General features: G+C 62.9%; 49 protein-coding genes (1 of these 49 running past the window's edge). 19 read left to right on the top strand and 30 right to left on the bottom strand.

The window, feature by feature from the left end:
- From H6X51_RS15825 to H6X51_RS15775, 11 genes are all read right to left on the bottom strand, one after another.
- A protein-coding gene (locus H6X51_RS15825) for an acetyl-CoA C-acetyltransferase (RefSeq protein WP_185268441.1) crosses the window boundary here: on the bottom strand, positions 1-368 show its beginning. It extends 784 nt beyond the left edge of the window; the window shows 368 of its 1152 coding nt (coding positions 1-368); its start codon is at positions 366-368; its stop codon lies beyond the left edge, outside the window.
- Between the two features lie 3 nt (positions 369-371).
- Positions 372-1430: an acyl-CoA dehydrogenase family protein gene (locus H6X51_RS15820; protein ID WP_185268440.1), complete on the bottom strand. Its 1059-nt coding sequence runs from the start codon at positions 1428-1430 to the stop codon at positions 372-374.
- Positions 1431-1440: 10 nt separating this feature from the next.
- On the bottom strand, positions 1441-2607 hold the full coding sequence (locus H6X51_RS15815) for an acyl-CoA dehydrogenase family protein (protein WP_185268439.1): 1167 nt from the start codon (positions 2605-2607) through the stop codon (positions 1441-1443).
- Between the two features lie 22 nt (positions 2608-2629).
- A complete protein-coding gene (locus tag H6X51_RS15810) occupies positions 2630-3382 on the bottom strand; it encodes an enoyl-CoA hydratase family protein (RefSeq protein WP_185268438.1) in 753 nt (250 codons plus the stop codon).
- A complete protein-coding gene (locus H6X51_RS15805) occupies positions 3379-4494 on the bottom strand; it encodes an NAD(P)H-dependent flavin oxidoreductase (protein WP_185268437.1) in 1116 nt (371 codons plus the stop codon). The genes H6X51_RS15810 and H6X51_RS15805 overlap by 4 nt, the downstream gene beginning before the upstream one ends.
- The gene (locus H6X51_RS15800; protein WP_185268436.1) at positions 4494-5393 is read right to left on the bottom strand and encodes an enoyl-CoA hydratase; all 900 of its coding nucleotides are present in this window, start codon (positions 5391-5393) and stop codon (positions 4494-4496) included. The genes H6X51_RS15805 and H6X51_RS15800 overlap by 1 nt, the downstream gene beginning before the upstream one ends.
- A complete protein-coding gene (locus tag H6X51_RS15795; protein WP_185268435.1) occupies positions 5390-6199 on the bottom strand; it encodes a CoA-transferase subunit beta in 810 nt (269 codons plus the stop codon). Before H6X51_RS15795 ends, H6X51_RS15800 begins: the two co-directional genes overlap by 4 nt.
- Before the next feature lie 11 nt (positions 6200-6210).
- Positions 6211-7086 (bottom strand): CoA transferase subunit A, encoded by an 876-nt coding sequence (locus H6X51_RS15790; protein ID WP_185268434.1) that lies wholly within the window; start codon positions 7084-7086, stop codon positions 6211-6213.
- Positions 7086-7985: a VOC family protein gene (locus tag H6X51_RS15785; RefSeq protein WP_185268433.1), complete on the bottom strand. Its 900-nt coding sequence runs from the start codon at positions 7983-7985 to the stop codon at positions 7086-7088. The genes H6X51_RS15790 and H6X51_RS15785 overlap by 1 nt, the downstream gene beginning before the upstream one ends.
- A gap of 208 nt (positions 7986-8193) precedes the next feature.
- Positions 8194-9132, bottom strand: coding sequence for a bifunctional OB-fold nucleic acid binding domain-containing protein/MaoC family dehydratase (locus tag H6X51_RS15780; RefSeq protein ID WP_185268432.1), 939 nt, complete (start codon positions 9130-9132; stop codon positions 8194-8196).
- A gap of 2 nt (positions 9133-9134) precedes the next feature.
- Positions 9135-10346 carry a thiolase family protein gene (locus tag H6X51_RS15775; protein ID WP_185268431.1) on the bottom strand — a complete coding sequence of 404 codons (1212 nt, stop codon included), beginning with the start codon at positions 10344-10346 and terminating at the stop codon, positions 9135-9137.
- Between the two features lie 270 nt (positions 10347-10616).
- Between H6X51_RS15775 and H6X51_RS15770 the strand changes: the two genes are divergently transcribed.
- Entirely contained in the window at positions 10617-11324 is a 708-nt protein-coding gene (locus H6X51_RS15770) for a hypothetical protein (protein ID WP_185268430.1), read from the top strand.
- Positions 11325-11399: 75 nt separating this feature from the next.
- Here the strand turns inward: H6X51_RS15770 and H6X51_RS15765 are convergent, their stop codons facing one another.
- The 8 genes from H6X51_RS15765 to H6X51_RS15730 all read right to left on the bottom strand — a co-directional run bounded on the left by H6X51_RS15765 (position 11400) and on the right by H6X51_RS15730 (position 20771).
- On the bottom strand, positions 11400-12782 hold the full coding sequence (locus H6X51_RS15765; RefSeq protein ID WP_185268429.1) for a DUF1329 domain-containing protein: 1383 nt from the start codon (positions 12780-12782) through the stop codon (positions 11400-11402).
- A gap of 119 nt (positions 12783-12901) precedes the next feature.
- Positions 12902-14482 (bottom strand): DUF1302 domain-containing protein, encoded by a 1581-nt coding sequence (locus H6X51_RS15760; RefSeq protein ID WP_185268428.1) that lies wholly within the window; start codon positions 14480-14482, stop codon positions 12902-12904.
- A 43-nt stretch (positions 14483-14525) separates the two neighbouring features.
- On the bottom strand, positions 14526-15620 hold the full coding sequence (locus tag H6X51_RS15755) for an MBL fold metallo-hydrolase (protein ID WP_185268427.1): 1095 nt from the start codon (positions 15618-15620) through the stop codon (positions 14526-14528).
- Positions 15620-17476: a long-chain-acyl-CoA synthetase gene (locus H6X51_RS15750; protein WP_185268426.1), complete on the bottom strand. Its 1857-nt coding sequence runs from the start codon at positions 17474-17476 to the stop codon at positions 15620-15622. The genes H6X51_RS15755 and H6X51_RS15750 overlap by 1 nt, the downstream gene beginning before the upstream one ends.
- Positions 17473-18558 carry an alkene reductase gene (locus H6X51_RS15745; protein ID WP_185268425.1) on the bottom strand — a complete coding sequence of 362 codons (1086 nt, stop codon included), beginning with the start codon at positions 18556-18558 and terminating at the stop codon, positions 17473-17475. The genes H6X51_RS15750 and H6X51_RS15745 overlap by 4 nt, the downstream gene beginning before the upstream one ends.
- Before the next feature lie 12 nt (positions 18559-18570).
- Positions 18571-19200: a nuclear transport factor 2 family protein gene (locus H6X51_RS15740; protein ID WP_185268424.1), complete on the bottom strand. Its 630-nt coding sequence runs from the start codon at positions 19198-19200 to the stop codon at positions 18571-18573.
- 50 nt (positions 19201-19250) lie between these two features.
- On the bottom strand, positions 19251-20024 hold the full coding sequence (locus tag H6X51_RS15735) for an SDR family NAD(P)-dependent oxidoreductase (RefSeq protein WP_185268423.1): 774 nt from the start codon (positions 20022-20024) through the stop codon (positions 19251-19253).
- Positions 20025-20036: 12 nt separating this feature from the next.
- Positions 20037-20771: an SDR family NAD(P)-dependent oxidoreductase gene (locus tag H6X51_RS15730; RefSeq protein WP_185268422.1), complete on the bottom strand. Its 735-nt coding sequence runs from the start codon at positions 20769-20771 to the stop codon at positions 20037-20039.
- 271 nt (positions 20772-21042) lie between these two features.
- Here H6X51_RS15730 and H6X51_RS15725 point away from each other — a divergent pair, with 271 nt between their 5' ends.
- The 3 genes from H6X51_RS15725 to H6X51_RS15715 are packed head-to-tail and all read left to right on the top strand — an operon-like array spanning position 21043 to position 25331.
- On the top strand, positions 21043-22317 hold the full coding sequence (locus H6X51_RS15725; RefSeq protein WP_185268450.1) for a spinster family MFS transporter: 1275 nt from the start codon (positions 21043-21045) through the stop codon (positions 22315-22317).
- Between the two features lie 2 nt (positions 22318-22319).
- Positions 22320-23159, top strand: a complete 840-nt coding sequence (locus H6X51_RS15720) for an alpha/beta fold hydrolase (protein WP_185268421.1) — start codon at positions 22320-22322, stop codon at positions 23157-23159.
- Between the two features lie 48 nt (positions 23160-23207).
- Positions 23208-25331 (top strand): oxidoreductase, encoded by a 2124-nt coding sequence (locus H6X51_RS15715; RefSeq protein WP_185268420.1) that lies wholly within the window; start codon positions 23208-23210, stop codon positions 25329-25331.
- A 129-nt stretch (positions 25332-25460) separates the two neighbouring features.
- Here the strand turns inward: H6X51_RS15715 and cysQ are convergent, their stop codons facing one another.
- Entirely contained in the window at positions 25461-26225 is a 765-nt protein-coding gene (gene cysQ / locus H6X51_RS15710; protein ID WP_185268419.1) for a 3'(2'),5'-bisphosphate nucleotidase CysQ, read from the bottom strand.
- Between cysQ and cysD the strand changes: the two genes are divergently transcribed.
- The 8 genes from cysD to H6X51_RS15670 all read left to right on the top strand — a co-directional run bounded on the left by cysD (position 26212) and on the right by H6X51_RS15670 (position 34832).
- Positions 26212-28254, top strand: coding sequence for a sulfate adenylyltransferase subunit CysD (cysD, locus tag H6X51_RS20365; protein ID WP_328795698.1), 2043 nt, complete (start codon positions 26212-26214; stop codon positions 28252-28254). The genes cysQ and cysD overlap by 14 nt on opposite strands.
- Positions 28254-30158 (top strand): sulfate adenylyltransferase subunit CysN, encoded by a 1905-nt coding sequence (gene cysN, locus H6X51_RS15700; RefSeq protein WP_185268417.1) that lies wholly within the window; start codon positions 28254-28256, stop codon positions 30156-30158. The genes cysD and cysN overlap by 1 nt, the downstream gene beginning before the upstream one ends.
- Positions 30159-30231: 73 nt before the next feature.
- Complete coding sequence (locus H6X51_RS15695) at positions 30232-31341, top strand: DUF1214 domain-containing protein (protein ID WP_185268416.1); 1110 nt, start codon at positions 30232-30234, stop codon at positions 31339-31341.
- Complete coding sequence (locus H6X51_RS15690; RefSeq protein ID WP_235991371.1) at positions 31338-32534, top strand: sulfotransferase family protein; 1197 nt, start codon at positions 31338-31340, stop codon at positions 32532-32534. The genes H6X51_RS15695 and H6X51_RS15690 overlap by 4 nt, the downstream gene beginning before the upstream one ends.
- A gap of 41 nt (positions 32535-32575) precedes the next feature.
- The gene (locus H6X51_RS15685; RefSeq protein ID WP_185268415.1) at positions 32576-33031 is read left to right on the top strand and encodes a nuclear transport factor 2 family protein; all 456 of its coding nucleotides are present in this window, start codon (positions 32576-32578) and stop codon (positions 33029-33031) included.
- 22 nt (positions 33032-33053) lie between these two features.
- Positions 33054-33521 (top strand): SRPBCC domain-containing protein, encoded by a 468-nt coding sequence (locus H6X51_RS15680; RefSeq protein ID WP_185268414.1) that lies wholly within the window; start codon positions 33054-33056, stop codon positions 33519-33521.
- 29 nt (positions 33522-33550) lie between these two features.
- Positions 33551-34342, top strand: coding sequence for an SDR family oxidoreductase (locus H6X51_RS15675; protein ID WP_185268413.1), 792 nt, complete (start codon positions 33551-33553; stop codon positions 34340-34342).
- 34 nt (positions 34343-34376) lie between these two features.
- Entirely contained in the window at positions 34377-34832 is a 456-nt protein-coding gene (locus H6X51_RS15670; protein ID WP_185268412.1) for a nuclear transport factor 2 family protein, read from the top strand.
- Between the two features lie 60 nt (positions 34833-34892).
- On the opposite strand, the gene H6X51_RS15665 is transcribed toward H6X51_RS15670, so the two are convergent.
- From H6X51_RS15665 to H6X51_RS15635, 7 genes are all read right to left on the bottom strand, one after another.
- The gene (locus tag H6X51_RS15665; protein ID WP_185268411.1) at positions 34893-36470 is read right to left on the bottom strand and encodes an MFS transporter; all 1578 of its coding nucleotides are present in this window, start codon (positions 36468-36470) and stop codon (positions 34893-34895) included.
- A gap of 49 nt (positions 36471-36519) precedes the next feature.
- Entirely contained in the window at positions 36520-37311 is a 792-nt protein-coding gene (locus H6X51_RS15660; RefSeq protein WP_185268410.1) for an SDR family NAD(P)-dependent oxidoreductase, read from the bottom strand.
- A 22-nt stretch (positions 37312-37333) separates the two neighbouring features.
- A complete protein-coding gene (locus H6X51_RS15655) occupies positions 37334-39004 on the bottom strand; it encodes a class I adenylate-forming enzyme family protein (RefSeq protein ID WP_185268409.1) in 1671 nt (556 codons plus the stop codon).
- Between the two features lie 41 nt (positions 39005-39045).
- Positions 39046-40176 (bottom strand): acyl-CoA dehydrogenase family protein, encoded by a 1131-nt coding sequence (locus H6X51_RS15650; RefSeq protein WP_185268408.1) that lies wholly within the window; start codon positions 40174-40176, stop codon positions 39046-39048.
- A gap of 10 nt (positions 40177-40186) precedes the next feature.
- Entirely contained in the window at positions 40187-41377 is a 1191-nt protein-coding gene (locus H6X51_RS15645) for an acyl-CoA dehydrogenase family protein (RefSeq protein ID WP_185268407.1), read from the bottom strand.
- 118 nt (positions 41378-41495) lie between these two features.
- A complete protein-coding gene (locus H6X51_RS15640) occupies positions 41496-42974 on the bottom strand; it encodes an FAD-dependent oxidoreductase (RefSeq protein WP_185268406.1) in 1479 nt (492 codons plus the stop codon).
- Positions 42975-43010: 36 nt separating this feature from the next.
- Positions 43011-44246, bottom strand: coding sequence for an NADH:flavin oxidoreductase (locus H6X51_RS15635; RefSeq protein ID WP_185268405.1), 1236 nt, complete (start codon positions 44244-44246; stop codon positions 43011-43013).
- 663 nt (positions 44247-44909) lie between these two features.
- On the opposite strand from H6X51_RS15635, the gene H6X51_RS15630 reads away from it, so the two are divergent.
- Genes H6X51_RS15630 through actP form a run of 3 tightly spaced genes read left to right on the top strand, consistent with a single transcriptional unit; the run spans position 44910 to position 47243 of the window.
- Positions 44910-45218: a DUF485 domain-containing protein gene (locus H6X51_RS15630; protein WP_185268404.1), complete on the top strand. Its 309-nt coding sequence runs from the start codon at positions 44910-44912 to the stop codon at positions 45216-45218.
- Positions 45219-45276: 58 nt separating this feature from the next.
- The gene (locus tag H6X51_RS15625) at positions 45277-45585 is read left to right on the top strand and encodes a DUF485 domain-containing protein (RefSeq protein ID WP_185268403.1); all 309 of its coding nucleotides are present in this window, start codon (positions 45277-45279) and stop codon (positions 45583-45585) included.
- Positions 45582-47243 (top strand): cation/acetate symporter ActP, encoded by a 1662-nt coding sequence (gene actP, locus H6X51_RS15620; RefSeq protein WP_185268402.1) that lies wholly within the window; start codon positions 45582-45584, stop codon positions 47241-47243. The genes H6X51_RS15625 and actP overlap by 4 nt, the downstream gene beginning before the upstream one ends.
- 233 nt (positions 47244-47476) lie before the next feature.
- On the opposite strand, the gene epmA is transcribed toward actP, so the two are convergent.
- Positions 47477-48436: an elongation factor P--(R)-beta-lysine ligase gene (epmA, locus tag H6X51_RS15615; RefSeq protein ID WP_185268401.1), complete on the bottom strand. Its 960-nt coding sequence runs from the start codon at positions 48434-48436 to the stop codon at positions 47477-47479.
- Positions 48437-48644: 208 nt separating this feature from the next.
- Entirely contained in the window at positions 48645-49211 is a 567-nt protein-coding gene (gene efp, locus H6X51_RS15610) for an elongation factor P (protein ID WP_105643653.1), read from the bottom strand.
- A gap of 120 nt (positions 49212-49331) precedes the next feature.
- On the opposite strand from efp, the gene epmB reads away from it, so the two are divergent.
- From epmB to H6X51_RS15595, 3 genes are all read left to right on the top strand, one after another.
- Entirely contained in the window at positions 49332-50372 is a 1041-nt protein-coding gene (gene epmB / locus H6X51_RS15605) for an EF-P beta-lysylation protein EpmB (protein ID WP_185268400.1), read from the top strand.
- Between the two features lie 119 nt (positions 50373-50491).
- Positions 50492-52273 (top strand): molecular chaperone, encoded by a 1782-nt coding sequence (locus tag H6X51_RS15600; RefSeq protein ID WP_185268399.1) that lies wholly within the window; start codon positions 50492-50494, stop codon positions 52271-52273.
- Positions 52274-52327: 54 nt separating this feature from the next.
- On the top strand, positions 52328-54394 hold the full coding sequence (locus H6X51_RS15595) for an EAL domain-containing response regulator (RefSeq protein ID WP_185268398.1): 2067 nt from the start codon (positions 52328-52330) through the stop codon (positions 54392-54394).
- Between the two features lie 262 nt (positions 54395-54656).
- Here H6X51_RS15595 and serB read toward each other — a convergent pair whose 3' ends face one another.
- On the bottom strand, positions 54657-55868 hold the full coding sequence (gene serB / locus H6X51_RS15590) for a phosphoserine phosphatase SerB (protein ID WP_185268397.1): 1212 nt from the start codon (positions 55866-55868) through the stop codon (positions 54657-54659).
- 162 nt (positions 55869-56030) lie between these two features.
- Here serB and H6X51_RS15585 point away from each other — a divergent pair, with 162 nt between their 5' ends.
- The gene (locus H6X51_RS15585) at positions 56031-57578 is read left to right on the top strand and encodes a hypothetical protein (RefSeq protein WP_185268396.1); all 1548 of its coding nucleotides are present in this window, start codon (positions 56031-56033) and stop codon (positions 57576-57578) included.
- The last annotated feature ends 93 nt before the right edge of the window (positions 57579-57671 follow it).

Raw genomic sequence — 57671 nt, 5'->3', positions numbered from 1 at the left:
GGGATCTGCGTCATGGTCTGCACACCGCCGACGGCGACCACATCCTGGGTACCGCTCATTACCGCCTGGGCGGCGAAGTGCAGCGCCTGCTGCGAGGAACCGCACTGACGGTCGACCGTGGTGCCGGGCACAGTCAGCGGCAGGCCGGCGGCCAGCCAGCTGGTGCGGGCGATATCACCGGCCTGCGAGCCGATGGTATCGACGCAGCCGAAGATCACGTCATCGTAGTCATCGGCAGGGATGCCGTTGCGCTCGACCAGCGCCTTGAGTACCGCGGCACCCAGGTCGATGGCGTGGACGCTGGCCAGACTGCCCTTGCGCCGCCCGGTGGGGCTGCGCAGGGCATCAACAATATAGGCTTGGGCCATGATTCACTCCGCGAAGGTGTATTGCGGGCCGATGGCGGCATCGGGCGCGAGGATGGCGTTGGCCACCCGGGATTTGTGGAAGGCGCGGTCACCCCAGGAGGAGTCCAGCGCCCAGGCGCGCTTCATGAACATCTGCAGGTCGACTTCCCAGGTGTAGCCCATGGCGCCATGCACCTGGATACCATGCCGGCCGGCCAGCCAGGCGGCTTCGCAGCAGGCCAGCTTGGCATGGGATACATGCAGGTCGGCACCGGCTTCGCCGTGCGCCAGGGCATGGGCGGCACGGTACAGCACCGGCCTGGCGAACTCGATCTTGCCGGCGACGTCGGCCAGGTGGTGCTTGACCGCCTGGAAGCTGCCGATTGGCTTGCCGAACTGCTTGCGCTGCACCGCATAGTCCACCGACAGGTCGAGCATGCGCTGGGCCAGGCCCAGGCTCTGCCCAGCTACCGCCAGCGCGCCACGATTCAGGGTCTGGGCCCAGACCGCGCGGCCCTGCCCGGCATCCAGCACCAGGCTGTCGGCGCTGGGCGTGAAACTGACCCGGCTCAGGCGCCGCGAGCTGTCGATGCTCGGGTTGCGTTCAAAGCCGATGGCGTCGCGGCGCAGACCATGCACCTCGCCCTCATGCTCCAGCAGGACCACATCGGCCAGGTGCACGTCGGCGATCAGCGGATTGACGCTGTGACCAACGGCGATGCGCACATTGCCCTCGGCGATGCGGCTGAGCATTTCATCACGGCGCGGCGTGCCCTCGGGCAGTGCGCTGAGCAGGCCGGTGGCGACGTAGGCGGTATCGGCCAGCGAGTCGGCGATGGCGTAGTAGCCCAACTCCTGGGTCAGCAATGACCAGGCGATATCGTCCATGCCCAGCCCGCCCTGGGCTTCGGGCACCGACAGCGCGGTCAGCCCCTGCTCGGCCATCTTGCCGCGCAGCTCCGGGGAACGACCATCGTCGGTGTCCCAGATCTCGCGCAGCATCTCCGGCGGCGCTTCGGTCATCAGAAAGCGACTGATCGCTTCGCGGAAGGCCAATTGGTCTTCGGTAAAGGTAAAGTCCATGTTGGCGTCCTCAGGCTTTCGGCAGGCCGAGCATGCGCTCGGCAATGATGTTGCGCTGGATTTCGTTGGTGCCGGCATAGATCGGCCCGGCCTGGGCGAACAGGAAGCCCTCCAGCCAGTTACCCTGCTCGACCGCTTCCGGCGCCTGGCCGGTCAGCTCGCCGAAGGGGCCGAGGATGCGCATGGCGGTCTCGTGCATCTTCAGGTCCAGTTCCGACCAGATGATCTTGTTGATGCTGGCCTCGGCACCGATCTTCGCGCCTTTCTCGACCAGGCCGACGGTGTGGTAGGCAGCCTGGGCGTAGGCTTCGGCGCCCATCCAGCTTTCTATCACCGCATCGCGCACACCCGGGTCACGCTCGGCGACCTGCGGGTTGGCCTTGTACAGTTCCACCAGCCGCCGGGCGGTCTGCTGGAAACGCGCCGGCGAGCGCAGCAGCAGGCCACGCTCGAAGCCGGCGGTGGCCATCGCCACGTGCCAGCCCTGGCCTTCGGCGCCAAGCAGGTTGCCGGCCGGTACGCGCACGTCGTCGAAGAACACTTCGGCGAAGGCGTCCTTGCCGTTCAGCGCCTTGATCGGGCGGATGGTTACGCCGGGGCTGTCCAGCGGCACCAGCAGGTAACTCAGGCCGTGGTGGCGGCTGCTCTGCGGGTCGGTGCGGAACAGGCCGAAGATCCAGTCGGCGAAGATCGCCCGGGTCGACCAGGTCTTCTGGCCGTTGATGACGAACTCGTCACCGTCGCGCAACGCCTTGCTGCGGATCGCTGCCATGTCCGAACCGGCATTGGGCTCGGACCAGCCCTGCGCCCACATGTCCTCGCTGGAGGCGATGCGCGGCAGGAAGTGGCGCTTCTGCTCCTCGGTGCCGAACTCCATCAGGGTCGGGCCAAGCAGCAGTTGACCGTTCTGGTTGACCCGCATCGGCGCACCGGCGGCGTAGTATTCCTCCTCGAAGATCAGCCATTCGATCAGGTCGCAGCCGCGACCACCCAGGTGCTCTGGCCACATGACCATGGACAGCCGGCTTGCGTACAGCTTGCCCTCCCAGGCGCGATGCTCCTCGAAGCCCTCGCGGGTGTCATAGCTGGCCAGCGGCTTGCTCGGCACATTGGCCTTGAGCCAGGCGCGCACTTCGGCGCGGAAGGCTTGTTGTTTGGCGGTATAGGTCAGTTGCATGGTGGCACTCTCAAGGTCTTGCTCAGAAGCTGGCGTCGCGCTTTTCAACGAAGGCGCGGCGGGTCTCGGCCGAATCCGGCATGGTGTAGGCCTCCAGGGTGAAGCCCTGCTCCCAGCGGTATTTGTCTTCCAGGTTGCCGTCTTCGATACCGTTGAGGGCTTCCTTGGCGATACGGATCATCGCCGGGCTCTTAGCGGCGATCTTCGCCGCGATCTCCCGGGCCGTGGCGGCCAGCTCGTTGCGCTCGACCAGCCGTTCGATGAAGCCGTACTGCATGGCGTCCGGGGCAGTCACCGCCTCGCCGGTGAAGTACATGTAGCGCACCTTCTGCACCGGGAACAGGCGCTGCAAGTGGGCACCACCGCCCATGGCGCCACGATCGACCTCGGGCACGGCGAAGGTGGCGCAGCGCGAGGCCACCAGGATGTCCGCGGCGCCGGCCATGCCGATGCCGCCGCCGAGCACGAAGCCGTGCACGGCGACGATCACCGGTACCGCGCAGCGATGGATCGCCTTGAAGGTCGCGTAGTTGCCGGCATTGACCCTGACGATGCGTTCGGGGTGCGCATCCAGCTCCTTGATATCGACGCCGGCACAGAAGCCGCGCCCTTCCGAGCGCAGGATCAGCACCCGCACCTCGGGGTCGGCGCCCAGCGCATCGATCTGCGCCGCCAGTGCCAGCCATTCATTGCTGTCCAGGGCATTGACCGGCGGCTTGTCGATCACCAGCTCGGCAATACCCTGATTGATTTCCACGGAAAATGCGGCGTTCATACCTGGGCTCTCTCGTGTTGGCCGGCGGCTTGCTCCGCCGGGGATGGATGCATGCGTTGGTACAGGCGCTGCAGGCAGGCCTCGGCCTCCTCGGCAATCTCGCCGATGATCTGCTCGCAGCTCTGCAACTGGTCGATGGCCGCCGCCACCTGGCCACTGGGCAGGATGCCTTCGTCGGGGAAGCCCTCGACCATGGAGCGTTGCAGCAGCACCGGTTGGTTGGCCGCCATGATGACCTGGGACATGGCACCCGGGTCATCCTTGATGGCCTTGAAGAAGGTGCTGATCATGTGCCCGGTGCTCATGCCGGTCTGCGCCTTCCATTTGCGCGCACTGCGCAGCGCGATCCACAGCCGGCCCATGGGCCCGGCCGCTTCCAGTTTGTTGATGAAGGGGTTTTCCACCATGCGATGGCGCATGCCATCCACTGCCAGGGTGACCCGGATCTGCTGGGTATCCCTGGTTGCCAGATAGCGTTGCAGGGTAGCCTTGGGCGTCGGCGAGTCGCTGCTCATCATGAACCGGGTGCCCATGGCGATGCCCTCGGCACCGGCGGCCAGCGCCGAGGCCAGCCCACGTCCGGTGGAGAAACCGCCGGCGGCGATCACCGGCACGTCCACCGCGGCCAGCACCTGCGGCAACAGGATGCTGCTCGGCACGCCACCGGTATGACCACCGCCTTCACCGCCCTGGATGGTGATCATGTCCGCGCCCAGTTCCACCGCCTTGAGCGCATGCTTGAGCGCACCCACGGTGGGGATGCAGAGTACGCCGGCAGCCTTGAAGCGGGCGATGGTCTGTTGGTCCGGACCACGACCATAGCTCACCGCACGCAGACGATACTGGATCGCCAGATCGACGCACTGGGCGGCATTTTCCTGGAACATATGGAAGTTCAGGCCGAAGTTGCTGCCACCGGTGGCGGCGATCACCTTCTGGATCTCACCTTCCAGCTGATCCGCTGCAATGGTCGCCCCAGCCAGGAAACCGAAGCCACCAGCACGGGTGGTGGCGATCACCAGGTTGGCATCGGACACCCAGCCCATCGCCGTCTGCACGATGGGATAGCGACAACCCAGCGCTTCGGTCAGGCGCGTTTGCAGAGCACTCATCAGCCGCGCTCCCGCTCGGCCTGGGCCTTATTCGCCGCAGCCATGGCCTTGCCGTCGAAACCGCCGAGCTTGTCACCGGATACCTGCTCGTTGTGCACATGGGCAAAATGGTGCCAGGCGAATACCGCTTCCATGCCGGTGCGCTTGCCCTGCAGATCCTCGATATGGTTGACTGCCTGCTTGGTCAGCGCCAGGCCCATGCGCGGCTGCTTGGCGATGCGCTGGGCGATGTCCATGGTCGCGCTTTGCAGCTCGTCCCTGGGCACCACCCGGTTGACCATGCCCAGCTCGTAGGCACGGGCCGCCGGCATGCGGTCGCCGAGCATGAGGAATTCCTTGGCGATACGCGGGTGCATCTCGAAGGCGTGGGCGAAATACTCCACACCGGGAATGCCCATGCGTACCACCGGGTCCTGGAAGAACGCGTCGTCACTGGCGACGATCAGATCGCAGACCCAGGCCAGCATCAGGCCACCGGCGATGCAACCGCCCTGCACCATGGCGATGGTCGGCTTGGGCATCTCGCGCCAGCGCCGGCACATGTTCAGGTACACCTCCTGCTCGCGCACATAGAGGAACTCGCCACCCGGCTTGTTGGTGTGATCCCACCACAGGTGCTTGTGCTCGAAGGACCTGGTCACATCCCGTCCCGGGGTACCGATATCGTGCCCGGCAGAAAAATGCTTGCCGGTGGAACACAGCACGATGACCTTGACCTCATCATCATTGATCGCGCGGCGGAAGCAGTCGTCCAGCGCGTAGGTCATCTGCGAGTTCTGTACGTTGTTGTACTGCGGGCGGCTCATGGTGACGATCGCCACGCCCTGCTCTACCCGGTAGGACACCGGTGTGTCGGTCTCGTAGACCGCCGTGTCCTCGCGCTGAACGAATTCACTCATCCCCGCACCTCCTCTGCAGTACGGATACCCACCGGGTTGCCCTTGAGCTGGCGGGCACGCAGGTTGTGCGGGTCCATGCGCTGGATGATGGCCAGTTGCTCGGCAGTGGGTGCTGCGGTGACACCCATGTTATCGGCCTTGAGCAGCGGGAAGCCGGTGCGCTCCTGCACCAGTTCGAAATCCACCCCGGGGTGCAGCGACAGCACCCGCGCAGCATTGTCCGGCCCGTTGAAATCCATCACGCACAGGTCGGTGATCACCAGGCCGATGCTCATCAGGTCACGGCGCATACCCGGCGCCCAGCGCTCGGGGTTGAAGCCGACACCCGACACCATATCCACCTCGCCGGATACGAAGGCGCGGGTGGTGTGATTGGGCATGAAGAAGGAATTCCGGTGGTTGATGCTGTTGCCCGGTAAACCGCGCACGCCCAGCATAGCGACCTTGGGTTTGGCATAGTCACCCACCACCGACAGGTTGCTCTGTGCCCAGCGGTCGACCTGGGTCGGTCCGACCATGGCGTGACGGCGGCCATGCCAGACTGCATCGAACACCCGCTCAAAAGGCAGGAAGCCGGAATACTTCGGTACGTAATCGCCGCGCGGGCCGACCGGGATCGGCTCTTCCACGATCAGCGTTTCACTGTCGGTCATCAGCAGTTCGGGCGAATGCGTGAGCTTGGCCAGACTGGCTCCCAGGCGCGGAATGATACCCAGCCCCGAAGCCAGTACCTCACCGTTGCCACGCCAGGCTTCGGACGCCGCGACGATCATCAGTTCAGCCAGGCTGAAATTAACGCTACTCATCGTCTCACTCCTCAGAAAATGGGCATCGGCAGGCTGCTGACACGCTCGGCACCGCCGTTGCGCTCCAGGTACTCGGCCTGACTGCAATTGACATACTTGTCCACATACTGCTGCCAGCCGTCGTCGGCGTTGGCACTGTCGCTGTAGCCTTTCAGGTGTTCCATGTCCCAACCGTAGGCCGGGCTGCAGGCGGTGGGGTGGGCACCCAGCGGCGCCTCGATCAAGCCGGTGACCATGGAACGCTCGAAGGTCGACAGGCGGGCAGTGGCGGCATCCAGCTCGAAACGCTCTTCCACCACCTCGGCCGACACGAAGCACTGTTTGGCGGCACGGGCAAAGTGATGATCAAAATACGGATCGCTGCCGGTGATCAGGGTGTTGCCCAGCTTATCGGCACGGTTGACGTGAACGAAGGCCACATCCAGCTCCAGCGCCGGCATCGCCAGCAGCACTTCGCCATCGGCATAGGGCGAGCTGATCGTCTTCAGTTCAGGGTTGTGGGTCAGCACGTCAGTGGCCAGACCGGCACGGGCCGGCAGGAACGGCAGGCGCATGGCAGCAGCCTTGAGGCCCCACTGGAACAGCCCCTCGTCCAGCTCCATCACATCCAGCGTGCCGGCCTGCCGCGCCTTGCGGAAATACGGCTCCAGAGGAATCGCGTCCATGGTGGCAAAGCCGAAGATCAGCTTCCTCACCTTGCCGGCGGCACACAGCATGCCGACTTCCGGACCGCCGTAGGCGACCACGGTCAGGTCCTTCACATTGCTGCGCAGGATCTCGCGCACGATCGCCATCGGCTTGCGCCGCGGGCCCCAGCCACCGAAACCTATGGTCATGCCGTCACGCAGTTGGCCTACGGCATCGGCAGCGGTCATCAATTTGTTCATTACTGCTCCTCCTGCTGGCCGGCGCCGAAGTCATGACCCCAGATGCTGACCTTGGTGAATTCAAAGGCGGTGTGCTGATCCCAGTCCACCTGCAATCCGCCCCAGCCGTACTCCAGGTCGAAACCGGAGGGCGTCTTCATATAGAAAGAGGTCATCTTGTCGTTGAGGTGCTGACCCAGGGTCGCCGACAGCGGCACCTGATGGGCGATGCGCCGGTCATGCGCACGACCGACCTCGGTCATGGAATCCACCTCGACCATCACATGCACGCACTTGCTCGGTACGTCGTACTCGGCAATCGCCAGGCTGTGATGCCGGGCATTGCCGCAGTGCAGGAAGTGGATACGGGTGGCCGGCGCGTCCGGCACCGGACGGAAGTTGAAGATGTCGGAAATCTCGAAGCCCAGCACATCGCGGTAGAAAGCTGCGCACTCATCGAAGTTGGGCGTCGGCAGCACGGTGTGGCCCAGCCCCATGTCACCGGTCAGGAAGCGCGGCACACCCTGGGGCGAGACGAAGGGTTCACAGTCGGACAGGTAGCCCCAGGTCAGTTCGTGCCGGTTGCCTGCTGGATCCTGCAGCAGCGCGGCCTCGTTGACCCCGCGCTGGGCGCAGAAAGCGGCATCGGCCAGGCTGTACTCGACGCCCTGGGCGTCCAGCTTGCGCAGCATGGCGTCAAAGGCATTCTTGCCGGCCAGTTCCCAGCCGGAGGCCAGATAGCGATCCTCCGCCCCCTCGACCACCAGCATGCGGAAGGGCCGGTCGTCCATCTTGATATACAGCGCACCATCGGAGGTGCGGCTGGTCATCATGCCCAGCACGTTCTCGGCGTAATGCTGCCACTTCTGCACATCATCAATCTGCGCTACAAAATAGCTCAATGCGCGAATCTCACTCATGCCGCAACTCCTCATTCAGGGCCTGAAAGCATGAATGGATTGTTGCGCGCCGGGCATGGCGCATTCATCGTCCATTGAGACTAACGAAAAAGCCGGCCGTCACCGGTCGGACGGGTGACTGCGGGTAAAAAAAATCGCCCATGGAAGAACCCATGGACGATTGAAAACCGACCCTTGGGCGGGCCGGACAGCACAACAACAGCTCACATCACATATACAGAATCACCAGGTCATTGATCACCGCCGGACGCTCCTGGCCAACGACATGGATATTGCATTCCAGTACCATCTGCGTGCCCCGCGGCAACACTTCCACCGACTTGACCCGGGTCCGGGAGTGCAGCAGCGAACCGGCCGGCACCGGGCTGGGGAAGCGCAGCCGTTCGGAACCGTAGTTGACCATATTGGTGAAACCGGTGACCTCGAAGCTCAACGGTACCTGCATGCGCGACATCAGCACCTGCACCAGCGCGCCATGGGCGATGGTGCCGCCGAAGGGGCTTTCCTTGCGGGCCCGCTCCGGGTCGGTATGGATCCAGTAATCGTCGCCGGATAGCGCAGCGAACTGGTCGATCAGTTCCTGATCCACCAGGATCTGGCTGCTCCAGTCGCTGAACTCGCCGGTGACCAGCGCCTTCAGCGCCTCGATATCCTTGACGTCAATCTGCTGGCGAGCCGGGCCGGCATCGGCGCTCGGTGCCTCCGGGGCCCTGACCACTTCATCGCGTTCATCCAGAGGCACGTCCACACCGGTATAGCGCAGCAGTATCGCACCCTCGGCATTCACCGTGGCGCGCACCGGCTTGACCGGCATGCCGACCTCGATCCGCTCGGGCTCCAGCCCGACCAGGGTGGTATTCATGCGCACCCCTTCGTCCAGCTCCACCACCGCCAGAATCTGCGGCTCGGCACCGGCAAACTCGGGCAGCGTCGGCACCCGCGCCACCGTATAGGTGTACAACTTGCCCGCACCGGTGACCTGTTTCCAGCTCAGGTCATGCGACAGGCAACTATTGCAATGCCGACGCGGGTAGAAAATCCAGTGCTGGCAGGCGTTGCACTGCTGCAACATGATCCTGCCGTCCTTCAAGCCATCCCAGAAGGGTGCGGAAATCGCCGTCGGCAGCGGCATAGGTTTGTTGCTCATGCTCAAGCCCCCTGAAGAATCAATGCGCCCTGCTCGCTCATGACACCGCCGGTGCCGGAAACGAACACCTGGTCACAGACCTTGAGCTGGCGGTCACCGGCCTTGCCGGCCACCTGCTGATAGGCCTCGACCACCTGGGAGAAACCACCGGCCGAGCCGGCCTGGCCGAAACTCAGCTGCCCACCGTGGGTGTTCATCGGGAAGTTGCCCTTGTAGGTCAGGTCATTGTCGAGAATGAAGCGCATGCCCTCGCCCTTGGCGCAGAACCCGGCGTCCTCCAGGCTGAGCAGCACGGTGATGGTGTAGCAGTCGTAGATCTGCGCGGCGTGCATGTCGGCAGGCTTCAGCCCGGCCATGGCGAAGGCGCTGCGCGCCGCCGGCCCGACCGGGGTTTCGGTCATGTCCGGCGAATAGCTCGGCGACTTGTAGCCCAGCCGCTCGCCGAAACCGGTGATGTAGGCCGGCCGGCCCTTGCTGCGCATGGCCAGTTCCTTGGAGGCGACGATCACCGCAGCCCCGCCGGCCACCGGCATGACGATCTCGAGGATGTGCAACGGATCGGCAACCATCTTGCTGCCCAGCACATCCTCGATGCTCAGCTCCTGGCCACGGAAGATGGCATCCGGATGAGCCTGGGCATTGAACCGCTGGTCCACCGCGATCTTCGCCATCGCGCGCTGGTCATAGCCGTACTGCGCCGCGTAGCGCTGGGCGATCATCGCGTAGCCGGTATTCTGCCCCATATGGCCATAGGGCAGGTCGAACTCGGCCTCCGGCGCGCCGTACTGGGTACTGTGGCCACCGAAGCGCATGGCCCGGGCCATGGCCGATGGATCATCATCGGGACCGAAGGACGCCATGCGCTGCGGAATCACGCACAGCACCGCCTGGCAGATACCCAGCTCGATAGCGGCCGCCGCACGCCAGATCATGCCCACCGAGGTGGTACCACCAAGGTCGACCACTTCAGCGAAGTTCAATGCGATGCCCAGGTATTCCGCGGCCATCGCCGGCACGAAACTGGACGCTTCATGAAAATGCGGACCGTTGATGCACAGGCCATCGATATCCGAGGCCTGCAAGCCCGCATCGGCCAGCGCCTGGGCAGCCAGGTCGGCGACCTGCTCCAGGTGGAACATCTGTGGCGCCGTGGAATATTTTTCCGGCTTGTACTGCGCGGCGCCAACAATGGCGGCCGTCCCTTTCAAACCCATGATTTTCCCCTCATCGGCTGCGGGCGACCTGGAAAATGTCACCCTCTGTGCTCGATTGTCACGCCCTCCCAGGGAGCCTTTCATCGTCCGTTAAGCCTACATCGAGTATTTTTCCCTGCTCCGTGACGGCCGGCACAACCAGCTTGCCGACGACCTGCGCTAGTCCGAACCAACTAGGACAAGCCGACCATCTCGCCGCACTCTTGCCCAGGCGGCCAGCAGCCTGCACTGGCAACGGTCCGCTCTTCGGAAAACCACAAGGATGCCATCATGATAAGAAAAATAACCCGTTCCCTGACATTGGCTGGATGCCTGTTCGCACTGCCGGGCCAGGCGGCACTACCGGACAATGTAGTGTTGCAGCGCGAAGCCATGCGCGCGCTGACACTGACGCTGCAACTGCAAGGCGAAGGCATGTATTCCAGGCAACGCAAGGAGTTGCAAGGCAGCCTCGACCTGCTGCATATCCCTCCGGCCGGCAGTAGCGACCAGTCATTCGCCACCACCCGCTACACCGCAGCCATCACCCGTATCCTCGCCGGTCTTGAGGCCGGACAAGTACCCAGCAGCGAAGACATGGACCTGCTCTACAGCGAATTGATGAACATGATCGAGACGCTGCACCAACCGGATGCCGACACGCCCTGGCTCAGCGTGCTGATGACCGAATACCTGACCCTGCGCTACGCCTTCGCCAGCTACGTCGGTATTCCCTCAGCGGCCGAACCGGGCAGCCACTACTACCGCACCGATATCAGCGACCTGCTCCAACAACTGGACCGGCAACTCGCCACGCTGCTGCCACGCAGCCAGGACGCCAGCCTGGCCGCCCGCTGGAGCATGCTCCATCATGCGCTGTCGGATATCCGCGAAGGCTGGACCCGCACCCAGTCGGGCAATCCCTTCTCGCCCCTGGTAGTAACCCAGAATGCACGGGTCTTCAGCAATCAGCTGTCGGATCTGCTCGACGACAGGTAGTACCCGACAGTATCAACGGCAAAAGGCCGACCCCTTGCGGGATCGGCCTTTTTTCATTGCCGGGGAAGGATCCGATCAGCGACCCATGGCCCGCAGCCGGTCCGGAGTGAACTGGCTCGGGTCCATCTCGCCCTTGTTCAGGATTGCCGCCCGCTCACGCTCATTGGCCAGGGTGTAGCCGATATAGCCACCGCTGTTGAGGTCGTGGAAGAACGACGTACCCGCCTGCCAGGCGCTGGTATCCGGATGGTAGTAGTAGTTGATGATGGCATGTTTCCACAGGTCGCCACGGCTATCGTAGTTATCCGCCATCACCGCATGCCAGTTGTCCTCATCGATGAACAGGCGGCGCTTGCCATACAGATGGCGGCTGCCCGGCTTGACGTTGGCCTCGATCACCCACACCCGCCGCAGTTCATAGCGCAGGTACTCCGGGTTGGGATGATTGGCGGTCAACAGGTCCTTGTAGCTGACATCCTTGCCATGCACCTTGTAGGCGTTGGCCGGGATGATGACCTCCTGCTTGCCTACCAGCGTCCAGTCGTAGCGATCCGGCGCACCGTTGAACAGGCGGTCCTCATCGATGGTCATCAGACCGTTACTGCCACCCAGCGGCTGGTCGTAGCCATAGCCGGGAGCCAGGCGCACCCGGCGTGTCCCGGTGTTGTAGGACCATGCAGTACGCGCTGCGGTACGGTAGTTATAGGGCTCGTGGTTGAGCGAGGTGTTGCCCCGCTCACGCAGTGGCAGCAGAACCTCGGTGGTACAGTAGGCCGAAACGCCGTCATCGGTATGCGGACGCAGGTTCGGATCCGGATCCATGGGCGGAGCCAGGCAGCGACCATGGGAACGACCCCAGCCGATACTGCCACTGGCAGTTACCGAAGCGATATCGCGAATCTCGTCCTGGGTCCAGGCACGGAACGGCAGCTGATGGTTCCACAGCACTTCCATCGCGCTCTTGGGAATCGGGAAGGGTACATAGCCCAGCCCCGTGTAACCGAAGCCGTCATCCACCACCTCGGCATTCAGCGCGTTCCACTTGGCGCGTTCGCAGACCACCTCCGGGTAGGCGAACTCACGACGCCCCTCATACACGTTGATCTTGTAGGTATCGGGATAGCGCTTGAGCATCGCCTGCTGACCGTCGGTCAGCTTGTCGGCATGCTCGGCCATGTTGGCAGCGGTGATCACCAGGATCGGCTGGTCCGCGGCAAAGGGGTCGATCGGGTGCGCACCACTGTGCGGCGCGGCATCCCAGCCCGGAACCTTGCCCACGTACAACCCCTTGAACTCGGGGATGCTGCCATCGGCGTTACCTGCCCGCTCGGCGCCTACGCAGGTGAGGTCCTGGCCCAGTCGCTCGGCCTCTTCGGGGGAAACTGCGGCATTGGCCCAACCCGCGACAGTCATGCTGATGGCGGCGGCCAGGGAAACTACTACACCATGTTTGCTCATTATTCTTCTCCACAGGGTATACGCGACTTTCAATCCATTATTGCGTCGTCAGCTGCAGGCTCATCGTCTGATCAGACTAAAACGCTGACGGGCATCGAAAGTCGCTTGGCTATTCATTTTCAGAAGGAATACTTGGCCGAGAACGTCAGGTAGTCGCGGTCAGACAGCACGCGGTTGCGAGCCGGATCAGCCGAAGACAGATAGGCCGTGTAGGTGGTATTCAGCTCCAGGTTGCCCAGGTACTTGAAGGTCGCCCCCAGTGACATGCGCTTGTCACCCTGGCCCGCCGAAATGGTGCCCTTGAGCGGTGTGTTGCCCTCCACCACATGCGACCAGTTCACCGGCACGTTCAGGTCCCAGCCGGAGAAGATGCCGGGGTAGGACAACACCGCCTGCAGGGTATAGGCTGTGGCAGTCTTGGTCTGCCATCCGGTGGCGGTCTTGTAGGTGTAGTCATCGTTGTTGCCGATCTTGTCCACATCATCGGCACGCACATGTACCACTTCACCCATCACAGTGGTGGAACTGGCCCAGGGCATGTCGCCAAATGCGCGAATGAAGCTCAGCTGCATCTGCTGGCCGGAGCCGGTAGTGGTGCCAGCGTTGTTGGCCAGCATGACCGGGGCACCGGTGCGGTAGGACCATTCGCCACCCACCTGGGTATCACCCATGCTGGTGGAGAAGCTCATACCAGTGAGCTTGATATCCTCGAAATAATCGATCTCATAGCTCTGGAAGTCCGGTGCAATGGTCACCCCAGCCGGGTTGCGATCATGGTAACGCACATGGAAAAAGCCCAGCTCGGTGGACAGGGCCGGCCGGTACATGGCGCGGATCCCGTATTGTCCGCTATCACGCGGCTCGTTGGTGCCAGCATAGGCCGCATTGAAACCCGGCCCCAGAATCATGAACTCCCGCCCCGGCCCGGTCACATCCGAAGTCGACAGGAAGGAACCCACCGGATTCAGCTCGTTGCCCTTCCACTCGTACTGCACGTAGGCGGACAGGCCGAAGTCCGGGTTGACTTCCCAGCTGGCCGATACCTGGCCAACCGGCAACATGATGTCCTTGACCTCGATCCCCGGCTGGCCGGAGTTGACCACGTTGACCGGCCCCTGCACCCCGTTCACCCCGGGATAGAACAACCCCTCACCCCAGGCCACCATGTGCCGACCGGCCTTGAGACCCAGGCGCTGGCGGTTGGGCAGATCGAAATCACCGAATACATAGGCATCCAGGAAGCGGCTGCGGCCACCGGAGTATTTCTTCGCGTCGCTGGTGAAACGGTCGTGCTCGCCGTCCTTGTTGACCGTACCGGGCGAGTCGTTGTCGTTCTTGCTGTGATAGACGTCATCGTAGAAGGTACTGCCACGCAATACCGCACCCCAGTTGTCCTTGCGCAGGATCAACTCACCCAGGGCGGTAGCCCGGTGGGTAGTCAGAGAATGACGATCGAAGTTGCGGTTGCCATCATCACCGTTGGCCTGGCCATCCAGCAGCTTGGAGTCGGCATTCTTCATGCGAATACCGATGCCGTAGCTGGTGGTCACCGACCAGTCGAGGGTTGCTCCATTGTCGAAACGGAAGGTTTCGCCGGCCTGTACGTCATGGGAAGAGAATGCGGCGATGGCGATGGCCAGTGAGGCGACCGCAAACCCTGTCGAGCTCCGCTGCATGATCTTCTTGTTATTGTTTTTCATAACTACTCCTGGATTCAGGTGAAACAACTTGCCTGTTGTTTTGTTAAACATGTATGTCTTCAGCTGCTACAAACGTCCGCCCCCCACTGCTGGACAGACTGAAGCGCCAGGCTTCGCCATCCAGGGTGCGGGTCAGTACTCCCTCGTCCCTGAGGAAATTGATGTGGGCCAGGGTCTCGCCCATGGCCATCAACAAGTCGAAACTCCCGCGAATCCGCGGGAACAGAATCGGGCATAGCTCGGCAACGGTCTGGGCCCCACCTTCCAGCGCCGAGACCAGCGCCTCCAGATGGGCATCGTGGTGCTGCTGCAACTGCCCGATGCGGTGATGCAGGCCATGGAATGGCCGCTCATGGGCTGGTAATACCAGCACCCCGTCGGACAGGTTGCGAAAGCGCCGCAACGAGGCCAGCCAATCGCCCAGTGGATTGGCTTCCGGCTCGGTGACGGTGATGCAGACACTGGAGGTAATGCGCGGCAGGATCTGGTCACCGGCGATCAGCAACTGGTCATCTTCGCTGTACAGGCATACATGCTCGGGGGAGTGCCCCGAACCGATGACTACCCGCCAGCAGCGCTGGCCGATCCTCAGTCGGTCGTTCTCCCGCAACCGACGAAAACTGGTAGGCGCGTCGATGTCATAGGCCATCTGGCTGAGCATCGGGCGGAAGGCTTCCACCTGCTCCTGCTGCAGCCCGCAACGTTGGAAGAACTGGGAAAACGCCCAGTTCGGCTCATCGCCCTTGGGCAGAGCAACGAACAGCGCCTGGTATTCACCAAAGCTCATGTAGGCCGGACACTGGAAGCGATCCACCAGCCAACCGAGCAGGCCGCTGTGGTCGTAATGGCAATGGGTGACGATCACCGCCAGCACCGGCGCGCCGGCGAATACCTCGCCAAATACCCTTTCCCACACTTCACGGCTCTGTGGCGTGTTCAGGCCGGTGTCCACCACTACCCAGCCGTGCTCATGGCGCAGCAGGTAGAGGTTGATGTGATCCAGGCCGAATGGCAGCGGCATGCGCAGCCACAATACTCCCGGGGCCACTTCCAGCGTGTGGCCCGGTTGCGGTGGTTCGGCCCAGGGAAAGCTCAGGCTGTCCCTGACCTCGCGCTCGTGCAGGCCCAGGCCGCTCATCAGGCCTCTCCGGCGAATGCAGGCAGGCCAGCCCGGGCCAGCGCCTCGGCAGTGAACGGTACATAGCTGCCGGCCTGGTCGTCCTTGATGAACAGCGGATCGTCGAACAGCTCGGGGTTGTAGCCCTGGCGCTGCAGGTCGATCTTGCGCAGCTTGAAGGTGCTGGTCATATCCGCCATGGCCGATACCCGTACGAACACCGGCACGGCATAGTGCGGCAGGCGGTCCACGGCGAACTCGAAGAAGGCCCGTGGATCGAAGCTGCGGCCCGGCTGCATCAAGACCGCGGCCATGCCGGCACGGCCTTCATGCTGTGGCACCCGTACGCCATAGATGTTGATCAGTTCCAGGCCGGGGAAGTCGCCCAGGGCATCGGCGACTTCCAGGGTCGAGACGTTCTCGCTCTTCCAGCGGAAGGTGTCGCCGATCCGGTCGATGAAGTAGCAGTAGCCGTCCTCGTCGTAACGCAGCAGGTCACCGGAGGCCCACCAGGCATCACCGTCGCTGAACACGTTGCGCAGTATCTTGCTTTCGGTGGCCTCGGCCGAGGTATAGCCCTCGAAACGCCCGGCACCGATGTCCGGCAGGTTGATGATCATGCCCACCGCCTCACCGACTTCACCCGGCTGGCAGTGGATGTAGCGACCCTCGGCATCACGCAGGTGGGTCTGGGTGGCGGTGTCGTACCTGAGCAGGCGCAGATTGGTCTTGTCCCAGAACGGCACCCGGCCGCAGGAACCGACACGGTTGTCGACGTTGAGCACCGCGGCATTGGCCTCGGTGGCGCCCCAGCCCTCGAACACGTCCAGCTCGCCGAAACGTTCGACCCAGCGGCTCCACACATCCTTGCTCAGTCCGGCGCCGAGCATGCAGCGCAGACCATGCTCGCGGTCGTCGGGCTGGGCCGGCTTGTTCAGCAGGTAGCGGCAGATCTCGCCGATGTACTGGAAGATGCTCACCCGGTGCTGGCGGATATCCTGCCAGAACTGGCTGGCGCTGAACTTGCGACGGAACACGATCGATGCACCGGCAGCCAGCGCGGTAGAGGTCACCGAGGTAGCCGCGGCACCGTGGTACAGCGGCAGGCAGCAATAGAAGACGTCCTCGGGAGAGACCTCCAGGGTCACCTCCATGACATCGCCCGAGGTCATCCAGCGCATATGGCTGTATTTCGCCGCCTTGGGCAAACCGGTGGTACCCGAGGTGAAGATGTACAGCATGTCATCCTCGGCCTTGATGCCGGCACGCAGCGCGGCATCGGGGCGTTCACGCGAGGCGGCATGGACCTGGTCGGTGAACTGCTGGTCCAGGCTGGCCGGCAGCGTATCGCGCTGCACCGGCTTTTCCGCATCACTGACCAGCCAGCGCGGGTAATCGGCGGTCTGTTCGGTATCGAGAAAACCGCCCAGGCACTCCTCGCCAATCACCACCGCCCGGGCAGCAGTGGACTGCAGCGCGTGCACCAGGGCACGGCCGGTCAGGTGATAGTTGAGAAAAGCGGTGACGGCACCGATCTTGGTCAGGCCAAACCAGCAGAAGAAGAAGTCCGGACGGTTCTCCATGGCCATGGCGCAGACGTCGCCAGGCTGGATGCCCCGGGCCAGGAAGGTATTGGCGTACTGGTTGGCGCGCTCGTCCACCTCGCGGTAGCTGAAGCGCTGCCCACCGTAGACCAGGAAATCCCGCTCGCCAAAGCGGTCCGCCTGGGTTTCCAGGCGATCGGCCAGGGTATAGTTCTGCAGTGGCTTGATACGGCTGGCTGCCACCGAGCGCAGGTCCAGCTTGGCCTGGGTCTGCTCCCGGCTGGGCAGGCTATCGATGGTGGCTTGTTCTTGTTGTGCCAGGGATGTGCTCATGACAACTCCTCCAGAGAGCGTGCGTCTGCCGTGGGGTAATCGCTGTATCCGGCGGGCCCAGGGGAATACAGGGTGTGACGGTCGAACTCGGCCAGCGGCAGTTGCCCATCGATGCGCACCACCAGGTCCGGGTTGGCAATGAAGTGGCGGCCAAAGGAAACCGCGTCGGCCAGCCCGTCGGCGACCATCTGTTCGGCGCTGTCGGGTTCGAAACCATCATTGACGATCAGTGGCCCGCTGAACTGGGCACGGGCCTGGGCGAACGCATCCACCTTGCGGGTATGCGCACGCATGATGTGCAGATACGCCAGGTTCAACCCTTGCAGCCCGCGCAGCAGCGCATCGAAGGTGGCTGCCGGATCACTGTCAGCGATATCGTTGAACTTGTTGCCGGGGCAGAAGCGCACACCGACCCGCCCCGGACCGATGGCCTCGGCCATGGCCTGCAGCACTTCCAGGGCAAAGCGCACCCGGTTGTCGGCGCGGCCACCATATTCATCGGTACGCTGGTTGGCGTTCTGCGACATGAACTGCATGGGCAGGTAGCCGCTGGTGCAATGCAGCTCGACCCCATCGAAACCGGCCTCACGGGCGTTCAACGCGGCCTGGCGATACTCGCCGATGATCTGGCGGATCTCCTCGCGGCTCAGGGCCTCGGGCTGCTCGGTATCGGCCATGCCCACCACGTCGGTGAACAATTGCACCTCGGCACGTACTGCCGATGGCGCCACCGTGCGACTGCCGCCGGGCTTGTTGTGCCGGGTGGCCACGCGGCCGCAGTGCATCAGCTGCAGCACTATCTGGCCACCGGCGGCATGTACTGCCTCGGTGACCTGGCGCCAGGCATCGATCTGCTGTTGGTTGTAGATCGCTGGCGTGCGGCAATAGCCCAGGCCGTCGGCCGATGGCGAGGTGCCCTCGGCGACGATCAGCCCGGCCGAGGCGCGCTGGGCGTAATAATCGACCATCACCGGGGTCGGCACAGCGGCGTCATCAGCCCGGCTGCGGGTCATCGGTGCCATGACGATGCGGTTGGTCAGCGTCAGCTCACCGAAGCGGGCGGCTTGCAGCAATGGATTCATATGCCCTCCCCCTCAGCGAACACGGATCTTCGGCGCGGGGGTATCAGCCCGCATGCGCCGCAGGAAATGTTCGACCGGTGCCGGCTCAGCTACCTGCGGCAACGCCTCATGATCAGGCGCGCCGGCCCAGAACTGCTGCCAGGAGGGAAACAGCGCATGGAAGGTGCCGTTGTAGGGTTCACGCCCCGGCCAGCGCATCTTCATGTCGCCGATCGGCGGCTTGTTCAGGTCGGTGGCGTACCAGTAGCAGGGCAGCCGGCGGCGGAACAACCACTGGCCATCGATGCGCTCGTAATCGTCCCAGTAGAGCATCTGCATGATCACCCACTCGGCGCCGGTTTCATGCTCGTTCTTCGAATACACCACGCCGATGGCATGGTCCTCGTCGACGAACTCGATGATGTGCTGGCCCAGGTGATGGGAGGTACCGGTGAACTGGTGACGCAGGGTATCGTCCACCCAGCTCTTCAGATGTTCGCGACCGACCTTGCCACCGCCTACACGGATATCCGGGGCGAACAGATTGACGTGGGCATCCAGGTCACGCATGTCCAGTGACAGGGAGTATTTGCCCGCCAGTTGACGGATAGCCTCGATCGACTCCAGGCGATCCAGGCGCTGCGCAAGGGTGTTCTGATCCATGGTATTGCCTTATCAGGTTGGCTGCTGAGGCGGGCCCGCAGGCCCGCGGGTCATTCCAGTACGGTGTACAGATCCGAGCTGCGACCACCATCGACGTTCAGGCTGGCGCCGGTGATGTAGGAGGCTTCGTCGGAGGCGAGGAAGAACACCGCATTGGCCAGCTCCCCGGCCTCGCCGACCCGGCCCATGGGGATGAGCTTCTCGGTGTTGTTGCGCGTCTTGTCGTCACCGAGCATGCCGGCGGTAGCCGGGGTGGCTACCACACCCGGTATCACCACGTTGCAGCGCACCTTGTAGGGCGCACCTTCGGAGGCTACCGCCCGGCTGAAGTTGATTACCGCCGCCTTAGCCGCGGAGTAACCGGACATCCAGGCGGTGCCGAACAGGCCGCAAATCGAGGCGATATTGACGATGGCCCCGCCGCCCTGCTCCTTCATCAGCTGCATCGCGGTACGGGTGCCCCAGAAGGTGCCGTCCACGGTGGTGGAGAAGTTGGCGTGCCAGTCCTCGGTGCTCATGCTGTCAACGCCGCCCCAGGTATAGGCCATGGCGTTGTTGACCATGATGTCCAGGCGACCATAAGTGGTGGCGACGGACTTGATGGCGCCGACGAAGGCCTGCTCGTCACTGACATCGGCTACCCGGTAGTCGGCCTGGCCCCCAGCGGCACGGATCTGTTCGACCACCTTCTGCAAAGGCTCTTCGCTGCGCCCGCAGATGATCACGGTGGCGCCCTCGGCGGCCATCTTGATGGCCGTTGCGGCGCCGATTCCGGAGCCACCACCGGTAACGAAGGCGATCTTGTTGTGCATGCGTGCTGTCATGATGTCTCTCCCTCAGAGGAATGCCGAACCGCCGTTGACGGTGATGTTCTGGCCGGTAATGAAGCTGGCATCGTCACTGGCCAGGAAGGCCGCCACGCGGGCCACTTCGTCGGGCTGGCAGAGTCGACCCAGGGGAATCGCGGCGATCATCGCCTGCATCCACTCATCGGGAATGCCAGCCATCATCGGCGTGTCGGTGGGACCGGGGACAATGGTGTTGACGCGAATCTTCTGCGGTGCCAGCTCGCGGGCCAGGGCGCGGGTCAGCCCCATGACGCCGGCCTTGGAGGCCACGTAATGGCTGGGGCCTTCACCGGTAACCGCACCGGTGCTGGAAAAATTGATGATGGTGCCGGCAGTCTCCTTGGAGACCATCAGGCGAGCCGCTTCACGGGCGCACAGGAAGGTGCCCTTGAGGTTGACGCCAACTACGCGATCCCAGTTTTCCACCGGGGTGTCCAGGAAGCTGTCAACCGAGCCGGTACCGGCATTGTTGACCAGTACGTCGAGGCGCCCGGCCTCGTCACTGATACGCTGCATGGCAGCCTGCACCGAGGCTTCGTCCATGACGTTGCACACCACCGCCCGGGCCCGGTCACCCAGCTCGGCAACACTGGCCTCGATGGCCTCGGCATTGATATCGGCGGCATAAACCAGCGCCCCCCGGGCCACGAATTCGCGGACAATGGCGGCACCCATGCCTTGAGCGGCACCAGTCACAAAGGCAATCTTGTTATCGAGTTTCATCGCTGCTCCTGTTGGCCGATCGCAGTCGACCCATTGACGGTTGCAGCTATGATTCATTCGCGAACAGCGACCAACATCGTCCGTTGAGACTAACCAATCCGGACACCCGGACCGCCTGCCAACACTGGTCTGAACGGACGATGTTGAGGCTTGCCGGCGCGGTGGATGATCGGACAACCAAGAATAAAATCCGGAGCATGCCGTGAACTCGTCAGCCATCCCTTGCCCTACCCAGCGCAAAATCACCTGGCATACCCACTACGCCCTGCTGATGCTGGCGCTGATCTACATTTTCAACTACATAGACCGCCTGCTGGTCTCGATCCTGATCGAACCCATCAAGCTGGAGTTCGGCGTATCCGACACCATGATCGGACTGCTCTCCGGGGTGGCTTTCGCGCTGTTCTATACCGTATTCGGCCTGCCGCTGGGGCGTCTTTCCGACCGTATCGGACGCAAGCCGGTGATCGCCCTGGCATGTATCGCCTGGAGCGCCATGACCATGCTCTGCGGGGTCGCCACCAGCTTCGCCATGCTGTTGCTGTTTCGCATCGGCGTGGCGATCGGTGAAGCCGGCGGATCGGCACCCTCGGTGGCCATGGTGGCCGACCTGTATCCTCCCAGCCACCGCTCCCGGGCGTTGGCGGTCTTCCTCATGGGCCCGGCGCTCGGTGCGGTCTTTGGCCTGGGCATGGGCGGCTGGATCGCCGATATGTACGGCTGGCGCTGGGCGTTCATCCTGATCGGTGCGCCGGGCGTGCTGCTGGGTCTGTTGCTGGCTCTGACCGTGCGTGCGCCGCGCCACCAGCTGGCATCGGCGCAGGAGTCCCAGGAAAGTTTTGTGAAAACCTTCCTGTCACTGGCCAGAACCCCCTCCTATGCACTGATCGTCGCCGCCGGCAGCCTCGCCGCCATCGCGGCCTACGCCGTAGGCACCTGGACGCCGAGTTTCCTGATCCGCTCCCATGGTCTGAGCTTGACCGAAGCCGGCATGTTGCTGGGCGTCGGCGGCGGACTGATGTCAGTGATCGGCACCCTGGTCTGTGGCTGGGCCACCGACCGCCTGGTGCGACGTGACAGCGGCTGGCAACTGGGCACAGCGCTGTTCGGTACAGCAATGAGTATCCCTTTCGGCCTGCTGTTTTTCCTGTGGCCCGCCGGCGCGGTGTTCAGCCTGGGCGAGATGAGCGTACCCATGCCTTTCCTGCTGTACCTGGGTTTCGCATTTTTCGGTGTCTGGTGGTCGGTCCCCTGCTTCGGCGCCATGACTCACCTGTTCCCGGCCTCGAAGATGGCCCAGGGCACCGCCATATTCCTGATGGGCGTGACCCTGCTCGGTGTCGGCCTCGGCCCGCTGGTGGTTGGCGTACTCAGTGATTTTTTTGAACTGGCCATCGGCGCCGAGGCCCTGCGCTATGCGATGGCCAGCACCATGGTCATTCTGGTGCTTCCCTGCCTGAGCCTGGCTCTGGCAATCCCCCGCTATCGTCGGCAGGTGTCCGGTCCGGACCTGCCCACCGCATCCCCTGTGCTTGAAGGAGCCTGAACATGAGCAAGACCCCCAACGCCGACCTGCCACTGCCCACCGGCTGTCACGTCACCCTGGACAACGGACTGACCCTGCACTATCTGGATATCGGCAGCGGTCCGGTGGTGGTCTGGCTGCATGGCAGCGGGCCCGGTGCCAGTGGCTTCAGTAATTTCAAAGGCAACTACCCGGTATTCGACAAGGCCGGTTACCGCAATATCGTCCTCGACCTGCCGGGTTTCGGTCGCTCCGACAAACCGGATGACGTGAAATACGACCTGCAATTCTTCGTCAGCTGCCTGGGCGACTTCCTCGACAAGGCCGGCATCGACCGCTGCACCCTGCTCGGCAACTCGCTGGGCGGCGCCATTGCCCTGGGCGCGGCACTGGCCTACCCCGAACGGGTGGAAAAGCTGATCCTGATGGCCCCCGGCGGCGTGGAGGAACGCGAGACCTACTTCCAGATGCCCGGCATCGTGCGCATGGTCGAGGTATTCGGCCAGGGGCCGATGGGCGTCGAGGAAATGCGCCAGGTCATGAGCCTGCAGCTGTTCGACGCCAGCCAGCTGGACGAGAACCTGCTGAAGGAGCGTGCCGCGGTGGCAGTCACCCAGCCAGCCAACCTGTTCTCCACCATGCTGGTGCCGAACATGACCGAACGCCTGGGCGAGATCCGCGTGCCGATTCTCGGTTTCTGGGGCACCGATGACCTGTTCAACCCCCCGGCCGGCGCCCTGAAGATCCTCGAACACAGCCCGCATGTGCGCTTCATTATGCTCAATCGCTGTGGCCACTGGGTGCAGGTAGAGCACCAGGCGCTATTCAACCGCGAATGCATCACCTTCCTCAACGACGAATGACAATCATGGCCGGGCAACAGGATTGCCCGGCCTTCGAGGTCTATCCCCATGAATAATTCCCACCTGCTGCAGCCTGGCCGGATCGGCAAGCTGCAGCTGCGCAACCGTATCATCATGGCCCCCATGGGCTCCAACTTCGCCGAATCGGATGGCAGCTGCGGCGAACGCATCCAGGCCTATTACGAAGCGCGCGCCGCCGGTGGTGCCGGCCTGCTGATCATGGGCGTGGGGGCCATCGCCTTCCCCGCTGGCACCGCCGAGCCCTACCAGGTCGGCCTGTCGGACGATCGCTTCCTGCCCGGCCTCAGCCAGCTGGTACAACGGGTTCACCGGCACGGGGCGAAGATCGCCATCCAGTTGCAGCATGCCGGCAAGACCGCCGTGCGTGACCTGGCCGAAGGCCGTGAGCTATGGGTGCCATCCCTGCCACCACCGTTCAAGACCGACATGATGGACTCGCTGACCCGCGAGGAGCTGGGCGCCTTCATCAGCTCCGGCAGGCCGAAGAACAAGCCGCAGGTGCGAGTGCTGGACAAGGCCGATATCGCCCAATTGGTGAGCTGGTTTGGCGACGCCGCTGACCGCGCCAGGCGTGCCGGCTTCGATGGGGTGGAGATCCATGCCGCGCATACCTATATCATCGCCGGCTTCCTCTCTGCCTATTACAACAAGCGCGACGACGAGTACGGTGGCAGCCTGGAAAACCGTGCTCGGCTGATGCTCGAGGTGATACGCGAGGTACGTCAACGCACTGGTGATGACTTCGGCGTCTGGTTACGCCTGGATGCCCAGGAGCTGCGCCTGGACGGCGGCATCACCCTGGAGGAGTGCCAGGCCTTCGCCCGGCTGGCCGAAGCCGCCGGCGTGGATGCGGTATCGGTATCGGCGTATGCGGCGACCACCACCGGGGTGGCCTTCACCGAAGCACCGCTGGTGCAGAAGCCGGCGGGCTTTCTTGACTGGGCCGCCGAGGTCAGGAAGGAGGTTGGGATACCGGTAATCGCCGTCGGCCGGCTCGATCCGGCCACCGCCGACCGTGCCCTGGCCGAGGGCAAATGCGATTTCATCGCCATGGGCCGCAAGCTGCTGGCCGATCCGGAACTGCCGAACAAGCTGATCAAGGGTGATGCAGCGGCCATCCGCCCGTGTATCTACTGCTATGTCTGCGTCAGCCAGATCTTCGTCAACCAGCGGGTCAAGTGCGCGGTGAATCCCTTCACCGGCCATGAAGCGCAGAAAGTCATCCTGCCAGCGGCCCAGCCGCAGCATATCGTGGTGGTCGGTGGCGGTCCGGCGGGGCTTGAAGCGGCGCGGCTGGCCAGCCTGCGTGGGCACCGGGTAACCCTGCTCGAACGCAGCAACCGACTCGGCGGCACACTGTTCTTCGCCGCCTTGGCCTACCCGGAGAACGGTGCGCTGCTGGATAACCTGGTGCACCAGGTCAACCAGCTACCCATCGATGTACACCTGGACACCGCAGCCACTCCCGAGCTGCTGCGGGAGCTGGGCGCTGATCAGGTACTGGTGGCCAACGGCGCGCGCCGCGCCGCACCGGACATTCCCGGCGCCGACCTCAAGCATGTGTGGAGTGGCGATGAACTGCGCCGGCTGATGACTGGCGACCGCGCCGAGGAGATTGCCAAAGCCAAGCTATCACTGGCACAGCGGACCATGATGAAAGCCGGCAGTCTGACCGGGGCGACCAACAGCACCGATGCCATCAAGCAACTGTCGAAGCTGTGGATGCCATTGGGCAAGCAGGTGGTGATCATTGGCGGTGGGCTGGTGGGTTTGGAACTGGCCGAGTTCCTGGTCGAACGTGGTCGCCGGGTAACGGTGCTGGAGCCGGACGCCAACCTGGGTCGGGAACTGTCGATCGTACGCCGCTGGCGAGTACTGGATAATCTGCGGCAGCACGATGTCGCCCTGCTGACCGAGGTGCAGATCGACCGCATCGATGGGCGTGCCGTGCATTACCGCACCCAGGACAGCGACAGCCTGCATGTGGCAGCCGATTCCGTGGTACTGGCGGTGGGAGCCGGCCCAGACCCCAGCCTGGCCGATGAGCTGGCCAGCAGCGGTCTGCCCATCCATCGCCTCGGCGACAGTCACAATCTGGGCTATATCGAAGGCGCGCTGCGCTCAGCTACCGACCTGGCACTGGCACTCTAAAGCCATCCCCCTGAGCGGGGGCGCTCCATGGAGGGTCGAGTTCCACCTCGACCCGCGATGCTGGCGGAAACTTCGCAGGCCGGGATGAAACCCGGCTCTTCCAGGGGAGCTGTCTCTGATCGTACCGTCTCATCTACCCCGGGCATAGAAATACGGGTTGTCCAGGCCCGGTTTGCCGTATCGCAGCGGCTCGTTCTGCAGCGTCAATATCTGGCCACCAGCCGCCAGCAGCACTGCGTGACCAGCGGCGATATCCCATTCCATGGTACGACCCAGACGCGGATACAGATCCGCCTCCCCAGCGGCCACCAGGCAGATCTTCAATGATGAGCCGGCGCTTTTCAGCGAGCGGACCTTGCGCCCGGCCAGAAAGGCATCCAGCGCCTGGGCATCCCCATGGGAGCGGCTGGCCACCACTTCCAGCCCCTCGGATGAGGGTTCGCGGCATTCGATGGGCTTGCGTATACCGGCCTCCTCGACAAAAGCGCCACAGCCCCTGGCCCCGGCGAACAGGCGGCCCAACGCAGGAGCCAGTACCACGCCCAGCACAGGTTCGCCAGCTTCGATCAGAGCGATATTGACCGTGAATTCACCATTGCGACTGACGAACTCCCTGGTGCCATCGAGCGGATCCACCAGCCAGAAGCGCTGACCCACCTCGGGTACATGACCCGCAGCGGCAGCCTCTTCGGAAATCACCGGATCAGCGGGCGCGCACTGCGCCAGGGCCCGCAGGATCAGAGCCTCGGCACGCTCGTCGGCCTCGGTCACCGGTGAAGCATCATCCTTGCCTCGCACTTCGAAATCGGAGTGATAGATCTGCAGCACCTGTTCACCGGCGACACGGGTGATATCGATCACCTGCTCAAGCAGCGCTGACATGGCTTCGTTCATAGCTTTCCTCTTTTTTTCAGATTGGTCCAAACGGACTATGCGTCTTTTTTCCGTACCCGCAAGAGTACAGGGACCAACTATCCCCCCAATCAGCAATTGGATATTTAAAGGAGCGGTCATGGCACGTGGTAACCGCCTGCCCATCGGGCAGCTCAATACCCTGCGCATCCAGGCCGTGAAGCTGCGCCTGGCGGGCAATACCCTGAAGACCATCAGTGCCGCCACAGGGCTGTCCTCGCCGACCATCATTGCCGCGCATAAGGCCTGGCAGAACGGTGGCTGGCAGGCCGTCCCCATCCGCGAGCGTGGCCGCAAGATGGGGGAAGGACGTACCTTGAGCGCCGAGCAGGAGCTGGAGATGTACCAGACGCTGGTCGCCACCGCGCCGGAAGCCCACCAGTTGCCATACCTGCTCTGGCAGCTCGAAGCCATGCAGGCGCTGGTCCGTAAGCAGTACCGGATCAGCATTCCCGACCGCACCGCGACACACTACCTGCAACGCTGGCGGCTGAATGCCGAGCGCCCGGCCCGGCGCATCGCCAACGCTCCCCTCAGCGTCCAGCGGTGGCACCAGAGCACCTATCAACAGATCGCCTCCCAGGCCCGGGAGGAAGGTGGTGAGATTTTCTGGGTCGACGACTTCGGTGCGCCGAGCCCCGGCAAGAAACTGCGGCATGGCGTACTCAGGGCCATGAGCAACCGCGGCAAGGTGCTCTGGCTACCCTACGATGGTGGCTTGCGTGCGCCACATCTGGAGAACTTCTTCGACCGCCTGCAGCGCAGTACCGGGCGCAAGCTCTTCGCTCTGCTGCCGGGCATGCAATGGCAGCGTGCAGCCACCTTCAGCGCCTGGGCCAGCAAGCGCACCGAGCAACTGCAGCTGTTTCACCTGCCCCAAGCCACCGACATGCTGAACGGCGCCCAGCAGTTGGCCGAGGATATCCGTCACCACAGCCAACGCGCTACAGATGTGGGCAACGCAGGCGCTGCAGGGCTCCCCGCCAGCCCGCCCGGCAACCCGATGCTGTTCATGCTGCAACGCATATTAAAACTTCAACTCGCGCATAACTCGGCGAATCAGCCCCGATACGCTGAGCGTCGACAACAACAAAAGTCGAAGGAAAAAGCTATGACGTTGACGCACCTGCAGAGACTGGAAGCCGAAAGCATCCAGGCCATGCGCGAAGTAGTGGCCGAGGCCGACAACCCGGTCATGCTGTACTCCATTGGCAAGGACAGCGCGGTAATGCTGCACCTGGCAATGAAGGCCTTCTATCCAGCCAAGCCGCCGTTCCCCCTGCTGCATGTCGATACCACCTGGAAATTCCAGGACATGTATCGCTTCCGCGACCAGATGGTGGCGAAACTGGGCCTGGAGCTGATCAGCCACGTCAATCCCGACGGGCTGGCAATGGGGATCAGCCCGTTCAAGCACGGCTCGCAGATCCATACCGACATCATGAAGACCGAGGGTCTCAAGCAAGCGCTGGATCAATACGGCTTCGATGCAGCCTTCGGCGGCGCACGTCGTGACGAGGAAAAATCACGCGCCAAGGAACGTATCTTCTCCTTCCGTTCCGACCAGCATCGCTGGGACCCGAAGAACCAGCGACCGGAGCTGTGGCATCTGTACAACACCCGCAAGAACAAGGGCGAGTCGATCCGTGTGTTCCCCTTGTCCAACTGGACCGAGCTGGATATCTGGCAGTACATCCATCTGGAAAACATTCCCATCGTTCCCCTGTATTTCGCCGCCCCGCGCCCGGTAGTCGAGCGCGACGGCATGCTGATCATGGTGGACGACGAACGTATGCCGCTGAACCCGGGCGAGGTCCCGATGCTGCGCAACGTGCGCTTCCGCACCCTGGGTTGCTATCCGCTGACCGGCGCGGTCGAGTCCGATGCCGACACCCTGCCGAAGATCATTCAGGAAATGCTGCTGACCCGCACCTCGGAACGACAAGGCCGAATGATCGACCATGACGCCGCAGCATCGATGGAGAAGAAAAAACAAGAGGGGTATTTCTGATGGCTCACGTATCCGACCTGATTGCCGACGATATCGAGGCATATCTCAAATCCCATGAACACAAGAGCCTGTTGCGGTTCATTACCTGTGGCAGCGTCGACGACGGCAAGAGCACGCTGATCGGGCGCCTGCTGTATGAAGCCAAGATGCTCTTCGAGGATCAGCTGGACGTACTGGAAGCCGACTCGAAAAGGGTCGGCACCCAGGGCGGCGAACTGGACTTCGCTCTGCTGGTGGATGGCCTGGCGGCCGAGCGCGAACAGGGCATCACCATCGATGTGGCCTATCGCTTCTTCTCTACCGACCGTCGCAAGTTCATCGTCGCCGACACACCCGGCCACGAGCAGTACACCCGCAACATGGTCACCGGTGCCTCCACCGCCGATGTTGCCATCGTGATGATCGACGCCCGTCGCGGCGTGCTGACTCAATCCCGGCGTCACTCCTTCCTGGCCTCGCTGATCGGCATTCGCAAGGTGGTGCTGGCGGTCAACAAGATGGATCTGATGGACTACTCGGAAAAGGTCTTTAACGAAATCGTCGAGGAATACCGTGAATTCGCCGGCAAGATCAACCTGCCCGAGATCACCGCCATCCCGATGTCGGCACTGCGGGGCGATAACATCACCGAGCGCACCGAGCATATGCCGTGGTACCGGGGCACCACGTTGATGGGCTACCTGGAAACCGTCGAGATAGACGAGTCCCACCAGCAGAAACTGCCCTTCCGCATGCCGGTGCAGTGGGTCAACCGCCCGAACCTGGACTTCCGCGGCTTTGCCGGCACCGTCGCCGCTGGCGTAGTGCAACCGGGCGACCGCGTGCGTATTCTGCCCGCCGGCCGGGAAACCCATATTGCCCGCATCGTCACCCAGGATGGCGACCTGCAGCAGGCCGTGGCCGGCCAGTCGGTCACCCTGACCCTGAGCGACGAAGTGGACTGCAGCCGTGGCGATGTGATCGCCACCGCCAACGAACCGCCGAGCGTGGCCGATCAGTTCCAAGTCACTCTGGTCTGGATGCATGAGCAACCCATGCTCGGCGGACGCCCCTATCTGATGAAGATCGGTGGCAAGACCGTGCCGGTGACCCTCGCCGCACCCAAGCACAAGATCAACGTCAATACTCTGGAGCATCTGGCCGCCAAGGAGCTGGCGCTGAACGAGATCGGCGTGTGCAATCTCTCCTGCAGTCAGCCGGTGGCCTTCGATCCCTATCAGAGCAACCGCGAAACCGGCAGTTTCATTTTGATCGATCGGCTGAGCAACGCCACCGTCGGCGCCGGCCTGATTGACTTCTCGCTGCGCCGTTCGCAGAACATCCATATGCAGCACACCGATGTGAACCAGAAGGTGCGCGCCGAACAACTGGGGCAGAAGCCGGTCCTGCTGTGGTTCACCGGCCTGTCTGGCGCCGGCAAGTCGGCCATTGCCAACCTGCTGGAAAAACGCCTGTATGCCCGTGGCCAGTCCACCTATCTGCTGGATGGTGACAACGTGCGCCATGGCCTGAACCGCGACCTGGGCTTCACCGATGCCGATCGGGTGGAGAATATCCGCCGCGTCGCCGAGGTCGGCAAGCTGTTCGTCGATGCCGGCCTGATCACCCTCACCGCCTTCATCTCGCCGTTCCGCTCCGAACGGGAAATGGCGCGCCAGTTGCTGGGTGATGAGGCGTTTCTGGAAATTTTCATCGACACCCCTCTACCGATAGCCGAAGAACGCGACCCAAAAGGTCTGTACAAGAAGGTCCGTCGGGGCGAGTTGAAGAACTTCACCGGTATCGATTCTCCCTATGAAGCGCCGGCCAACCCGGACATTCATATCGAGACCACCCGGATGTCGCCCGAACAGGCCGTGGACAGGATCATCGCCACCCTGATCGAGCGTGGTCACATCGAGTGAAACCAGGCAGTCCTGCTGGAAAAACAGCAAGTCGAGGGCCTGTTCGCAGGCCCTGCTACCCCGGAGACAGACAATGACAACAAATACCTCTCATCCCGCCCTGGTCAGCGGCCAGGCCTGGTCGGACTTCTGCGACAACCTCAAGCGCTGCGGCGAGCAGATCCTGCGCCCGGAAACCCCGGCCGACGCCGCCACCCGCGCCGAAGGCTTCCGCTACCTGACCCGCCTGCTGCGTATCGGCCTGGAAATGCATGTCGAGTTTGCCGACCCGGCGTTTCCCGGTTTTTTCAAGACCTCCCATGAAACCGCGAAGATCGGCGCGGACAATCCCGACAATCTGTATGAATACGCACGCCTGGACGGCAACCTGGAATACCGCATCAAGGGCAACCGTGGTTCGGTCTACTACCTCAGCTTCGGCACCCAGAAAGGCGGCTATGAAACCGACGGCAAGATGGTCCAGACCGGCTTCATCGATGCCAGCACCCTGGAAACCGATCAGGACGGCAACTTCGAGATCCTCATCAGCCGTCACCCGCAACCGGGCAACTGGCTGAAGGTGGACCCGGCCAGCAACTCGGTACTGGTGCGCCAGACCTTCCTCGATCGCGACACGGAAGTACCGGCGCAGTTGTCCATCGAACGTATCGGCGCCGATGCCAAGCCCGGTCCATTGGACCCGGCCACGTTCGAACAGGCCCTGCAGCGCGTCAGCAGCTATGTGGAAAACACCGCCCGGCTATTCGCCGATTGGACACAGAGCTACCTGGCGCACAGTAATCAGTTGCCTCCGGCCGACCAGGCACTATGTCAGTCGGTGGGTGGCGACCCGAACATCTTCTATTACCACTCACACTGGGCGCTGGCCGAAGACGAAGCGCTGGTGATCCATGTGCAGAAGGTACCCGAATGCGACTTCTGGAACCTGCAGATCAACAATTACTGGATGGAGTCGCTGGATTACCGCTACCACCGGATCTGCTTCAACAAGCACCAGGCCACGTATGACCAGGATGGCGGAGTCACCCTGGTGCTCAGCGAGCGCGACCCGGGGATGGCCAACTGGCTGCAGACCGCCGGTATCCGCCAGGGCACGCTGTGCCTGCGCTGGGTCGGCGCCAGTCAGCAGTGCCACCCGACTACGCGGGTAGTCAAGATCGACCAGCTTCAGGAGGCGGTATGAACATGACCACGCAAACCACACGCCAGGCGCTGGATATCGACCAGTTGCTCAGTGAAGCCAGCCAACGTGCCAACGGACTAAGTCACTTCGGCGATGATAACTATCGACAGGCCCTGGAGGTGTTGGCCGATGCGCTGGATCGCGAAGCCAAGCTGTCAGATACCGGACGTTATCTGATGCGCGAGCGGCTGGTCGGCCAGTTGCTCAACCGGCTGGTGATGGAGGACTACCTGCGCAGGTTCCCGGAAATCACCCGGATAGCCATCGATGATCCGCTGGTCATCGTCGGTCTGCCGCGCACCGGTACTACCATGCTGCAGCGCACCCTGGCGGTGGACCCACGCTTCCACTCCGCCGCCTGGTGGGAAACCCGCTACCCGGCGCCGCTGGAGGGTGAATCCCTGGCCGCGCCCGAGCAACGTATCAGCCAGGCCAAGGCCGAGGTGCAACAGACTATCGAGGCCATACCGCAGATCCTCTCGATCCATCCGTTCGATGCCATGCTCTGCGATGAGGAATTCATGCTCATGGAACATTCGTTCCTGTGTGCGATGGACGCCTACGCCGACGTACCCAGCTACACCCAGTGGCTCGACCAGCAGGACCAGCGCCCCGTCTACACCCAGCTGAAGAAGATGCTGCAATTCCTGCAGTGGCAGAAACAGCAACGCGGAGAAACCGGCGGCCAACGCTGGCTGCTCAAGGCACCCCAGCACCTGCATACCATCGATCTGCTGCTGGAGGTATTTCCCAGGGCGCAGGTGATCCTGACCCATCGCGAACCGGCGCAGACCATCCCCTCAATGGCCAGCATGGCACACACCCTGTGGCAGATGTACAGCGATCAGCCCGACCCCAGATCCGCCGGCATCCAGTGGAACCGTCGCATGGCCCGGGGGATTCGCCACACCATGCAGGTGCGTGACCAGCATCCCCTTGACCGTTTCCTGGACATCCAGTTCGCCGACACTGTGGCCAGGCCGATGCAGGTGCTGGAGCGCGTATACACCTTCGCCAGTATGCCCTTCACCGACAAGGCGCGCGCCGATGCCGAGCAATGGCTGGCGAAGAATGGCCGGGAGAAACGTGCCACGCATGACTACAGCCTGGAGCGTTTCGGCCTGACACCGGAGCAGATGGAAACCGATTACGCCCAGTACCGGGCACGCCACCTGCAGGCCAGTGAGGCCTAGCCGGTTGTCCTCAACAGCTGAACCATCGGGAGTATCTGCACATGCTGGATCTCGAAGCCATCGAACGTATCAAGCAACTCAAGGCGCGCTATTTCCGCGCTATCGACACCTGCAACCTGGACATGCTCAGGGCCATGTTGACCGAGGACGTCAAACTGGCCTTCAAGAGCCCCGCCTACCAGTTCCACCTGGAGGGGCTGGAGCCGGCGCTGGAGTTCTACCGGACCTCCTTCACCCCTACCCGCCTGGCCACGCATAACGGACATACCCCGGAAATCGAGGTCGACGGCAATCAGGCTACGGCACTGTGGTACCTGAGCTACATCTTCATCAACCTCGAAGAAAACACCCATATGCAGGGCAGCGCGATCTATCAGGATCGCTACGTCAAGCGCGACGGCCAGTGGCTGATCGCCGAAACCGGCTACCAGACGCTGCTGGAGACCGTCGAGCCGCTGCCTGAACAGCTGCAGATCACCTCCAAACCAATCAACTGACAACAACAAGAAGGAGTTCGACATGACCAAAGCCGCAAACCTTGTCACCTCGATCAAGGTCGAGATCGATGCCCCGGCCAGCGTGGTCTGGGAGGTACTGACCGATCTGGACAAGTACGAGCAGTGGAACAGCTTCTGCTTCAGCATCCGCTGCGGCATGCAGATCAATGACCCGGTGGAGATGCTGGTGCGCCTGCCGGGTACCGATACCGAGGTACCGGTCAATGAATACCTGGTGGCCTGCGAGCCGGAGCAGCTGTTGTCCTGGGAACAGCGACCAGTGCCGGAAAACAAGGACGCCGCCCGCCGCGATCAGTATGTCGAAGCCATCGGCCCCGAGCGCAGCACCTACTTCACCACCGATCAGTTCCTCGGCATCAATGCCGACACCATCATGGCGGAACACGGTGCCTGGGTGAAACAGGCCTTCGACCAGGTAGCCCGCGATCTCAAACAACGCGCCGAGGCGCTCTACGCCAGCCGCCGCTGAACACGCCCATACAACAAGAGAGGTGCTCCATGCTATTGAAAGACAAGATCATCATCATCTCCGGAATCGGCCCGGGGATGGGCATCAAGCTGGCGCTGCGCGCCGCCGAATATCAAGCCAAAGCCGTGGTGCTGGCAGCTCGCACGCCAACCATGCTGGATGAGACCGAAGCCGCCATCCGCGAGGCCGGCCATGGCTGCGATATCCTCAAACTGCCTACCGACATCACCCAGACCGCCCAATGCGAAAAACTGGCCAAGCTGACAGTGGAGCATTTCGGACGTATCGATGCGCTGATCAACTCCGCCTACGCCCACGGCAACTGGGGGTCGTCCAGCAACTCGCAGATGGATGACTGGCGCAAGACCATGGAAGTCAACCTGTTCGGCAGCATGAACATGACCCAGGCGGTAGTGCCACAGATGAAACAGCAGAAATCCGGCAGCATCGTCATGGTCAACACCATGGCCACCCGCCGCCCCAACCAGATGGAAGCCGGATACGCGGTCTCCAAGGGTGCGTTGAAGACCGCTGTGCAGTACCTGGCTGAAGACCTGGGGCCGTTCGGTATCCGTGTCAACAGCACCTTCAATGGCTGGATGTGGGGCACGCCGGTGATCCAGTATTTCGAGAGTGAAGCCAAACGCCTGGGAGCCAGCGTCGAGTCACTGGTCGAGCAGATCGCCCAGCAGATCCCGCTACGCAAGATTCCCGACGATGCTGACTGTGCTTCCGCTGCCCTGTATCTGGCCAGCGACTATTCCAAGGTCGTAACCGGCGCCCAACTGGATGTCAATGGCGGCCACTACCTGCCCCACTGATCCCCCGCTTCCTACCCGATTAAAAGGACACAACATGCAAGAGCTGTATGAGATAGAGCAGATCAAGCAACTCAAGGCCCGCTATTTCCGCGGTATCGACACCTGTAACCTGGAACTGCTGCGCGGGATACTGGCGCAGGATGTACTGATCCGTTTTGACAGCCCAACCTATCAGCTCGAGATCAATGGCATGAGCGAAGCCATGGATTTCTACGGTACCTCCTTCACCAATCGCCGCTTCGGCATGCACAACGGCCATACCCCGGAAATCAGCGTCAAGGGTGATGAGGCCACTGGCCTATGGTACCTCCACGATATTTTCATCAACCTGGATGAAGGCACTATCCTGCACGGCAGCGCCATCTACGAAGATCGCTATACCAAGGTCGATGGCCAATGGCGCATCCTGCGTACCGGCTACAAGCGTCTGCTGGAAATGATCCAGCCGCTGGATAGCCAGTGCAATATTACCTCCAGGCCGATCAACTGATCCCCTGCCATACCGACCCGGCCCGCTGATGCGGGCCGGTTTCTTGTCCGCTCGCAACACTTAGCGCGAAACAGCCGCCCCCACGCCGGAAACCGCCTGCACATCCGCCCTCCGCCCAAGAAACGGCGTCAACGCCAGGGCCAGCACCAACAGCCCGGTGAGCAGATAACCAACACTGCTGATTGCCCCGCCCAGTGAGGCAACGGTAATACTCTCCAGCACCTGATCGACTCCGGCACCGGAGTCCAGCAATGCCGCTGTCAGCTCAGCGCTCATCTCGGTGCCCCGCACCGTCGCTGCCCTTAGTAATTCAGCAGCGAGGGTCTCGCCCAGCTCCAGCTCGGCGGCGGTCTGCTCGGCAACACGGCGGGTATGGAAACTCGAGGACAAGCCGAAGATCGCCAGCGCCAGCGACGAGCCGGTCGGCAGGCCAAGATCACGCAACATGCTGAACAGACCGGAACCGGCGCCGGATTTATGCGGCGGTACTGCCCCCAGCGCCAGTTTCATCAGCGCCGTACTGTTGGCCGCCATCATCAGGCCGATCAGGCTCACCAGCAGCAGTACCGACACCAGCGGTACCGACGTCCCCATGCGCGAAAACAGGATCAGCGCCAGCAGGCTGCCAACCAGCGACAGGGTAGCGACCCGGCGTGGCTCGATACGGTCGATCAGCTTGCCGGCGATCGGCGAAGCCAGCATGGTGCTGCCATACAGCGCCAGGGTGACCATGCCGAACTGCGCGGCGCTGCCGCCGGGGCGGGTATTGATGAAGAACGCCAGCGAGTAGACCACACCACTGCTGAGGATCATCTGTATCCAGTAGATGGCGCTGGGCACGGCAAAGCGCCGGTCCTTGAGCAGCGAGACGTCCAGTATCGGCGCCGCCTCACGCCCGCTGTGCTGCCACAGCCACAACAGACTGGCAACACCGACCACAACTATGCTCCAGGTCACCCAGGAGTCGCTGCCGAAGTTGGCGGCCCAGGTCGGCAGCGACAGCAGCGCGGTGATGGTCGATAGTAACAGCACCGCCCCCAACCAGTCGAAGCGCCCCGCCGCCACCTCGCCACGCTGTTCCGGTACCCATAGCAGCAACGGGGCCAGCCCCAACAACGCCAGAACCCCGCTGACCAGATAGACGCTGCGCCAGCCGAGGGCGTCGATCATCAGGCCACCCAGCAGACCGCCACTGGCGGCACCGAAGGTCATGACGAACATCAGCACACCCAGGGCCATGCCACGCTGGTCCTCACGAAACAGGCGGTTCACGTAACTGAATACCGCCGGGAATATGCAGGCCACCCCCAGTCCCTGGAGAAAGCGCGCCACCAGGAACAACCAGAAACTCGGTGCCCAGGCGGCCATGAATTCGGCAATACCGAATACCACCAGGCCGATGCTGATCATGCGCCGGCGCCCATGCTGGTCCCCTAGCCGTCCCATCATCGGCGCGCACACCGCCACCGCGACAAAGTAGAAGATCAGGATCAGGGCGGCCAGGTTGACCGGAATGGAAAAGTGCTCGGTGACACTGGGCAGCACCGGTGCCTGGAAGGCTGCCGCCTCGATAGTGACGAAGGTGGCGAACAACAGGGCGATGAAGCTGGCCCAGGGCTTGGCGACATCTTGACTCATCGGACCCTCGATTGGATTGTCGTTATTGTTGTGGGAACCGCTTTCGAACTCAGGCAGGCAGTTGCGGGGCCCAGTGCACTCCATTGATATGCGCCCCGCCATCGACGAAGAAGGTATTGCCGGTCACGTAGCGGCAATCGTCGCTGCCGAGAAATACCGCCACCGGACCGATATCGTGCAGCGGATCACCGATGCGCCCCATGGGGTTGGCCTGCTCCATGGCCCGGGCATTGTCCGGACTCGCTTCGGCAAAGCGCCGATAGGCTTCACTGGCGGCACCGGGGCAGATGATGTTGCAGCACACCTGGTCCGCGGCCCACTCCCGCGCTGCAGTGCGGGTCAGGCTGCGCAGTGCTTCCTTGGCGGCGTTGTAGTCGGCGCTGTACATATGCGCATTGACGCCATTCAGCGAACACAGGTTGACCACCCGCCCGGCACCCAGCCGACGAAACTCCGGCAGCGCCGCCTGCATGGCCCAGAACGCCGCCATCACCGCCATGTCGAAGGCGCCACGCAGTTGCTCATCGGTCTGCTGCTCCAGACGCGCCAGTCCGGCACCCTTCCAGGCGTTGTTGACCAGGATATCCAGCCGTCCGAAATGCTCGATGGCGGCGGCGACCATAGCCTGGACCTGCTCCTTGCTGGTGACGTCGGCCCGGTAACCGAATACCCGGCCCGGTTGCAACGCCTCCAGCTCATCCACGGCCCGCTCGATGGCCGCGCTGTTGATATCACTCAGCAGCACGCGGGCACCGGCGTTGACGTAGGCTTCGACGATGCCGCGGCCGATGCCCTGGGCGCCACCAGTGACGATGGCGACCTTTCCATTCAGATTACTCATGCTGGTCTCACCTCGACGCTGTTCAAGCGAGCCCCACAGCCTGCCTGATCTGTGTTTTCTGCAGTTTGCCCGTGGCATTGCGCGGCAGCGGCTGATCGGTGAACCAGATACGGCTGGGTAGCTTGAAGGCCGCCAACCGGCCAGCCATGAAGTTGCGCAACTCCTGTTCGCCGAGGTCTTCGCGCACATGCACTACCAGCGCCACGCACTCACCCATTTCGGTATCGGGCAAGGCAAAGGCAGCCGCCTCGACCACGGCGGCATGGGCACCGGCGCATTGCTCGACTTCCAACGCGGAAATGTTCTCGCCACCACGGATGATGATGTCCTTGATCCGGCCAGTGACGTAGAGCATGCCGTACTCATCGAGGTAACCGACATCACCACTGTACAGCCAGCCATTGTGCAAGGCCTCGCTGGTCTCCTCGGCGCGATTCCAGTAACCCTCCATCAGCGTTACCGAACGCATCCAGATCGGCCCTTCCTCGCCCGCCGGCAGGGGCTGCTCCGGCGACTCGCCGATGACCAGGTCAACCAGTGGCAATGGCCATCCGGCACTGCCGGGGAAATGCATGAACTGTTCTCCGGAATGCGCAGCGCCTATGCCGTTGCATTCGGTCATGCCGAAACCGGCACCGACCATGGCATTGGGCTTGGCCGCCAGCAGCCGCTGCAGCAGCACCTCGGAGGAGGCCCCACCGCCCATGCCGAGGGCGAACAGGCTGGCGGTGGCCGAGCTGTCGAATCGCGGATGGTTGATCAGTTGCTGCATCATCACCGGCGCACCGTTGAACTGGGTGCAACGCTCGGTTTCGATCAGCCGCAACGCCTCTTCGACATCCCATTTGTACATGATCACCATGCGCCGACCATTGCGCAGCATGCTGAGAAACTGCGATTGCAGGCCACTGACATGGAACAGCGGAAAGCTGATCAGGGCCGTGGGCTGCAGGCCGGACTCGATGATCGGCCTGACCCGCTCCGGCGATGTCATGCCGGCGAAGGCCCCCTGGTAGTCCAGCGCGAACAGCGCCTGGGCAACGGCCCGATGGCTGGATACCACGCCCTTGGCACGACTGGTGGTGCCGGAGGTATAGAGCACCTGAGCGATATCATCCGGCCTGGGTTCGATCAACTGCATGGGCGCCAGCTCGGCATCCATCAACGCCTGCCAGGCATACTGGCCTGGCGGAGGTGTGCCATCGACCAATACCAGCTGGATCTGTGCCAGGTTCTCCTGCAGATGCTGATAACGCTCCGGATCGCAGATCAACACACCGGCTCCGGCATCCCCGATGGCGTGCAACAGTTCATCGCCCAGCCCCCAGCTGTTCAGCGGTACCGGGACGGCGCCGGCCTGCACGCAGGCGGTGAAGGCGATCATCCATTCCGGGCGGTTGCGCATGGCGATCGCCACCCGCTCACCGGGACGGACGCCAAGAACCTGCTGCAGCGCAGCGGTCATGCGGTCGGCAGCCGCGTAGAACTCGGCAAAGCTGTAGCGCTGGTCACACCACAGCAGGAAAGGCGCATCAGCATGGCGGCGACCGGCCTGGATGGCTTCGGTCAGCGTCGCCGGGGCATTGATGAAGTATTTGCGACCCTGCTCGTCCTCGCCCAGGGCAAAGGGCGACTGGGCGCTCAACAACTGCTGGTTACAGGTCTGCCATTGTTCCAGAAGACTGGTTTGCATGCTCACCTCTTTGTCGTTCTTGTAATGATCGGCAACGGCCTTCAGGCGCTGCGATTGTCGCTGTAGCGCTGGCAGTGGTAATCGCTGTTGCCCAGCTGGTTCTGTGCCATGCGCATGCGCTTGAGGAACAGTCCCAGATCATATTCGTCGGTGACGCCGATGCCACCATGCATCTGTATCGCCTCGTTACTGACCCGCTGGGCCACCTGGCCCGCCTGCCACTTGGCCAGGCTGACCAGCCGCCGGCGCTCACGGTCATCACCGCCGGGACGATCAAGCTGGGCGAAGGCCGCCATCATGCTGCTGCGCGCCAGTTGCAGATCGGCATACAAACGTGCCGCACGGTGCTGCAGCGCCTGGAAGCTACCGATCGGTACGCCGAACTGGACCCGGGTCTTGAGGTATTCGACGGTCATGCTGAAGGCGGTTTCCGACATGCCCAGCAGCTCTGCGGCCAGGCACGCCCGCCCCCAGTCCAGCACCAGATCCAGCGCCTTGCCGGCATCGTTGCTGCCGAGTCGATCGTCGGCGGCAACCCGCACCTGATCCAGGCGCAAGGCAGCCATGTTGCGCGAGTCGATCATGCTACGGGCACTGGTCTGCACGCCGGCCTGGTCGGCTCGCACATGGAATACACCGCAACGGCCCTCTGACTCACGGGCCACCACCAACCAGCCGTCAGCCTCGCGGGCATCGGCCACCCAGGTTTTCTCACCGCTCAGTACCCAGCCGTCCCCATCGCGACGAGCCTCGAGCTGGATAGCCTCGGGCGCATGCCGGGCATTTTCCTCCAGCGCCAGCGCCAGGCGCAATTCACCACTGATCAGTTGCGGCAGCCTTTGCTGGCGCTGCTGCTCGCTGCCCAGTTGCTCGATCAGGCCACCGCAGAGCACTATGCTGCTCAGCAGCGGCGAGGCGCCCAGGTGACGACCGATTTCCTCGAACAGCGGGGCAAATCCGGCAAAGCCGAAATCCAGCCCGCCATCGGCTTCACTGAACGCCACCGCGCTCCAACCCAGGTCCAGCATGCTCTGCCAGACGCCCGCGTCGTAACCGGCAGCGATATCCTGGTCGCGTATTGCCCGTTGCACGGAAGCCGGCGAACGCGCCGAAAGGAAGTCACGTGCGCTGTCCTGCAATTGCAGTTGATCTTCGTTATAAACCAGACTCACGGCACTCTCCTCACTTGGCTTCCGGCAGGCCAAGCACGCGCTTGGCAATCACGTTCAACTGCACTTCCGATGAGCCACCGGCAATGGTCTGGGCGAAGCTCATCAGCCACGCGCCGGTGAGATCCAGCTCGCGCTGGTCGAAGCCCTCGCCCTGCCAACCCATGGCATGGTTGCCCATGATTTCCAGCAACAGCTCGAACTTGCTGCGCTCCTGCTCGGTATGCACCAGCTTGGCGATAGCCATCAGGCCGGACGCATCCTGTCGGGCACGCAGGGTCTGGTAGATCCGCTGGTTGGTCAGGCGGAAGCTCTCCTCCTGCATCAGGCAGACGACGGCCCGCTGCTGCAGCACGGTTTCGGCGGTGGTCTGCGGGCTGGCCAGGTATTTGCCGAGGAACTCACCGAGGTCGAAATGGGTCGGCAGCGCCGACTCGCTGAACTTGGACATGGCACTGCGCTCATGCTGCAGCAGCGCCTTGCCCAGCGGCCAGCCACCATTCAGCTCGCCGATCAGTTGCGAACGCGGTACCCGCACATTGTCGAAGAACACCTGGCAGAAACTGGACTTGCCGCTGATCAGGTCGATCGGCGACACCGTCACCCCGGGCGAGGCCATGTCCAGCACGATCAGGCTGATACCGGCCTGCTTCGGCTCCATGGGGCCGGTGCGTACCAATGCATACATCCAATCAGACTTGTTGCCGTAGGAGGTCCAGATCTTGGTGCCGTTGACCACGAAGTCCTCACCGTCGACCACCGCACTGGTACGCAGGCTGGCCAGGTCGGAGCCGGCATTGGGTTCGGAGAAACCCTGGCACCAGCGGATCTCGCCACCGGCCATGGGCGGCAGGAACTGCTGTTTCTGCTGCTCACTGGCGAACTCCAGCAATACCGGCCCGAGCATCCAGATACCCAGGTTGATCTGCGGCGGGCGGCAGTGCAGCCGGCGCATTTCCGCATCGAGAATCGCCACCTGCTGCGGACTCAGTCCGCCACCACCGTACTCCACCGGCCAGTCGGGGCAGAACCAGCCCTTGTCGCGCATGCGTTCGAACCACAGGCGTTGGTCCTCATGCTTGAACTCGACCGTACGCCCGCCCCAGACCATCTCGTCGGAGGGCATGGGCGTGCGCATGGAGGCCGGGCAGTTGGCCTCGAGCCAGGCTCGGGTTTCCTGGCGAAATACTTCTAGCTCGTTCATCGTGTTACCTGCTTGTTGTTCTCACCAGATCGCGGACCCGGTCTTGGTTATGCGTCGACTCTAACGCCAGCACCAGCGTCGCGACGTCGTCCGGACGGACGATTGGCGGCATGCTTGTTCAGTCATCCGCTGCCGCACTGCGTCCAGCCAGCCGGCCGAAGAAGGTCGAGTCGCCCAGCGACAGCCCCGAGCTGTAGCCCTCGCCCCAGCGCGGCAGGCCACAGGCGGTTCGTCCGGCAGCATACAATCCGGCGATGGGCTGAGCCTCGGCATCCAGCACCTCGCCGCTGGGCCGCGCAGCCAATCCGCCGAGGGTAAAGGCATGGCCCTGGAAATCTCCCTTGCAATAGCTCAACGCGGCAAACGGCGGCTCGGTCAGGGAGCGCAGCCATTCGGCGGTCTTGTGGAAATACGGGTCCTGCCCCTGTGCCGCCAGCCGGTTGAACTCCTCGACGGTATGTACCAATGCACCGGCCGGCAAGCCCAGCTCCTGCTCGACCTCTTCCCAACTCTCGCCAACCGCCGCTATCTGGATATCTTCCTGGATCACCGGACGGCCGAATATCTCGTTGTCGACCAGCAGCCAGGCACGACCATTGGGTTGGCGCAGCACGTGATGGGCAACGCGCCCGTGATAGCAGTCCTCGTTGACGAAGCGCTGGCCACGCTCATTGATGAAGATGCCCTTGACCAGTGAGGCCGGCGGGAAGAACGGCAGGGTTGCGAAGAACTCCTGCATGTTCAGCGTGGCGGCACCGACGCTCATGCCCATGCGGATACCGGCACCGTCATCATTGCCGGCACTGACCTGCAGTTCGCAATCCAGCGCGGCGGGAGCGAAGCGCTCAACCATGGCGGTGTTGCTGATGAAACCACCAGCACAGAGAACCACCCCACGCCGCGCCCGGACAAAGCGCGGCGTACCCGCCTCACGGGTGACCACACCGACCACACGCTGCCGCTCATCGACGACCAGGGCCAGCGCCCGGCTGTCATAGCGCACCTGCGCGCCCAGTTCCTCGGCACGGCTACACAGGGTTTCCATCAGCACCTGGCCACCACCCCAGCCGACGAACTGCACGGTGTGCCCGCGCGGTGCTGGTCTGGCCTGCTCCAGATAGGGCCAGGACTTCTCGTTGCCGGACCACAACAGGGTGTCGTCCGTCGGCGGCTCGATCCATTTTCCCGGCAGGTAGGTACCCTTGAAGGGTACGCCCTGCTCGCGCAGCCAGTTGAAATGCGCCACACCATTATCGGCATAGATCGCTACGCGCTCGGCGTCGGCAGCTGGCCCGCCGGCCATCATCAGGTACCGCTGAAAATCCTCGGTGGCATCGCTGAAGCCATGCTCGCGCTGCACATCGGTGCCACCGTTGCCACCCACATAGACCTCGCCACCCGACAGGCTGGCACTGCCGCCACCCACGCCGGCCACCTCCAGCACCACCACATCGGCCCCGACCTCGCGCGCCTCGATCGCCGCACATGCCCCGGCGGCACCAAAGCCCACAACCACCACATCGGCTTCCAGGTCCCAGCCCGGCACTGCTGCGAGCGGGCAAGCCCTGGCGGGGGAATAACTCTTGTCGTCTTGCATTCCAGCGTCCTTCTGCATTGATTGTCGAGGGGAGTGTCAGCCAGCTGCCGGCATACGATTGAGCTGCGCATCACCCGGCTGGCCCAGCACACAGCTGGTGCCCCCATCGGTGTACATCATGGTCACGCAGCGGTTGCAGGCGGTGCAGCCGCTGCGCTGGATCTGTCCTTCGCCCAGCCGCTTTACCCAGTTCGGGTCATGAATCAGCACCCGGCCCATGGCCAGGGTGTCGAACCCCTCCTCCATGACCTGGGCAACCCCCTGGGCCGAGGTTACCCCGCCCAGATAGGCCAGCGGCACATCCACGGCTTCGCGCACCTTGCGGGCGTACTGGAGCAGATAGAGTTCACGGAATTCCAGCGGCTTCTCGGACAGCGACTGCAGGAACATGGCCGCCTTCATGATCGGGTTGGTCACCACCGCCCGGTTTTCCGGCGGGAAGGAGGAGCCGAACATGGTCTTGATCGACTCGGCGTTCATCCCCGCGCTCAGCACCAGCAGATGCGCGCCCTCCTCGGCCAGCTCACGCGCCACCGCCACGCCGTCCTCGATGCGATTACCACTGCGCACGCCCTCGGTCATGCTGAACTTGCAGATCACTGCCAGGTCCTCGCCCACCGCATCCAGCACCCGGCGCAGCACCATGCGCGGGAAGCGCATCCGGTTGCTCAGGCTGCCGCCGTATTCGTCCCGACGCTTGTTGTACAGCGGCGAGATGAACTGGCTGAGCAGGTAGCCGTGGCCCATGTGGATTTCCACCGCGTCGAAACCGGCCTCGCGGGCCAGCTCGGCGGCCGCGGCGAAATCCGCCGCCACCCGCTGCATGTCCGCCACGCTCATTTCTCGCTTGAGGTATTGCCCGCTCATCAGGCCGATCTTGTTGAAACCACCGCTGGCCGAAATCGGACGCCCCTGGCCCGGCGGCTTGACGAAGATGAAGCAACCACCATGGGTGATCTGCGCGGAAACCGCACCACCTTCTGCATGCACGGCATCGGTCAGCGCACGCAGATGCGGCAAGGTGGCGCGGTTCATCACAATCTGATTGGGTAACGTGCAACCGTCACCACTGACCGCGCAATAGGCCACAGTGGTCAGGCCGGCACCACCGGCGGCCATCGCCGCATGGAATTGCACCAGCTGACGCGACGGCACGCCGTCCGGGGACATGCCCTCGTTGGTGGCTGACTTGATGAAACGATTGCGCAGGGTCAACGGGCCGATGGTGATCGGGGTATAGGCTCGGGATAGTTGTTGTTCGATGCCTGCCATGCTGGTCTCCGAAACGAATGGACCGCTGGCCGAGCCATGCCCAACGGTGGCGGCTCGGCCAGGATTGCCCGGGGTCGATTGCATCGATTCTGGAAAGTCCGCGAAAGGCCGGCATCGTCTGATCAGACGAGGAGAAAGTGAAGCACGGGAAGAAGGGAGAAGTTTCCGATGTCGCCTGCGACGGCCCGAGGGTGGCCGGTGGTATGGATAGCAGACAAAAAAAAGGGCGGGGTTACCCCCGCCCTTGATTTTTTGCGCTATCCCTACCTGCCGTCCCTGACCAGTCGTCCTGACTGCCACCTTCCCTGATGATCCCTGACTCAGCTCCCTGCCAAGTAGCGCAGTCCGTCGCGCATGGACACATCATAGCCAGAAAAAATTCCCGTTCAATATCAATAACTGTCTCACCCATTCAGGTTATTTTTATTTTTTACATTTAATATCAATAAGTTAAAAATTTACGCCTGTCAAATATCCTACTCATCTCACAGTGATTGACTACTATTTCCCACGCTCCATATAGCCAATGTCTTACACAACATCCCTACCCCGCGCTGCGCAATCACTCCCCATGGCGGCCTAAGACTAAGGTCGCCTTTTCTCCTTCCAGCACTGATTTAGAGTCTGCATACCAGCCCGTATTCGGCCAGGAAAAATAACAACATGCATAAGAAAACTGACTTGCGAGTCCCCCAGCCGTGCTTCCCCGCTGCCCGTGAGCGCCAGCGTGGTGGCTTCGTCTGGACCTGCACCCTGGGCCTGAGCCTGCTGTATCTGGGCTTTCTGGTACTGGTCGCCTTTCAACCCGAATGGCTCGGCGCGCCCCTGTCGACTGCCTCCAGCACCCTGTTCTGGGGGCTTGGCCTGCTATTGCTGTTGTTGACCTTCGTCCTGGCCACCCTGCATTTCAACACCATCAGCCGTGACCATACCGGCCCGGACAACTCCATACCGATAACCCAAGAGCAATAAAAACAGCGTCCATGCCGAGCCTGCCGGTGGACGAGCAAAACCAGAAAGGAGAATAACAATGCAAAGAGACGTAGTGGCCGAGGTGCTCAAGCACCCCAAATACCAGGAACTGGTGAAACGCCGTACCCGGGTCAGCATGAGCTTTTTCGGGCTCACCCTGCTGATCTATGCCGGCTTCATCCTGACCATGGCCTATCTGCCCGAGGTGTTCGCCCAGCCCCTGGGAGCGACCTGGACCATGAGTGTCGGACTGTTCGTCGGCCTGCTGGTGGCGTGCAGCGCGGTGATCCTGATTGCCCTGTACACCTATTTCTCCAACAAGGTATTCGACCCGCTGCTGGCAGCGATCATGAGGGATGTGCAATGAACAAGCTCCTGTGGGGCGCCCTGCTCGCCCTGGCCGCGCCAGCCGCCTTCGCCGAGACCGGCCATGGCGCCAACACCGAAGCCATCGTGATGTTCCTGCTATTCATCGCCGGCACCATGGGCATCACCTGGTGGGCTGCGCGCAAGACCCAGACCACCTCCGACTTCTATACCGCCGGCGGAGGCATCAGTGGCTTCCAGAACGGTCTGGCGATTGCCGGTGACTACATCTCCGCGGCCTCCTTCCTGGGGATTGCCGGCATGGTCTACGTCTCCGGTTACTACGGCGTGATCTATGCCATCGGCTTCCTGTTCGGCTGGCCGGTGGTGATGTTCCTGGTCGCCGAGCGCCTGCGCAACCTGGGGCGCTACAACTTCGCCGACGTCACCGCCTTCCGCCTGGAACAGACGCCGGTACGCATCCTCGCCGCCAGCGCCTCGCTGCTGATCATCGCGCTGTACCTGATCGCGCAGATGGTCGGCGCCGGCAAGCTGATCGTGCTGCTGTTCGGTATCGAGTACAAGTTCGCGGTGGTGATCATCGGTGCGCTGATGATGATCTATGTGTTCTTCGGCGGCATGACGGCCACTACCTGGGTACAGATCATCAAGGCGGTGCTGATGCTCGCCGGCGGTACGCTGCTGTCGGCGCTGGTACTGTATGCCTTCAACTTCAGCCCTGATGCCATGCTCGCCGAGGCGGTGACCGTGCACCCCTATGCCGAGGAACTGATGTCACCGGGCGAGGCTGTCACCAGCAATCCGCTGAACGCGCTGTCGCTGGGCCTGGCCCTGGCCTTCGGTACCGCCGGCCTGCCGCACATCCTGATGCGCTTCTTCACCGTCTCCAGCGCCCAGGAAGCACGCAAGTCGGTGATCTGGGCCAGCAGCTTCATCGGCTACTTCTACATCCTGACCTTCATCATCGGCTTCGGCGCCATCGCCCTGCTGGTCCGTCATCCGGAATTCTTCCACGGTGGCCTGGACGGCAGCTTCAACATGCTGACCGACCTCATCGGCGGCACCAACATGGCGGCGGTGCACCTGTCCAATGCGGTGGGCGGCAGTCTGCTGCTGGGCTTCCTGGCGGCGGTCACCTTCGCCACCATCGTCGCGGTGGTCGCCGGCCTGGCGCTGGCCGGCGCCGCCTCGATCGCCCATGACCTGTACGCCAACGTGATCGCCCGCGGACGCTCGACCGAGAAGCAGGAGATGCGCATCTCCAAGATCTCGATCCTGGTACTGGGCGTGCTGTCGATCCTGCTGGGCATCATCTTCGAGGATCAAAACGTGGCCTTCATGGTCGGCCTGGCCTTCGCCATCGCCGCCAGCGCCAACTTCCCGGTGCTGGTGCTGTCGATCTCCTGGCGTGGCTGCACCACGCGTGGTGCGGTGATGGGCGGCTTCATCGGCCTGCTGGTGGCGACCGTCTGGGTGGTGCTGAGCAAGACCGTATGGGTCGATGTGTTCGGCAACGCCGAGCCAATCATCCCCTTCCCCAACCCGGGTATTGTCTCCATCCCGCTGGCGTTCATCGCGATCTGGTTCTTCTCGATCACCGACAGGACCGCGCGCGCCGAGCGTGAGCGCGATGCCTTCGACGCCCTGACCGTGCGCAGCCAGACCGGTATCGGTCGCAGTGGAGCGGTAGCCCACTAAGGCTGGACCGGCACCAGACGAATCCCCGGAGGCGGTACTGCTCCGGGGATTTTTCAATTGCCCCTGCCCAAGGCTACCAAGCGCTCGCTCGACGACGTACAGACTGAAAGGCCGCAGGCGTAGCGCGGGCGCGCTACACCCCCAGGCACAGCCCCGGGCTGTCGAGCGCCCGCTCGACGGCAGCACAGGTGCTGCTGGACACAGGCACGCTACACCCCCGACAGCCTTACCAATCAGGCCCGCTGCAACGGGAAGGCAATCACCTCATCGATATGGCTGGCGTTCAGCGCCAGCATCACCAATCGGTCAACCCCCAGCGCCACGCCGGCGCACTCCGGCAAGCCCTGCTGCAGGGCACTGACCAGCCGCCGGTCAATCGGCAACGCGGCACGCCCGAATACCTCGCGCGACTGCTGATCGGACTCGAAACGGCGCAACTGCTCGGCAGCATCGGTCAGCTCGAAATAGCCGTTGGCCAATTCCATGCCCTGGATGAACAGCTCGAAACGCGCCGCACTGGGCACCCGGTCATCACCTTCCACCACCCTGGCCAGCGCCGCCTGGGAAGCGGGAAAGGCAAATACCATGGTCGGCTGCAGCAGCCTGGGCTCGATGCAGTGGGAGAACAGCAGGTTCAGCCAGCCATCGCGGTCCAGCTCGCCACGGAAGTCGCAATGCTCACGCCCCAGCCGCGCCAGCTCGGCGTCTTCACAGCCATGGATATCCACGCCCAGGTGCTCAGCGAACAGCGCGGCATAGGTCACCCGGCGCGAGCGCCCACAGCCCAGCACCGAATCGACCAGCTCATCCACCTCATCCATCAGTTGATGATGATCGAAGCCCAGCCGATACCACTCCAGCATGCTGAACTCCGGGTTGTGCCGGCTACCGCTTTCGCCGTTGCGATAGACCCGGCACAGTTGCCAGATGCAGCCACTGCCGGCGGCCAGCAGGCGCTTCATCGGATATTCCGGCGAGGTATGCAGGTACAGGGTCTGCGCCTGGCCGCCGCCCTCGGGGACGTACTCGGCGGCGAAGGGGAACAGGTGCGGGTCGCTGACTGCCGCCGCGGACAGCGTGGGGGTGTCCACCTCCAGCACGTCGCGCTCGGCGAAGAACCGGCGGATGCCGGCGATGATCTGCGCCCGGCGGCGCAGGTTGGCCAGCGGGGCGCTGGGTTGCCAGTCGATCATGCATGAACTCCACGAATGAAAAACCGGGGCCTGGGCCCCGGTTTCGTTAGTGCATCAGCGCTTGTCCAGAACCCGTTTACGATCTCGCGAGCTAGAGCCATGCAAGGCAAAAACAGGCGAGGAAGCGGAGTTTACAAATCGTAAATGAGCATTCCGAGCCTGTTTTTAACGCAGCAGGGCCGACGCGCAGCAGATCGTAAGCGGGTTCTCAGGCACGGCCGACGTAGTCAGCGGTACGCGTATCGACCTTGAGCACATCACCAACGTTGATGAACAACGGTACCTTGACCACCGCACCGGTCACCAGCTTGGCCGGCTTGTTGCCGCCGCCGGAGGTATCGCCACGCACACCCGGATCGGTCTCGACCACTTCCAGCTCGACGAAGTTCGGCGGTGTCACGGCGATCGGCGAACCATTGAACAGGGTGATGGTGTAGACGACCTGCTCCTTCAACCAGTTGGAAGTGTCACCCACGGCTTTCTCATCGGCACCGAACTGCTCGAAGGAGCCGTCGGTGGCCATGAAGTGCCAGAACTCACCATCGGTGTACAGGTATTCCATGTCCCGATCCATCACGTCGGCACCTTCCAGGCTGTCACCCGACTTGAAGGTCCGCTCGTTGACCCGACCGGTCTTCAGGTTGCGCACCTTGACCCGGTTGAAGGCCTGTCCCTTGCCCGGCTTGACGTACTCGTTCTCGAGGATCGCGCAAGGATCGCCGTCGAGCATCACCTTAAGACCCGGCTTGAATTCGTTGGTAGAATAGTTGGCCATAGATTTCCCACTTGCTGTTTGAACGGATACATCCGAAAACGCGCCGACCGATGGTCACAGCCCGGCGTTGCGTGCAACGCCCGACGGATGCCCCTGCCACCCATGCGCGGAAAAACCCCAATGATACATGGATCTTTAGCGCCTGTTGAGTCCGTCAGCTGGCAAAGCCTGCTGGCGCAGAGTATTACCGACCCACGGGAGCTGTTGCGACGCCTGCAGCTGGACCCGGCCCTGCTGGCCCCGGCACAGGCTGCCAGTGCCGATTTCCCGCTGCGCGTGCCCGAGCCCTACGTCAACCGCATGCGCCCGGGCGATGCCACCGACCCGCTGCTGCGCCAGGTGCTGCCGCTGGGCGAGGAACTGCTGGAACACCCGGATTTCGTGCTCGACCCACTGGGTGAGCAGCACAGCAATGCCCGCCCGGGCGTGATCCACAAGTACCACGGCCGGCTGCTGCTGATCGTCAGCGGCGGCTGCGCCGTCAACTGCCGCTACTGCTTCCGCCGGCATTTCCCATATGCCGACAACGCCCTGAGTACCGACCAGTGGCAACAGGCGCTGGACTACATACGCCAGGACCCTAGCATTGCCGAGGTCATCTACAGCGGCGGTGACCCGTTGGCGGCCAACGACAAGCGCCTGGCCTGGCTGACCCGGGAAATTGCCGACATAGCCCATGTCCGCCGGTTGCGGGTGCACACGCGGTTACCGGTGGTGATCCCGCAGCGGGTGACCAGCAGCCTGATCGACGCCCTGTGCGGCACGCGCCTGCCAGTGAGCATGGTGCTGCACTGCAACCACGCCAATGAACTCGACGGACAGCTTGGCCAGGCCATCACCACCCTGCGCCGGGCGGGCATCATGCTGTTGAACCAGACAGTGCTGCTCAAGGGCGTCAACGATCGTATCGAGGATCTGCTGGCACTCAGCGAAGCCCTAGGAGATCATGGCGTTTTGCCTTACTATCTGCACGTGCTGGATCATGTCAGAGGGGCACAGCATTTTCATGTAGACGACGCAACGGCCAGAGGATTGGCCGGTGAGATGCTCGCTAGACTGCCGGGTTTCCTGGTTCCACGTCTGGTGCGGGAGATCGCAGGTGAAACCAGCAAGACACCATTGCATCCCGAGTTAATCAGGGCAAATGACCGCTTAGCTTAGGCATTGACCAACTGCTACAGTGTGATCAAACACTCATTCTTGGCGTAACTCATGTATTGGACTCCAGCTTGATTCGTTCTCGATTTGGCCTCAAGGGGCTACAACGGAAGAAAAATGTTATGGATAACGCCACGCCCACAATGAATCTGCGAGTGCCTGCGCAAACGCTCGAATCCCTGAGCTTCGCCGACAGCACCGACAAGGGCATAGCCCACTGGATCGCCAACCTGCCCAAGGCCAATATCGGCGAAACCGCCCGCCAGCTGTACAAGGGCCTGATCGAACTCAACCAGTTACAGATCGCCCCGGACAAACGCCTGGCCATGCTGGAACTGATCCGGCCCCAGGTGCATTACGTCTGCACCGCCCTGTCACGCTACTACCTGGGGCAGTCCATCGTCCTGGAGGATCGCCCGCGCAAGGTCGCCAACCTGTCCCAGTCACTGCAGAACCACCTGGCCACCGGCTACAAGATCGTCGTCGCCCAGGAAGCCAGCATGAAGAGCCGCGACCGCGCCGACATCATGCCACTGGCCATCCAGCGCGCCATACGCGCCCTGTGCGGCCCGCTGCTGCGCGCCTACCAGCTGTATTGCCCGGTCGCCGACGGCATCTGGCTGGAGATCCACCAGCTGTACCAACTGGCGCGCAAGCGCAAGCTGCACCAGGTCGCTGTCGCTGACAGGGAAAGCATGGCCGGCAAGGCGCTGAGCATCGAGCAGGCCTACCTGGCGGTACTGCTGCTGGGCACCGCCCGCCCCAACCAGATGCGCCAGAGCGTCATGGCGCGGCTGTTCGCTGTGCTCGAGCACTGGAGCAGCATGGCCGCGCTGGTCGAACCGGACGCCAAGGGTGCGCTGTTCATCATCAACCCGGCCATGGACTGCCCGCCGCGCTACCGCTCACTGGTGCTGGACGAAGACCTCACCGGCAGTCTCGGCCTGGATACTCGCCACCTGGTCGATACCATCAAGCAGTACCTGCTCGACAACGAACCGGCCCGCCACCACCTGCAGGTCCCCGAGGGCCTGGGTGTGGAACTGCTGCAGCATATCAGCCAGTCCTGGGGCGACCTGGCCGAGCGGACCTTCAACCGCATGCCCGGTCGCGGCGAGCTGCGCATCACCATCGGCATGAGCGCCACCCATTTCCAGATCGCCGGCACCAGCTTCTCGCGCTTCATCAATGCCGAGGACAGCAATCCGTTTTCCGATGCCAACCGCCGCGCCCAGCAGGACGGCTGGAGCACCGCCTTCGATGGCGACAGGTCGGTGGACTGGACGCCGGATGTGGAAAAGATCAACTACACCACCACCAGCAGCGAGCCCAGCGACGAAGAAAACGCCGAGAACTACCCGGTGCACAGCCTGCGCATCATCAACCACAGCCCCGGCGGCTTCTGCCTGACCTGGCCACGCGAAGTCCCCAAGCAGCTACAGGCCGGTGAACTGCTGGGTGTACAGGAAGAAAGCGACCAGGGCTGGAGCCTGGCAGTGGTACGCTGGATTCGCCAGGTACGCGGTGGCGGCACCCAGATGGGCATCGAGCTGGTCGCCCCGCACTGCACCCCCTGCGCGATCAAGCTGCTGCGCAAGACCGAGCACCCCAGCCGCTACCTGCGCGCGCTGCTGTTGCCGGAAGTCACCGCCATCGACCGCCCCGCAACACTGATCACCCCACGCCTGCCGTTCCAGGTGAACAGCAAGGTGATGCTGCTGCTCGGTGGTCAGGAGCTGCGCGCGCAGCTGATCCAGCGTATCGCCGCCACCGGCAGTTTCAGCCAGTTCGAGCACCACATATTGAATCAGCCGGATCACACCCAGGGCCAAACCGAGACCGATAGCACAAGTTTCAGCATTGGCTCGGAGGATGACTTTGACTCGCTCTGGAAGTCTCTGTAGATTCAATCGTCTGGGATCCGCAAGGATGGGACTGCTTTAGACGAATGGGACGCCATGGCCATCGATGCACACGCCATTAGACTACTGATTCTGGATGATTCGCAGAACAACGCGGAACGTCTGGTCAGCATGCTGCGCAACGCCGGGCATGCCACCCGCGCACACCGCATCAGTTCGCTGGAAGATCTGCACGAATCCCTGCAGCAGACCTGGGACCTGTGCCTGGCATGCCCCGAGACCAGCTTCATGAGCGCCCAGGAAGCCTGCCTGATCATCAGCCAGTCGCATGACGTGCCCTTCATCCTGCTGGCCGAGCAGGACGACACCGACACCCGTACCGCAGCCCTGCGCAATGGTATGCAGGACTGCGTCCCGGGCGATGCCGAGCCCCTGCTGACCATGGTGGTCAAGCGCGAGCTGACCAACCTGGCCGCACGCCGCCAGCGGCGCATCGCCGAGCAGGCCCTGCGCGAAACGGAAAAGCGCTGCCAGTTGCTGCTGGACAGCTCGGTCGACGCCATCGCCTACGTGCTCGACGGCATGCATATCTACGCCAACCGCTCCTATACCCGCCTGTTCGGCTACGACGATGCCGACGATCTGGCCGCCGAGCCAATGCTCGAGCTGATCGCCGCCAAGGACCAGAACAACTTCAAGGACTTCATGCGTCACTACGCCAGCCGCGGCGAGCATAGCGAGATGCGCTGCACAGCGGTGGACAGCGATGGCAAGGAATTCCCCATCATGCTCGGCTTCTCACCGGCCAACTACGACGGCGAACCCTGCACCCAGGTGGTAATACGCGCCGAGACCGCCAGCGCCGAATTCGAGGAAAAGCTCAAGGCCATGGCCAGCCATGACCTGGTGACCGGCCTGTACAACCGCTCCTGGTTCCAGGAACAGCTCGACAGCGTCAGCGAACAGGCTGTACGCAACAGCCAGCCCAGTACCCTGGTGTACATCAGCATCGACAACTTCAGCGCGCTGCAGGCGGACATCGGCATCGGCGGCTCGGACCTGATCCTGGCCGACCTGGCGCAGATCCTGCGGCGCTTCGTTCCGGAAAACGCCCTGCTCGCCCGCTTCAGTGACGATGCCTGCAGCGTCCTGATCGCCGCCACGGAACCGGAGGCGGTCGCAAGCCAGCTGCCGGCACTGCTCAAGCAGATCGAGAGCAACCTGTTCGAGGCCAACGGCCGTACCATCCAGATCACCGCCAGCATCGGCGTTTCCGCCATCAGCGAAACCAATCCGGAACCGACCCAGGCCATCGAGCGCGCACACCGCCTGGCCGAACAGGTCAGCCAGGCCGGCGGCAACGCCATCAAGGTATTCAATCCGCTCGAGGAGCTGGAACATCTGGCCAATCGCGGCAATATCATCGCGCTGATTCGCCATACCCTGGAAACCAACGCCTTCAGCCTGCAGTTCCAGCCGATCATCAGCCTGCGCGGCGACAACTCGGAACACTACGAAGCTTTTCTGCGACTGCCCAGCAACCAGGGCGAGGAAGTGCCACTGGCGGACTTCCAGTCCGCCGCCCTGGAGTCGGGCCTGGCGATGGACATCGATCGCTGGCTGATCGGCCGGTCGATCGACCGGCTGACCCAGCACCGGGCCAAGGGCAGCGACACCAGGCTGATACTCAACCTGAGCAGCGCCAGCCTGCAGGACCCCGGAATCATCAAGTGGATCGCCAGCCTGCTGCAGGAATCCCGGCTGCCGGCCGATGCCCTGGTCTTCCAGTTCAACGACGCCGACGCCAATAACTACCTGAAACACGCCAAGGTCCTGGCCGAGTCACTGCACAGCATGCACTCGAAGATATCGCTGAGCCATTTCGGCGGCGCGCTGAACCCCTACACGATCCTCAAGCACCTGCCCGTCGACTATGTGAAGATCGACGAATCCTTCAGCCGCGACCTGTCCGACGCCCAGGCCGTGGAACAGCTCAAGGAAATGGTTGCCACACTGCATAACCAGGGCAAGCTGACCATCGTATCCTGCGTCGACAGCGCGATCATGATGCCGACGCTGTGGCAGGCCGGCGTCAACTATATCCAGGGCGACTACCTGCAACCGCCCAGCGACAGCATGAATTACAACTTCTCCAGCGAGTAATCAGTCTCCGCTGCTCCCCGCCATCCTTCCCTAACCTCGCCAGCCCTCCCACCTCGTCATCCTTCGCGCACGACTGCATGGATGCAGGAGGTAGGGCGACGCAGGAAGCCAAAGCCGAGGCGAAGGATCCAGGGGTACCGGCCAACCCGGAGTGGACGGTGGATCCTCGGCCTTCGCCGAGGATGACGGTGAACGAGAGTTAAGGATGCCGGGGAAAAGCCCAGGACGAAAACCAGCAAGGTACCAATCGAGGGCGTTCTTCTCAGAACCCTTCCCGATCACGGAACCCCAGCAGATACAGAATGCCATCCAGCCCCAGCGTGGAAATCGCCTGCTTGGCCGACTGCTTGACCAGTGGCTTGGCGCGGAAGGCGACGCCCAGCCCAGCGATGGACAGCATCGGCAGATCATTGGCGCCATCACCCACGGCAATGGTCTGTTCCAGGCTGATACCCTCGCGCTGGGCCAGCTCGCGCAGCAGGTCAGCCTTGCGCTGACCATCGACGATAGGCTCCAGCACCTCGCCGGTCACCAGACCATCGCGTGTCGGCAGCGCATTGGCATAGACGTAGTCGATACCCAGACGCTTCTGCAATCCTTCGGCGAAATAGCTGAAGCCCCCCGACAGGATGGCGGTCTTGTAGCCCAGGCGGCGCAGTTGCCCGATCAGGGTCTCGGCCCCCTCGGTCAGGCGCAGCGACTGGCCGATCTCCTCCAGTACAGTTTCCGGCAAGCCCTTGAGCAGCGCCATGCGCTCGCGGAAACTGGCCTTGAAGTCCAGTTCGCCGCGCATCGCCCGCTCGGTGATCTCGGCGACCTGGTCACCCACGCCAGCGGCCTTGGCCAGCTCGTCGATCACCTCGGCGTCGATCAGTGTGGAGTCCATGTCGAATACCACCAGACGGCGGTTGCGACGGAACACGCTGTCCTGCTGGAAGGCGATATCCACGTTCAGCTCCTGGGCGATGGCCAGGAATTCGGTACGCAGCGCCGCCGGATCAGCCGGCTCGCCACGCACCGAGAACTCGATGCAACCCTTGCCCTGATCAGCCGGCATGCCATCGGGAATACGCTCGGACAGACGATCGATATGATCGATATTGAGGCCGTAGCGGGCGGTGATTTCGCTGACCCGGGCGATATGCTCGGCGGTGACCCGACGCGCCAGCAGGGTGACGATATGCCGTGGCTTGCCCTGGCCAGTAACCCAGCGGCTGTACTCCTCAGCACTGACCGGCGTGAAGCGCACCTGCTGGTCCAGTTCATAGCCGCGGAACAAAACATCCTTGAGCACGTCAGAAAGACCACCTTCACCAGTCATTTCCACCAGGATGCCAAACGATAGCGTGTCATGGATAACAGCCTGCCCAATATCCAGAATCCTGACGCTCGCCCGCGCCAGGATGCCGGTGATGGCCGCCGTCAGGCCGGGCCGATCGGGACCGGTAATGTTGATCAGGACGATTTCCTTCAAGGTGGCCGCTCCAGTCAGAATTTGGGATCGGCCATTCTACCCGCAAATGCCCAATTCATCACGGGCGCAACCTTTTTCCCCTCAGTGCTAATGGCTATACTTCAATTCCTACGGCGTTTCAGGCTGCCGGCCCTGCCTCTCATTCATCGATCGAGTCATATTTTGAATCACACACCGAACTCATCTGACAATCTGTTTCTGCGCGGCCATGCCTCGCTGCGCAAAAAACGCCTGACCTTGCCCAGCATGTTGATGCTGCTGACCCTGGTCCCCTTGCTGCTGATGTTCGTGCTGGTGCTCTGGTTCGGCCAGTTCCAGCTGCAACGCGACATCGCCCGGCAGGCCGACCAGGCCGGCAGCGAACTGGCCCGGCAGATCGCCTCGCTGGTCGCCGATCCACTCGCGGCCAATGACACCCTGAGCCTGAATATCATCCTCGCCCAATGGGTGCAGAACCCGATGATCGCGCAGGCCAGCCTGACCGGAGCCAATAACCGGGTCGTTGCCGAAGCTGGCAGGAGACCCGCCGCCAACAGTCTGGCACCCGGCCAGGGACGCTTCATCGCCGCCGTACACTTCCAGGATGAACTGATCGGCCAACTGCACCTGAGCCTGGCCCGCGCGCCCTTCACCGAGCCGGTGAGCAATATGCTGCAGGGACTGCTGTGGAGCCTGGCATTGCTGCTGGTGATCGCCGGACTGCTTGCCTGGCGGCTTGGCGTCGGCATGCGTCATGTACTGGCCGGTCTCGGCAACTGGTATGGCGACTCCGATATGCCAACCCCGGGGATTCGCCGCGCCGATGAGCTGGGCGACCTGGCCAGGCGCCTGGCCGAACGCCGCATAACCGACCTGCCGCCGGAACCGGAACCCGAGCCGGAACCGGAGCTGGAACCAGAGATTGATGAAGCCGAGATGGAATCCTTCGAGGAACTGGTGGAAGAGCTCCAGCCATTGCTGGCGGCAGAGATGGAGCCAGAAACCGAAGACCCGGGCCCGTCAGCCGCCGTCGATACACCCCGCATCGATACAGAAACGGACAACGAAACCGCTGCCATCGAGCCGGACAACACCGCTGCAGCGGATACCGCCGTCACGCTCAGCGACGAGCTGACCGAACTGGAATCTGCTCCGGTGCCGCCAGCGCCTGCCAGCACGGTGCTGGCGATACGCCTGGGTGACCAGAATACTCTGCACCGCCTGCCGCGGCCCCGCCTGCTTGGCCTGCTGGAGCGCTACCGCGAGCAACTGGAGCAGGCCAGCCGCGCCTGCGACGGCCAGTTGCACACGCTGATGGATGGCACCAGCCTGATCTTCTTCCACCCGGATAATGCCGACCAGCTGGGCAACGCCCTGTGCTGCGGCGAGCTGATGCGGGTATTGGGGCATGAACTGCAGATCCAGATCGCCGATACCGGCGTCGCCCTGCATGTGCAGATCGCCCTGTGCCATACGCCGTGCCAGGATATTCCGGCCGATGAGCTGGCCCAGGTCTCGGATGACTGCGCGCTGATGCTCGAGCGCATGCAGTACAGCCGCAACCTGTTGCTGCTGGACGCCGAGCTGGCCGGCAGCGGCCTGCTCAGCGACAAGGCCACGCTGCGCCGGCTGGCGAGCCAACCGGGCATCTATTGCGTGGAGCGGCTGCGCGAGCCCTATCAGGGGCAGTTGGAGCAGCATCTGCAGAGCGTGAGCAGACAGCAGCCCTGAGCGCATCGCCCCGAGACGGGGCTTGTATGGTTTTCCTACAGGTCCAAAATGGACCTGTCAGGGTGGAGGGGCAATCGGGGCTTCCGGCCTTAC

The sequence above is a fragment of the Halopseudomonas xiamenensis genome (assembly GCF_014219065.1).
GTDB classification, from domain to species: Bacteria; Pseudomonadota; Gammaproteobacteria; order Pseudomonadales; family Pseudomonadaceae; genus Halopseudomonas; species Halopseudomonas xiamenensis.
This window is presented reverse-complemented; position numbering and strand designations above follow the sequence as displayed.

Coding starts and splice junctions, on each gene's coding strand:
- H6X51_RS15820 (WP_185268440.1), bottom strand. CDS start 1,430: ATGGACTTTACCTTTACCGAAGACCAATTGGCCTTCCGCGAAGCGATC.
- H6X51_RS15815 (WP_185268439.1), bottom strand. CDS start 2,607: ATGCAACTGACCTATACCGCCAAACAACAAGCCTTCCGCGCCGAAGTG.
- H6X51_RS15810 (WP_185268438.1), bottom strand. CDS start 3,382: ATGAACGCCGCATTTTCCGTGGAAATCAATCAGGGTATTGCCGAGCTG.
- H6X51_RS15805 (WP_185268437.1), bottom strand. CDS start 4,494: ATGAGTGCTCTGCAAACGCGCCTGACCGAAGCGCTGGGTTGTCGCTAT.
- H6X51_RS15800 (WP_185268436.1), bottom strand. CDS start 5,393: ATGAGTGAATTCGTTCAGCGCGAGGACACGGCGGTCTACGAGACCGAC.
- H6X51_RS15795 (WP_185268435.1), bottom strand. CDS start 6,199: ATGAGTAGCGTTAATTTCAGCCTGGCTGAACTGATGATCGTCGCGGCG.
- H6X51_RS15790 (WP_185268434.1), bottom strand. CDS start 7,086: ATGAACAAATTGATGACCGCTGCCGATGCCGTAGGCCAACTGCGTGAC.
- H6X51_RS15785 (WP_185268433.1), bottom strand. CDS start 7,985: ATGAGTGAGATTCGCGCATTGAGCTATTTTGTAGCGCAGATTGATGAT.
- H6X51_RS15780 (WP_185268432.1), bottom strand. CDS start 9,132: ATGAGCAACAAACCTATGCCGCTGCCGACGGCGATTTCCGCACCCTTC.
- H6X51_RS15775 (WP_185268431.1), bottom strand. CDS start 10,346: ATGGGTTTGAAAGGGACGGCCGCCATTGTTGGCGCCGCGCAGTACAAG.
- H6X51_RS15770 (WP_185268430.1), top strand. CDS start 10,617: ATGATAAGAAAAATAACCCGTTCCCTGACATTGGCTGGATGCCTGTTC.
- H6X51_RS15765 (WP_185268429.1), bottom strand. CDS start 12,782: ATGAGCAAACATGGTGTAGTAGTTTCCCTGGCCGCCGCCATCAGCATG.
- H6X51_RS15760 (WP_185268428.1), bottom strand. CDS start 14,482: ATGAAAAACAATAACAAGAAGATCATGCAGCGGAGCTCGACAGGGTTT.
- H6X51_RS15755 (WP_185268427.1), bottom strand. CDS start 15,620: ATGAGCGGCCTGGGCCTGCACGAGCGCGAGGTCAGGGACAGCCTGAGC.
- H6X51_RS15750 (WP_185268426.1), bottom strand. CDS start 17,476: ATGAGCACATCCCTGGCACAACAAGAACAAGCCACCATCGATAGCCTG.
- H6X51_RS15745 (WP_185268425.1), bottom strand. CDS start 18,558: ATGAATCCATTGCTGCAAGCCGCCCGCTTCGGTGAGCTGACGCTGACC.
- H6X51_RS15740 (WP_185268424.1), bottom strand. CDS start 19,200: ATGGATCAGAACACCCTTGCGCAGCGCCTGGATCGCCTGGAGTCGATC.
- H6X51_RS15735 (WP_185268423.1), bottom strand. CDS start 20,024: ATGACAGCACGCATGCACAACAAGATCGCCTTCGTTACCGGTGGTGGC.
- H6X51_RS15730 (WP_185268422.1), bottom strand. CDS start 20,771: ATGAAACTCGATAACAAGATTGCCTTTGTGACTGGTGCCGCTCAAGGC.
- H6X51_RS15725 (WP_185268450.1), top strand. CDS start 21,043: ATGCTGGCGCTGATCTACATTTTCAACTACATAGACCGCCTGCTGGTC.
- H6X51_RS15720 (WP_185268421.1), top strand. CDS start 22,320: ATGAGCAAGACCCCCAACGCCGACCTGCCACTGCCCACCGGCTGTCAC.
- H6X51_RS15715 (WP_185268420.1), top strand. CDS start 23,208: ATGAATAATTCCCACCTGCTGCAGCCTGGCCGGATCGGCAAGCTGCAG.
- cysD (WP_328795698.1), top strand. CDS start 26,212: ATGGCTTCGTTCATAGCTTTCCTCTTTTTTTCAGATTGGTCCAAACGG.
- cysQ (WP_185268419.1), bottom strand. CDS start 26,225: ATGAACGAAGCCATGTCAGCGCTGCTTGAGCAGGTGATCGATATCACC.
- cysN (WP_185268417.1), top strand. CDS start 28,254: ATGGCTCACGTATCCGACCTGATTGCCGACGATATCGAGGCATATCTC.
- H6X51_RS15695 (WP_185268416.1), top strand. CDS start 30,232: ATGACAACAAATACCTCTCATCCCGCCCTGGTCAGCGGCCAGGCCTGG.
- H6X51_RS15690 (WP_235991371.1), top strand. CDS start 31,338: ATGAACATGACCACGCAAACCACACGCCAGGCGCTGGATATCGACCAG.
- H6X51_RS15685 (WP_185268415.1), top strand. CDS start 32,576: ATGCTGGATCTCGAAGCCATCGAACGTATCAAGCAACTCAAGGCGCGC.
- H6X51_RS15680 (WP_185268414.1), top strand. CDS start 33,054: ATGACCAAAGCCGCAAACCTTGTCACCTCGATCAAGGTCGAGATCGAT.
- H6X51_RS15675 (WP_185268413.1), top strand. CDS start 33,551: ATGCTATTGAAAGACAAGATCATCATCATCTCCGGAATCGGCCCGGGG.
- H6X51_RS15670 (WP_185268412.1), top strand. CDS start 34,377: ATGCAAGAGCTGTATGAGATAGAGCAGATCAAGCAACTCAAGGCCCGC.
- H6X51_RS15665 (WP_185268411.1), bottom strand. CDS start 36,470: ATGAGTCAAGATGTCGCCAAGCCCTGGGCCAGCTTCATCGCCCTGTTG.
- H6X51_RS15660 (WP_185268410.1), bottom strand. CDS start 37,311: ATGAGTAATCTGAATGGAAAGGTCGCCATCGTCACTGGTGGCGCCCAG.
- H6X51_RS15655 (WP_185268409.1), bottom strand. CDS start 39,004: ATGCAAACCAGTCTTCTGGAACAATGGCAGACCTGTAACCAGCAGTTG.
- H6X51_RS15645 (WP_185268407.1), bottom strand. CDS start 41,377: ATGAACGAGCTAGAAGTATTTCGCCAGGAAACCCGAGCCTGGCTCGAG.
- H6X51_RS15640 (WP_185268406.1), bottom strand. CDS start 42,974: ATGCAAGACGACAAGAGTTATTCCCCCGCCAGGGCTTGCCCGCTCGCA.
- H6X51_RS15635 (WP_185268405.1), bottom strand. CDS start 44,246: ATGGCAGGCATCGAACAACAACTATCCCGAGCCTATACCCCGATCACC.
- H6X51_RS15630 (WP_185268404.1), top strand. CDS start 44,910: ATGCATAAGAAAACTGACTTGCGAGTCCCCCAGCCGTGCTTCCCCGCT.
- H6X51_RS15625 (WP_185268403.1), top strand. CDS start 45,277: ATGCAAAGAGACGTAGTGGCCGAGGTGCTCAAGCACCCCAAATACCAG.
- actP (WP_185268402.1), top strand. CDS start 45,582: ATGAACAAGCTCCTGTGGGGCGCCCTGCTCGCCCTGGCCGCGCCAGCC.
- epmA (WP_185268401.1), bottom strand. CDS start 48,436: ATGATCGACTGGCAACCCAGCGCCCCGCTGGCCAACCTGCGCCGCCGG.
- efp (WP_105643653.1), bottom strand. CDS start 49,211: ATGGCCAACTATTCTACCAACGAATTCAAGCCGGGTCTTAAGGTGATG.
- epmB (WP_185268400.1), top strand. CDS start 49,332: ATGATACATGGATCTTTAGCGCCTGTTGAGTCCGTCAGCTGGCAAAGC.
- H6X51_RS15600 (WP_185268399.1), top strand. CDS start 50,492: ATGGATAACGCCACGCCCACAATGAATCTGCGAGTGCCTGCGCAAACG.
- H6X51_RS15595 (WP_185268398.1), top strand. CDS start 52,328: ATGGCCATCGATGCACACGCCATTAGACTACTGATTCTGGATGATTCG.